Consider the following 57671-nt stretch of genomic DNA (forward strand, 5'->3'; position numbering starts at 1 on the left):
GCGTCAAGGCCAGCCAGCTCAGCCACGACTTCCACCCCAGGGCGGAACTGCGCGTCCATGAATGCCCGGGCAGCGAAGCCCATGCCACCGGCCGCACCACAACCAGGGTAATCGCGCACATCCGCGCCCAACAGCAGCGCACAATGGTCGGCAAAATGATTCAGCGCGTGGTCCAGCGCCTCTACTTGCTGCGGGTTGGCACCTTTCTGCGGGCCGAAGATCGCCGATGCGCCGTTGGCGCCACACAAGGGGTTGTCGACATCCGCCGCGACTTCAAACTGCACCCCGGCCAGGCGCGGGTCGAGACCGCTGGCGTCGATACGGGCCAGCTTGGCCAAGGCCAGGCCGCCCTCTTCCAGCGCTTGCCCGTCAGCATCCAGCAGGCGCAGGCCAAGCGCTCGCAACATGCCACTGCCGGCATCGTTGGTGGCGCTGCCACCGATGGCCAGCACCACACGCTGAGCGCCGGCGTCGAGGGCTGCGGCAATCAGCTCACCGGTCCCCCAGGTGCTGCTGCGGCAAGCATCGCGCTGGCCGGTTGGCACCCGTTGCAAGCCACTGGCCTGGGCCATTTCGATGATTGCGGTGCGACTTTGCGGCAACCAGCCCCAGCCGGCCTCGACGTGCTCCCCCAATGGCCCGCGCACGGCCTGGCGGCGCAGTTCACCCTGGCTGGCGGCCAGGATCGCCTCCATGGTGCCTTCGCCACCGTCGGCCATTGGGCACTCGACCAGTTCAGCCTCGGGCCACGCTTCGCTCAGGCCCGCAGCGATGGCGCGGGCGACACCGGCAGCGTCGAGGCTGTCCTTGAACGAGTCGGGGGCAATGACGATTTTCATGGGGTTTCTCCTGTCCTGATGAGCGGCATGCTGACAGGTGGCTGCCCAGGTGGCCTCGGTCAAATGCACAAAACGCCGGCCGGGTTGTTTGGGCAGATGCCTTTTTGCCTGTTCTGGCCCAATCGCCGGCAAGTGAATACTTCAGTCAGCGGGCAACAGCTGCAACCCCAGATACAAGCTAAGCATCCCTTCCAGGCGCAACGGGTCGACCTCACTTAGCTCGGCTATTCGCTCCAGTCGATAGCGCAGGCTGTTGCGGTGGATGCCCAGGGCATCGGCACAGGACTGGCTCTGGCCGTCATGTGCACACCAGGCGCGCAGGGTGGTGAGTAACTGGCCACTGCTGTCCTTGGCGCGGATGCGCTGCAACGGCTCCAACAGCTCGTCCAGCGCATCGTCGTTACGGTGGCGCCACAGCAGCGCCGGCAGCCGGTAGCGCTGCAGGCTGAGCAATCGCTCACTGGGCAATACCTCGCGGCCATAGGCCAGCAAGTCACGCACCCGGCGGTAACCACGGCGTAACTGCTCCAGGCTCTGCGCTGCACTGCCCAGGGCCAGTCGCTCAATGTCCCAGCCGTGGCGTTGCAGGCGTTCCAGCAGGCGCAGTTCATCCAGTGCCACGCCTGCCGGGCGGCACCACAGCAACGACTGGCGGGCCGGGCTGACGCACCAGCTATCCGGATAACGGCTCATCAACCATGCGGCCAGCGCCTCGGCAGGTGGCCCCGACGTAATCTCGAACAGGCACGGTATCCGCGCCAGCTGAGGTTTCAAGCCCAACTGACGGGCTTCGTCCAGCAAGCGCGGGGCGTTACCGCTGCCGCCGAGCAACAGCGCCAGCAGGTCGTCACAGCGCTGCCTTCGCCATTGCTGGTCAGCCTGTAAATTGCGTTGGGCCAGCAGCATTTCGGCGGTCATGCGCACCAGCTCGCCATACGTGCGCACCTGCTGCGGATCGCCGGTCAGGCCTAACACGCCCATCAGCCGCCCATCGAGCATCAATGGCAGGTTCACACCGGGCTGCACGCCCTTCAGGCACTTGGCCGCGTCGGTATCCAGCTCGACGATCCGGCCATTGGCCAAGACCAGCTGCGCCCCCTCGTGACGGGTGTTGATGCGCTCCGGCTCACCACTGCCCAGGATCAATCCTTGGCTGTCCATGACATTGACGTTGCAAGGCAAGATGGCCATTGCCCGGTCAACGATATCCTGCGCCAGGTCATGGTCGAGTTCGAACATTGCGTGGTCCTTTAGGTGTTTGGCTTTTGGGCTCGGGCACAGCAGCCTGGGCCAAGCGCTGTGCAAAAGCACAAAGACAGGCTAGCCGCAGTCCCCGAGACTCGTCAGGGCGAGCGCCGGAACAGGCGACGCGGCGAAAACCATAACAACAGAGAACCCGATCATGGCACACAGCCCCGCCCCTGACCAAGGCACGGACACCACCCGCAACGCGCTGTACCGGCGCATCACCTTGCGGCTGATTCCGTTCATTTTCATCTGCTACCTGTTCAACTACCTGGACCGCGTCAACGTCGGCTTTGCCAAGCTGCAGATGCTCGACGCCCTTAAATTCAGCGAAACGGTGTACGGCCTTGGCGCCGGCATCTTCTTCATCGGCTATGTACTGTGTGGCCTGCCAAGCAACCTGGCCCTCAATCGCTTCGGCCCACGGCGCTGGATCGCGCTGATGATGATCGCCTGGGGCAGCCTGTCCACCTGCCTGCTGTTCGTCACCACCCCTACCGAGTTCTACACCCTGCGCCTGCTCACCGGCGCTGCCGAAGCCGGCTTCTTCCCGGGTGTGGTGCTGTACCTCTCGCGCTGGTTCCCGGCGGCCCGACGCGGCCGCATCATGGCCCTTTTCATGTCGGCGATCCCGGTATCGGGCCTGCTTGGCGGGCCGTTCTCCGGCTGGATCCTCGAACATTTTGCCGCCGGCCAGCACGGCTTGGCCGGCTGGCAGTGGATGTTCCTGATCCAGGGCCTGCCGACCGTGGCGTTGGGCGTACTGGCGGTGTTCCTGCTCAGTGACGGCTACCAGAAAGCCGCCTGGCTGAGCCCGGCTGAACGCCAACTGATTGCTGCCGACCTGCAGGCCGATGCTGCAAGCAAACCGAGCCCCACCAGCGACAGCGTGCTGGCCGTGTTGACCAACCCGCTGATCTGGACCTTCGGCTTCGTCTACTTCTGCATTCAGAGCGGCGTATACGCGATCAACTTCTGGCTACCCTCGATCATCAAGAGCATGGGCTTCGACAACCCGCTGCTGATCGGCTGGCTCAGCGCCATCCCGTACCTGCTGGCAGGTGTGTTCATGATCCTTTGCGGGCGCTCGGCCGACCTGCGCAACGAGCGCCGCTGGCACCTGGTGGTGCCAATGCTGATGGGCGCCGTCGGCCTGCTGATTGCGGTGAACTTCGCCGGCAACCCGAGCATTGCCATTCTTGGCTTGTCGATCGCCACCATGGGCGCGCTCACCGGTTTGCCGATGTTCTGGCCAATGCCGACTGCGCTGCTCAGTGCCAGTGCCGCCGTGGCAGGTCTGGCGATCATCAACTCGGTAGGCCAGATGGCGGGGTTTCTCAGCCCGTACCTGGTCGGGTTCATCAAGGACCAGACCGGCTCAACCGATGCCGCACTGTATTCGCTCGCCGCGTTGATCGTATTGGGTAGCCTGGTGGCCTTGCGTGTAACGCGAGCGGGTTCGCTGAGTACTGCACGGGTGAGTTGAGGCATTCGCAGGCTTGCCCACGCCCACAAGTTTCAAGCCTGTGGGCGCGGGCAAGCCTGCAATGATGCCCACCCAAGCCACACCAAATCCACACCCGCCACCGATCGTCAGCTCAACGCATCCCCTTCCCGCCCCAGGCGTCAAATGGTTCCAAAGGCCCCTTTGGAGAAGCCCCCATGACCCAGTACGCCGTGGCCCGCTTGGCCCAGCTCGACGAGCACCGCCCCCTGCGCGTCCAGGCCGGCAACGAAGAACTCATCCTCATCCGCCAAGGCGATCAGGTACACGCCTACCAGGGCAACTGCCCCCACGCAGGCGCCCCCCTTGATGAAGGCGTGGTTTGCGGTGGTTTGCTGGTCTGCCCTTGGCACAAAGCTGCATTCGCCGTTGACGATGGCGTGGTCTGTGAGCCGCCTGCACTCGCCGACCTGCGCCGCTACAAGGCGTGGATCAAGGGCGATGAAGTCTGGGTCGATGACCAGCCCCTGCCGGCAAGCGAACCGCCCAGGCACAGCGATGCCCGCTGTTTTGTGGTGGTCGGCGCCGGGGCCGCCGGCAGCGCCGCCGTCGCCACGCTGCTGGCTCATGGCTTCGCGGGCAGGCTGGTATGGATCGACCAGGAGCGCCAGCCGGCCTACGATCGCACAGCACTGAGCAAATTCGTGATTGCCGGGCAGATGCCGCCCGACGAGGTCCCCGCGCTGCTCGAAGCCGACGCCCTGCGCAAGGGCCAACTGCAGCGTAAGCACGGCAAGGTGCGCACCCTGAACAGCCAGAAGCGCCAGGTCACCCTCGCCGATGGTCAGCAGATCGATTACGACGCCTGCCTGCTGGCAACCGGCGGTAAAGCACTGCGCCCCGACATTCCCGGCGCCGACCTGCCCGGGGTGTTCACCCTCCGCTCACTGGAAGATGCTGCACAGTTGCTCGACGCAGCCGAGCCTGGCCAACCGGTGGTCATCGTCGGTGACGGCTTCATCGGCCTGGAGGCAGCCTCGGCATTGCGCAAGTATGGCGTGCAGGTGCACGTGGTCTCGCGCCACGAAGTCCCTCTGGCCCGACAATTGGGCGAGCGTATCGGGCGCTGCATTCGCGCGCTGCATGAACGAAAAGGCATCACCTTCCACGGCCCCACCGAGGTCGAGCGGATCGAAGGCCAGGACAAGGTCGAAGCGGTGCAACTGGCCAATGGTGAACGGCTGCAGACCCCCTTGGTGCTGTTCGGCACCGGGGTAAAACCCGCCACCGCGTTCCTTCAAGGGGTGCCGCTTGGCGAAGACAAATCGGTGAGGGTCGACGCCGAAATGCGCGCAGCTGACGGTTTGTGGGCCGCCGGTGACATCGCCACGTTCCCGCTCTCGGGGCGCCCGGTGCGCATCGAGCACTGGCGCCTGGCCCAGCAACACGGGGTGATCGCCGCCGCCAACATGCTTGGCGAACAACGCCGTTATGCCGATGTACCGTTCTTTTGGACCTACCAGCATGGCCGTACCTATGAAGTGCTAGGCCATGCCAGAGACTGGAACCGGATCGAGTTCGTCGGTGACCCGGAAAACGGCGATTTTGTTGCCCTGCAGTGTGTGGATGAACGCGTCGAGGCCGTTATCGCCAAGGGTTACTCCGATGCCATGGCGACGCTGTCGCAACGCCTGAAGCGCCCCTTGAGCCTGCAGGAGGCTTTGGCGCTCATTGGCTGAGGGGCGCCTTTCAATGCTTCCCGGTTGTGTGTAAAACAGGCAGGTCAGCCGACTGCATAAGGACCCACGCGCATGATCTACCGCCCCCTCGGCCACAGTGGCCTGCAGGTTTCCGCCCTTACCCTGGGCAGCATGATGTTCGGCGAGCAGACCCGTACCGAGGATGCCCTGCGCATCATCGACAAGGCCTGGGACCAAGGCATCAACTTCATCGACACCGCCGACGTGTACAACGCCGGGCGCTCGGAAGAAATCGTCGGTGAAGCCGTGGCGCGCCATCGCCATGACTGGGTCGTCGCCAGCAAGGTCGGCTTCGGCCCGGCCGACGGCCTGCCTAACCGCAGCGGGTTGTCGCGCAAGCACATCTTCAATGCCGTGGATGCCACACTGACCCGCATGGGCATGGACTATCTGGACATCTACTACCTGCACCGCGAAGACCACAAGGTACCGCTGGAGGAGACCGTGCAGGCCATTGGCGACTTGTTGCGCCAGGGCAAGATCCGCTACTGGGGGGTGTCCAATTTCCGTGGCTGGCGCATTGCCGAGGTCTGCCATGTTGCCGAGCGCCTTGGCGTGCCCAGGCCGGTAGTCAGCCAGCCGCTGTACAACATCGTCAACCGCCAGGCCGAGCCCGAACAGCTTACTGCCGCCGCCGCCCATGGTCTGGGCGTCGTACCCTTCAGCCCGCTGGCCCGGGGCGTGCTCAGTGGCAAGTATGCGCCGGGCGCCGTGCCGGACGCCGGTAGCCGCGCAGGGCGGCAGGACAAACGCATCATGGAAGTGGAGTGGCGCCAGGAGTCGCTGACCATTGCCCGGCAGATTCAGACGTATGCAGAGGCCAAGGGGGTGGGTATTGTCGAATTCGCCATTGCCTGGGTGTTGAATAACCAATGGGTCAGTTCGGCGATTGTCGGGCCGCGGACCGAGGAGCAGTGGGATACCTATGGCGGCGCATTGGCGGTGAAGATTACCGCGGAGGATGAGGCGTTCATCGATTCGTTGGTAACGCCAGGGCATGCGTCCACGCCGGGCTTCAATGACGTGGCGCATTATGTGAGTGGGCGGCTGGCGCGCAGCTGACGCATTGGGGAGCCCTGAGCCGGGCTCCCGGTCCCCCCTTTCCCCAATCACCTCGGTATCGTGCGCACCATTGGTTTTCCACCTCTGGAGCTGCAATGAAACTCTTGCAACCGCTGCAAATCGGCCCACTCACCCTGCCCAACCGCGTATTCATGGCCCCCCTCACCCGCCTGCGCAGCCTGGAGCCGGGTGATGTACCCACCGCGCTGATGGCCGAGTACTACCGTCAGCGCGCCAGTGCTGGCCTGATCATCACTGAAGCCACGCAAATCTCCTTCCAGGCCAAGGGCTATTCTGGCTCGCCCGGCATTCACAGCGCCGAACAGATCGCTGCCTGGAAGCACATCAACCAAGGCATCCATGCCGATGGCGGCCACAGCGCCGTGCAGGTGTGGCACACCGGGCGGGTGTCGCATACCTCGCTGCAACCTGGCGGCGAGGCCCCCGTGGCCCCTTCGGCGCTGCCGGCGGACGCACGCACCACCCTGCGTGACGCGCAAGGCAACCTGACGCGCGTGGAAACCTCCGCCCCCCGGGCGCTCAGCGAAGCGGAGATCGCTGGCATCGTCGCCGACTTTGGCCAGGCCGCGATCAATGCCTGTGAAGCCGGCTTCGACTTCATCGAGTTGCACGCCGCCCACGGTTACCTGCTGCACCAGTTCCTCACCCCCAGTGCCAACCAGCGCGAAGACCGCTACGGCGGCAGCGTTGAAAACCGTGCGCGCATTGTGCTGGAGGCGGTGGATGCGGCCATTGCCAACTGGAGCGCCGACCGGGTCGGTATTCGCGTGTTCCCGCTGGGTGGTTTCAATGGTGTGGACAATGGCGAAGACCAGGAAGCCGCCGGCCTGTACCTGATCCGCGAACTGGCCAAGCGAAACCTCGCCTACCTGCACCTGTCCGAGCCGGACTGGGCCGGTGGCAAGCCACTGCGTGACGAGTTCCGCCAGGCCATTCGCGCCGCCTACCCCGGGGTGATCATCGCGGCCGGTGCCTACACCGCCGAGAAAGGCGAAGACCTCATCGGGCGGGGTTTGATCGATGCCGTGGCGTTCGGGCGCGCCTACATTGCCAACCCCGACCTGGTGGAGCGTCTGCGGCTGCAAGCGCCGCTGAATGAGCACCGGGCGAAGTTCGATTACGCCAATGGGCCTGAAGGGTATACGGATTATCCGTTCCTGAAGCAGGCTTGATGCAAAAACGGGCGCTCTTGCGGGCGCCCGTTTTTTGTCGTGTCAGCCCAGTTCAGCCAGCGCCTGCGCGGCATAGGCATGTGACCGCTGCCGCGCCAGCGGGTCATGGATGCGGCAGTCGATCATCAGCTCGTCCGCCCCGGTCTGCTCGATCAGCGAGCGCAGCCCTTCCCTCACCCGTTCAGGCCCTCCGGCTACGGTGCAGGCCATCACCTGCTCGAGCACGGCGCGCTCGTGGTCCGGCAAGCGTTCGATGTAACCCTCTTGCGGCTTGGGCAGCAAGCCAAAGCGCCCGACATGCAGGTCCAGCATCCACTTGCGGTGGGAGCTGGCCAGGTAGTGCGCCTCAGCATCGCTGGCAGCGGCGAACAGGTTCATGCCAACCATCACATAGGGTTTGGCCAGTTGCGCGGACGGCTGGAAGTTGGCGCGGTAATGGGCAATGGCCTGCAGCAGGTAACGCGGGGCAAAGTGCGAGGCGAAGGCATAAGGCAGGCCCAGCTTCGCCGCCAGGTCAGCACCGAACAGGCTGGAACCGAGGATCCACACCGGCACATCGTGCGCACCCGGTACGCCGCGCACCCGGCGTTTGCCGTTGTCCGCCAGGTAATCACGCAGCTCGGCGATGTCCTGGCTGAAATCTCGCTCTGGCACGGCGCCGCGCAATGCACGCACGGTCGGCCCGGACGTGCCTGGCGCACGGCCCAGGCCCAGGTCGATACGGCCCGGGTGCAATGTATCGAGGGTGCCAAACTGTTCGGCCACCACCAACGGCGCATGGTTGGGCAGCATGATGCCGCCAGCCCCCACACGAATGTGTCGGGTGGCGTTGGCGATTTCGTTGATCACCAGCGAAGTGGCAGCCGAGCCAATGCCCGGCATGTCATGGTGTTCGGCGATCCAGTAGCGGCTGTAGTGCTGTTGCTCGACATACCGCGCCAGCTGGCGGGATTCTTCGATCGCATCGGCGAAGGTCTTGCCTTCGCCGATCATGACCAGATCCAGTACGGACAGTGCAGTCATGGGGTCTCCAGAGGGATTATCAATGGCTGCCAGTTTCCATGCTGCGCCGCCAGCGATAAACCCGGTTTCAGGCCCGGCATAGGGGCCTGGCATTCCCCAATCAGTATTCCCAAGGCACGCCCGGCTCCCAGCTGGCCACCAACAAGTCGATGAAGCCGCGTACCCGAGGGGACAGGTGGCGCTTGCTTGGGTAGACGATGCGAATGGGGTCTGCCGGGGGGCGGTAGGCGTGCAGTACCTCCACCAGATTGCCAGCGCGCAGGTCGTCACCGGTGATATAGGTCGGCAGGTGAATCAGGCCGAAACCGGCCCGGGCGCCGTCAAGCATGGCCTCGGAACTGTCGATGTTCAGCCGCCCGGGATCTTCGCACAGGTGCAGCCCCGCTTCTGTGTGAAAGCGCCAGGGCATGGCCTTCTCGCCCGCCAGGAAGGCGATCTTGTCATGGCCATAGAGGTCGCCGGGCATCTGCGGCACACCGCGCTTCTCCAGATACGCAGGCGATGCACAGGTCACGAACTGCTGCCAGGCGACGGTGCGCGTCAGCAATTGCGAATCTTCCTTAGGTGCACCGATGCGCACGGCGACGTCCACACCCTCTTCGACCAGATCAACGAAACGGTCGGTGAAGCGGATATCCGCCCGCAGTTCGGGCCATTGCTTGAGGTACTGGTCGAGGACCGGCAGGACATGGCGCTGCCCGAGCGACAGCGGTGCGGTCAGGCGCAGGGTGCCAGTGGGCTTGCCCCGGCGCAGGGCCATGGTGCTTTCGACCTCGTCCAGGTCATCCAGAATCTGCCGCCAGCGCTCGAACGCCACCAGGCCTTCATCGGTCAGGCTCAGCTTGCGCGTAGTGCGGTTGAGCAGGCGCACCGCCATGCGGGCTTCCAGGCGGGCGATGCTCTTGCCCACCGCTGAACGCGTCAGGCCCAGGCTGGTAGCCGCAGCGGTGAAGCTGCCGGCCTTCGCGACGCTGACGAAAGCGGCGATGTCGCCGAAGCGGTTGGGTTCCATGGTGTTTTCCTGACGCTGATCGAACCGCCATAGATGGGTGCAATTTCAGGCAATGCAAGGTTCCTGATCTAGTGGGGCTGCCTTGCAGCTTCCGTTTGCCCGAGGTAGCGATCGGTCCAGTTCGCCAGCGGCAGCGGCGGCTGCTGGTCGACAATGCGTCGCCAGATAAGCATCAGCTCTTGAGCGTTGAACAGCGAGCCAGGCCCGCTGCCTCGCCACGGCGAAGGCACACCGACCATCCACTGCCCTTGATGATCGCGCTGAGCCATGTTGAAGCGAAAGGTGTAATTCCCCGGGATCCCCATGCGCAGGTCGGTGACCACCAGTGCGTCGCCAATCTGGTCATAACGCAGCCAGTCATCGGTGAACCAGCGCAAGCGCTGGTGCAACGGGTCATTGTTCAGTGCTTGCGCCAGTTCCAGGTTGCGCGACAAGCGTTGCATTTCGGGTGGTTGCTGGTCGAGCACGCTGCTGATGCCCTCGTAGTAATCGCCATCCGGGGCCTTGGCCAACACCCGCCAGACCAGGCTGTTGAATGCCATCGGCACGGCACGCACCTCGCTCACGACGATACCTTGCTGGTCCAGTGCCGACTGGAAGCGCTGTTCGGCAGCCATGCGCCCCGCCAGGCCGAAACCCAGGTAGCAGGTACTGAACACCAGGGCCATGGTCAGCAGGCGGGTAGCCCTGCGGGTCACGCCCTTCATGAGGGTGAAGACCACCGCAGCCAGCAGCGGCACGGTGTAGACCGGGTCGATAATGAACACCGCCGCCCAGCTTTCCGGGGTGGTGTGCAAAGGCCAGAACAACTGCGTGCCGTAAACCGTAAAGGCGTCGAGCACCGGATGGGTTACCAATACCAGCCAGAACGCCAAAAAAAGCCTGGGCAAGGTATACCCCTTGCCGGGCCAGCGCCTGTTGACCAGCCAGGCCAACAGCAAGGCCAGGCCGGTGAGCACGAACAACGAGTGGGAGAAGCCGCGATGATAAGTCATCTGCGACACCGGGTCGGCATAGCGAATGATCACATCCAGGTCCGGCAGCGTGCCCAGTGCTGCACCATACAGCAACGAGCGTCGGCCCTGGATGCGCCCGAGCACGGTCCCTTGCAGCGCCGCGCCAAGTACGGCTTGGGTGATGGAGTCCAAGGTGGGGATTCCTGAAAGAGTCGTTTCCGCACGCTACCCTCATACACCCCTGATGCGCAATTCTCCTGGAAGGCTCAGAACAACTGCCAGGTGTACACCAGCGTCAGGCGGTTCTCGTCGATATCACTGCGGTAGTTGGAGCGCGCCATGGCGTTCCTCACCCGAATCCCCAACCCTTTCAGTGCCCCGCTCTGCACCGCATAGCCGATATCCAGATCACGCTCGCGATCACGCCCCTCGTAACCCAGCCCGGTGTCGACATTGTTACCGGTTATGTAGCGCACGGTCGCTGTCAGGCCCGGCACGCCCATGGCGGCGAAGTTGTAGTCGTAGCGCACCTGATACGAGCGTTCATCGGTGTAGGCAAACTCATAGGTCGGCACCTCGTTGCCCAGCGGCGAGATGTTGGCGAATACCCGTGGGAACGGGCTATCGCCATAAATGCCCTGGTAGCCGGCGTGGAAGCTGTGCCCGCCATGCCGGGCAGTGAACAGCGAGAAGAACGCCTGGTTGTCGATGTTGCCCAGCAGCGCATCGCCTTGCTCACGCGCGGTGAAATAACCCAGGTTGGCGCTGAGTACCCAGTCCCCGACGGGTTTGCTGTGCTTCAGGCCAACGAAACCTTGTTGGTAGATGTCCTCCAGCTGACCGTACCAAAGGCTGACGCTGCTCTGGTTGGCATTGAACGCATAGTCCCCACCCACATAGTTGAACGCGTCGCTTTCGGCCTGTCGCATCGGCACATGGCCAAGCATCGCGTTCATCTTGCCGTCGCCACCTTCGTTGCGCAGGTGGGTGCTTTTCAAGTGCCCGGCCTGCATAGTCAGCCCGTCGATTTCGGACGAACTCAAACTCAGGCCCTGATAGGTGGGTGGCAACAGGCGAATATCACTGAAGGTCAGTACCGGCAGGTTCGGTTGCAGTTCACCTGCACGCAGTTCGGTTTTTGATATCCGCGCCTTGAAGGTCGGCGCCAGGCGGCTGTACTCATCGGCAGCACGGCCGTCGCCATGCACCGGCAACAGGCCGGTGTTGGTGCGGTCTGGACTGCTGTCCAGCTTGATCCCCAGCAAGCCCAGGGCGTCCACGCCAAAGCCGACCGGGCCCGGGGTGTAGCCACTTTTGAAGTCGAGGATGAAGCCCTGGGCCCACTCCTCGGCCTTGGACTGTTTGTTGGCCCCGACAATGTCGGAAAAATCGCGGCTGAAATAGTAGTTACGGGCACTCAGGGTGGCCTTCGAGTCCTCGAAGAAGCCGCCTTCGGCAGCCAGCAGTGGCTGGCTGAGCAGTGTCAGGCCCAGGGCAACGCAAGGGGTGTGGTTCATTCCGAAGCTCTCTTGATCTTGTTTTTATGGGTAAAGCGTTGGAAACACGGCAGTTCATAGGGTACGGCGCAGCACCTCCCGGGCACGTGGTTGGCGCAGCCTCAGCAGCGCGTGCGCCAGCAGGCCGAACAGCAGCCCCCAGAACGCCGCCGACAGGCCCAGGAAAGCCACCCCCGAAGCGGTGACCAGGAAGGTGAATAGCCCGGCGTCGCGCTCGGCCGGTTCTGCCAGGCTGCGGACCAGGGCTTCGCTGATGGCGCCATACAGGGCCAAACCGGCCAGGGCCGCGATCAGGACGGCGGGAAAGGCGGCGAACAGCGACATCAAGGTGGCCCCGGCAATGCCCAATAGCAGGTACAACACGCTGCCAGCCACCGCCGCTACATAGCGCCGTTGCGGGTTTTCATGGGCTTCATGGCCGGTGCACAGACTGGCGGTAACCGCCGCCAGGTTCAGCCCGTGGCAACCGAACGGCGCCAGTAGCGCCCCAGCCAGGGCACTGGCGCTGATCAGCGGGCTGGCCGGCGTGGCGTAGCCAGCGTTGCGCAGTACCGCCATACCCGGCATGAATTGCCCGGTCAGCGCCACCAGCACCATCGGCAGCGCCAGGCTGAATACCGCCGCCAGGCTGAACTGGGGGGTGATCCACTGGGGTGAGGCCAGTTCCAGCACCAGTACTTCGCTGCGCAACGTACCGCTGGCCACGGTCACCAGCATGCCCACGCCCAGCACCGCAGCCACGGCATAGCGCGGCTGCACCCGACGCATCAGCACGTAGGTGACGAACATCGCCAGTACCAGCAGCGGTTGCACCGGCAAGGCGCGGAACACCTCGATGCCAAAACTGAACAGGATCCCGGCCTGCATACCGGCAGCGATAGAACCCGGCAGGCGCGCGATGATGCGGTCGAAGGCCCCGCTGATGCCGATCAGCAGCAGGACCAGGTTGGCCACCAGGTAGGCGCCCACGGCCTGCGCCAGGCCCAGTTGCGGCAAGGCGGTGACCAACAGCGCCGACCCCGGGATCGACCAGGCGATCACTACCGGCACGCGGTAGCGCAGGCTGAGCAGCGCACCGAGCACCGCACTGCCCATGGACACGGCCCAGACCCAGGATGACAACTGCTGGTGCGACAGGCCGGCCGCTTCGGCGGCGTGGAAAATGATCACCAACGGGCCGGCGTAAGAGATCGTCGTGGCAATGCTGCCGGCGACGATGGCCGACACAGAGCAGTCCTTGATCAGCGTTTTCATGAAGCTTCTCGCAAGCCAGCGGCCGGCCTTTGTGGCGGGCTCTTGTTTGGGTGTTGGCTGCTTCGCGGGCTTGCCCGCTCCCACAACGGCTGCACAGGCTTCACCTGTGGGAGCGGGCATGCCCGCGAAACAGCCCACTCGGTGGATCAGGCCTCCTGCAAAGCCCGCGGCCGCCCGCTGCGTTGCTCATCGGCACCGCCCTGGGCCTGCTGCAACTGGAAGTCGAACTTCAGCTCGGCATGCCGACCCTCCGGCCCTTCGACGAACACCACCTCCCCGACCAGCCCGTCCCGTGTGGCATAGGCAAAGTCATCCCACAGGTACTTGTCCCCCGACAGGTTTATCTGCGTGGTCAGGTGCCGGTACCCGGGCGCCGAGATGAAGAAGTGCACATGCGCCGGGCGCTGGCCATGACGGCCCAGCAGGTCCAGGCATTCCTGGGTTGGCCCCTGCGGGTCGCAGCCATAGCCCGATGGCACGATGGAGCGCGCGCGGTAACGCCCTTGAGCATCGGTAACGATGCGCCGACGCAGGTTGTACGCCGACTGGCTTGGGTCGAAGAACGAATAGGTACCACGGGTATTGGCATGCCACAGGTCGACCGTGGCACCCGGCAGCGGGTGTCCGTGCGGGTCCAGCACCTGGCCTTCCAGGAACATCACCGTGGCCACGCCCTCCTCGCTGCCGTCGTCCATGCGCACTTCACCTTGGGCAATCGGTGCGCCAGCCACGTACAACGGGCCTTCGATGGTGCGTGGGGTACCGCCAACGCGCCCTGCCTCCTGGTCCTTGGCATCCTGCAGCAGGTCGAGGAAGTGTTCGATGCCCAGCCCCGCCACCAGCAGCCCGGCCTCGCCACGACCGCCCAGGCGGTTGAGGTAGTCGACGGCGTGCCAGAACTCGTCTTCGCTGATGTCCAGGTCTTCGATCAGCCGCGCGGTATCCTGCAGCAGGCGCTGCACGATGCGTTTGAGGCGTGGGTTGCCGGCCGCATTACCAAAGCCTGCGGCCTCCTCGAAGAACTGCTGTACCTCGGCAGTATGGGAAATGTTCACGGTCATGGGGGGTTACCTCGTCTTGTTCTGTTCGGTTCAGGCCTGCGCCGCCAGGGCCTGGGCGTGGCGCCGACCACTGGCCAGGTGCACGGCCATGGCCAGCGCGGCGATGGCGCCAGGAATGGCGAAGGCGATGAAATTGAGTTGAAGTGGCAGGTTGATGCCCATCAGCGCACCGCCCAGCAGCGGGCCGACGATGGCGCCATTACGGCCGATGCCCGAGGCCCAGCCCAGGCCGGTAGAGCGCACCGACAGGCCGTACATCTGCGCCGCGCCGGCATACAGCAGAATCTGCGTACCAATGGTGGTGGCGCCGGCAATGAAGATCAGCAGGTACAGCACCGGCATCGGGCTGTTCACCCCCAGCAGGCTGATCGACAGTGCGGCGGCAATGAAGAACGCCACCTTCACCTTGACCAGGTTGTAGCGGTCGCCCAGCCAGCCGCCGAGGATTGCCCCGGCCATGCCGCCAAAGTTCAGGGCCAGCAGGAATGACAGGCTTGAGCCCAGGCTGTAGCCGGCGTTGGCCATCAGCTTTGGCAGCCAGGAACTCAGGGCGTAGACCATCAGCAGGCAGCAGAAGAACGCAACCCACAGCGCCAGGGTGCGAATCGCCAGGCCATTGCGGAACAGTTCCAGCACCGAAGCGCCGCTGCCTTTGCGGTCGGCCGCCTGAAGCACATCATCGGCCTGGACATCGCAGTCCGGGTCCAGCCGTTTGAGCAGTGAGCGTGCTTCCTCGATACGGCCTTGGCGCACCAGGAAACCGATGGATTCAGGCAGGTAGTAAAGAATCACCGGTAACAGCAGCAGAGGCACCGCTGCGGCGAAGAACATCGACTCCCAGCCAAAACGCGGCAGCATGAAAATGCCGACACCTGCCGACAGCATGCCGCCCAGCGAATAGCCACTGAACATGATCGCCACCAGCGTGCTGCGCAGGCGCTTGGGCGCGTATTCGTTCATCAGTGCCACGGCGTTGGGCATCAGGCCACCACAGCCCAGGCCGGCGATGAAGCGGTAGATGCCAAACTCGCTCGGGCTGCTGGCAAAGCCGTTGAGGATGGTCGCCCCCGAGAACAAGGCGAAACAGATGGCAATGCCCTTCTTGCGCCCGATGCGGTCGGCCAGGCTGCCGAAGGCCAGGGCGCCGAACATCATGCCGAACAGCGCATAGCTGCCCAGTGCACCAGCCTGCAACGGGGTCAGGCCCCACTCTTTCATGATGACCGGCAGTACCACACCGTAGATGAACAGGTCATAGCCGTCGAAAATCAGCAGCAGGCCGCACCAGGCCATGACCATCCAGTGAAACGGGGAAAAGCGCGCATTGTCGATGATCGGGTGTACATCAAGGGTTCGCATGGCATCTGTCGCTCTTGTTTTTGTTTTGGAAGAAAACTTTTGCCTTGAGGTTGCAGTTCAGCCGAGGTCGCCGCCCCCAACCGGCAGGGTCACGCCGGTGATGTACGAGGCTTCGTCGGACGCGAGGAACAGAATGGCCCCCACCTGCTCGTCGATACTGCCGTAGCGGTGCATCAGGCTGCTGTCGAGGGTCTGGTCGACGATCTGCTGGTACCAGTGCTTTTCCTGCTCGGTTTGCGCTGCACTGTTGCGCGGTACCCGCCGGGGCGGCGCTTCGGTGCCACCCGGCGCAGTGGCGTTGACGCGGATCCCACGGCCAGCCGTTTCGAAGGCCAGGCAGGCGGTGAGCGCATTGACGCCGCCTTTGGCCGCGCCATAGGGCACACGGTTGACGCCACGGGTGGCGATGGAAGAAACGTTGACGATGACGCCGTTGCCACGTTCAAGCATGTAGGGCAGCGCGGCATGGCAGCACCACAGTGTCGGGAATAGCGAACGGCGCACTTCGGCCTCGATCTGCTCGACATCGTAGTGCTCGAAAGGCTTTGCCCAGATGGTGCCGCCGACGTTGTTGACCAAGATGTCGAGGCGGCCGAAGGTTTCCACCGCACTGGCCATGACCCGGGCGCAATCGGTGTGTTGCTCCAGGTCGGCGGTGAGGGTGAGCATGCCTTCGCCGGCCAGCTCGTGGACCAGTTCGGAACGGTCTACGGCCACCACTTGCGCACCTTCGGCCTTGAGCCGCCAGCACACACCCCGGCCGATGCCTTGGGCGGCACCGGTGACCAGGGCGACCTTGCCTTGGAATCTGTTGTTCATATGCAAATCTCCGCCTTCCCGCGCGCCCTGCAGGCGCGGGTTTACCCGCGAATGCGTCCGACAAGACAACGCTGCTGTACCTGCAGGCCTCTTCGCGGGTGAACCCGCTCCTACAGGGGCGGTGTCATGTTCGAAATGAAAGGAATCAGGCCGCAGCCGCAAACTTCTCGTAGTAGAAGTTGGCTGGGGTAATGCCCTGTTCGCGCACGTACTGGCTGACCGCTTCCACCATGGGTGGCGGGCCGCACAGGTACACATCCACATCGCCGTCATTGAGGTGGCGTGGCTCGATGTGCTGGGTGACATAGCCCTTCTGCGGGTACTGGCTGTCCGGGTTGGCGACGCAGGCGCTGTAGGTGAAGTTGGGGATACGTGCCGCCAGCGCTTGCAGGCGGTCGAGCTCGACCAGGTCGAAGTCGTTGGTCACGCCGTAGATCAGGTGCAACGGGTGCTCACTGCCCTGCTCGGCGATCTTCTCCAGCATCGCGGTGAAGGGTGCCAGCCCGGTACCACCCGCCAGCAGCAACAGCGGGCGCTGGATCGGCCGCAGGTAGAAGCTGCCCAACGGCCCGGCCAGGCTCAGGCTGTCGCCAGCCTTGGCAAGGTTGGTCAGGAAGCTGCTCATCAGCCCACCTGGTACGTTGCGGATCAGGAAGCTGACTTCGCCGTCCTTCTGCAGCGAGCTGAACGAGTAGGCCCGGCTCTGCTCGCTGCCCGGCACCTTGAGGTTGACATACTGCCCCGGCAGGAAGGCCAGACGGCTCAGGGCCTCACCCTTGATCGACAGGGCAATGGTGCTGACCGACAGCTGGCGGACATCGCTGATGGCGGCCTCGAAACTGGCCTGCTCGGTCTTGCACAGCTGCGACGAAGCCGGGATGCGGATGACGCAGTCGCTTTCGGCGCGCATCTGGCACGTCAGCACGTAGCCTTCGGCGATTTCGTCTTCGCTCAAGGCGTCTTCGATGAAGTTGTCGCCAAGGTCATAACGACCGGACTCAGCCTTGCACTTGCAGGTCCCGCAAGCGCCGTCACGGCAGTCCAGCGGAATGTTTATGCCTTGGCGGTAAGCGGCGTCGGCCACGGTTTCCTGACCGGTGGCTTCAATGAAACGGGTAACCCCGTCTTCGAAATTCAGTGCGATCTGGTAGCTCATGTTGCACCTCGCGGGCGAGCCGGGCCACGGCGCGTCACAAGACGCACCGGGCAATGCTCGCAAAACCCTGTATCAGATGTGGTAGATGTCGATGACCTGGCGGACGTAGTCGTTCTTCAGCACCACCTTCTTGGCCTTGATCAGCGGCTGCTCGCCGCGCAAGTCGAGGGTGTAAAAGCTGGTGCCGAAGTAACTGTCGGTGGTCTTGTAACGGAAGCTCAGAGTGTGCCAGTTGAAGCGCACCTGGCAGCTGCCCTCGCCCTGCTCGACGATCTCGATGTTGCTGATGTTGTGCGAGGTGCGGGTGTCGGGCACGGTCGCACTGGAGCGCTCGGTCTTGATGCGGAACACGCGGTCTTCCAGGCCGCCACGGTTGCCGTACCAAATCAGCGAGATTTCGCTTTGTGGGTCTTCGGTGAGGGTGTCGTCATCGTCCCAGCTCGGCATCCAGAAGCTGGCATCGCTGGCGTACAGTTCCAGCCACTGGTCCCACTGGGCATCGTCCAGGTAGCGTGCTTCGCGGTACAGGAAGTCGCGCACGGTGTCATACAGGCTCATTGCACGGCCTCCACGGGGATCAGCTGCTGTTCGTCCTTGAGGGCCTGGATCATGGTGTCCTGCCAGTATTTGTGCTGCAGCACGAACAGGCCTTCGTCCTCGGTGCGCACGCCCGACAGCAGGGGTTCGAGTTCAATTTCCTTGGCTGCCTCATCGGCGCCTTCGACCCAGTGTTTGGCGCCGCGGGACATGTCGTTCCAGCCGGTGCCGCCGCCATAGCCGGTCTGGCACGAGCGGAATTCTTCCAGGTCGTCCGGGGTGGCCATGCCGCTGACGTTGAAGAAGTCTTCGTACTGGCGAATACGCTTGGCACGGGCATCGGCGCTCTCGCCTTTCGGCGCGATGCAGTAGATGGTGATTTCGGTCTTGTTCACCGAAATCGGCCGTGCGACGCGGATCTGCGAGCTGAACTGGTCCATCAGGTACACGTTGGGGTACAGGCACAGGTTGCGCGAGTTTTCGATCATCCAGTCGGCGCGCGCCTGGCCGAAATCGGCGGCCAGTTGGTCGCGGCGCTCATAGGCCGGGCGGTCTTCCGGGTTGGCCCAACGGGTCCACAGCAGCAGGTGGCCGTGGTCGAAGGAATAGAAACCGCCGCCCTGCTTGGCCCAGGCGCCAGCACTCATGGTCTTGATCTCGTCACCCGCCTCGCGCTGCTTGCGCTGGTTCTGGGTGGCGGCGTAGTTCCAGTGCACAGAGCTTACGTGGTAGCCGTCAGCGCCGTTTTCGGCGGTGAGCTTCCAGTTGCCTTCGTAGATGTACGAGCTGGCACCGCGCAGCACTTCCAGGCCTTCAGGCGACTGATCGACGATCATGTCGATGATCTTCGCTGACTCGCCCAAGTGCTCGACCAGCGGTTTCACGTCGGCGTTCAGGCTGCCGAACAAAAAGCCCCGGTACGACTCGAAGCGTGCCACCTTGGTCAGGTCGTGGGAGCCGTCGCAGTTGAAGCTGTCGGGGTAGCCGGCGTTGCTGGGGTCTTTCACCTTCAGCAGTTTGCCGCTGTTGTTGAACGTCCAGCCGTGGAACGGGCAGGTATAGCTGGAACGGTTGCCGCGCTTGTGCCGGCACAGCATGGCACCGCGGTGGCTGCAGGCGTTGAGGAAGGCATTGAGCTCACCGTCCTTGTTGCGCGCGATAAAAATCGGCTGGCGCCCCATGGTCAGGGTGAGGAAGTCATTCTTCTCGGGGATCTGGCTTTCGTGGGCCAGGTAGATCCAGTTGCCCTCGAAGATGTGTTTCATTTCCAGGTCGAACAACCGTGGGTCGGTGAACATCTCCCGCTTGCAGCGGTAGATGCCCTTTTCACGGTCGTCCTCGAGCATGGCATTGAGGTAGTCGAATCCCAGGGACATGGCCAGGGTCTCCCTTGTTATTGTTTAGACCTGGTCAGGTTAGAGGCTGGGATTGGGTCGCAATATCCGGTTTGTGCGGGGTGCTATCCATTTTGTGCAGGTGGAGGTGACAGGTTCAAGCGTCTCTTCGCGGGCGTACCCGCGAGAGACCGGTACGGTTTAACGCCGGTTGCGCAAGGTTTCGGACGGCAATTCGCCAAACTGCTGTCGATACACCTCGGAAAAACGCCCGAGGTGCAGAAAACCATAATCCATGGCCAGTTCGGTCACGCTACGTACCGAGCAACTGGCATCGCCCAGGCAGGCACGCACCTGTTCCAGCTTGCGTTGTCGTACGTACTGCTTGGGTGTGGTCTGCAGGTGCCGGTCGAACAGCGCATACAACGAGCGCAGGCTCATGCACGCCTGCTCCGCCAGTGCCTCCGCTGTCAGCTCGAACTTAAGGTTGCGATCGATGTAGTCGATGATCCGCTCCAGGCTTGCACCCGGTGAGCTGAGGCTCTCGCGGCGGATATTGGTGCTCATCAGGGTCAGCAGCTTGCTGGCGACAATCTGACTGTAATGGCCCTGCACCCTGGGCAGCGAATCGCTCACTTCCGCCTCATGACAAACCATGGCCAGCAGGTTCACGAAGCCATCCAGCTCATCCAGCCGGTAATGATTGCGCAAGAACCGCACGCCCCCATCAGGCCGCTGCCAGCGCTGTTCATCGCAAATCGAGTCCAGCAGCCGGGTTGGCACCTTGAGGATGAACTTCTCGCAGTCTTCCGAGTAAGTCAGGTCAACCGGGTCGTCCGGGTTGATCAGCAGCAATTCGCCCGGCACCAGGTGCTGCTCGCGCTTGTGCCCGCGCCACAGGCAGTTGCCATTGAGCAAGACTTGCAGGTGGTAGATGGTTTCCAGCGCGGGCGACGTCACGCGAACACTGCCGCCATAGCTGATACGGCACAGGTCGAGCTCGGCGAACTTGCGATGGCTGAGGCTGGCCTGGGGGTGGGTGGTGCGGGACAGACCGATGCAATGCTGGCCTACATGCTGGTTCACATAATCGGACACAGCGTAAGGGTCGGCGTGGTGAAACACGCTACTGCGCTCGCTCAGCAGGCGGCTTTCCATAGGCAAGGCACTCGGTATCGTTATTGTTCTGGTCGCCGCGCCCTACCGCCTTGTGGGCTGTGGTTGCGGTCATCACGGTCATTCTATCGGGCTGGCAGCGCGTCGCAGGGGCAGGCGACAGCCGGCGGATAGGGGACACTACAGCAAAAAGGCGGGGGTTGGGCAATGCAACGATGGGATTGGCTGGGCGGATAGCGGACAGTTGCGCCGCCATGAGTGTTCGTTTATCGAACGCTATCTTCCGGTGCTCGCATGGCCTGCACATGGCGGCGGACCAAACGCTCCTGCAACGACCGTCATTCACTGCACCGGCAGGAAGTTCATCAGCAACAGGCTTTGCGCGTAATTCAAGCCTATGCGCCGATAGCGCTCATCCAGCAACTCGGCCAGCAAGTCCAGCCGCGCGACGATCTTGCCGAACTCAACGGCAAAACTCAGGTTGCTGCCCTCCTCCGAGATCTCGTTCGAGAACAGCAGCAACACCCCATTGGCATCTTGCCGCTGGCTGAGCATCCATGTTGCCTTCTCGATATTGCGTGCGGCGTTGTTGACGAACAGGGGGTCGATGGTATCGGTCATGTAGAACTCGGTACGCCCGCCATGTGCGGTGATCAGCATGCTGCCAATGGCGTAGATGAAGGCGCCGACCCGGTCCCCACGAAACTCCGGGCTCAGGGCGTAGCTCAATGCCGCCAGGTCACGGCGGTTGCCCAGTTGCGGCAGCGGCCGGCGCTGTTCGATGGCAATGCGGATCTGTCGCTCGGCAGTGGCGGCGTCAAGGTAACCAGACATCTTCCACTGGCTGGGGTTGCGCAGGTACAGCTTGTTCATCAGCAGGTACAGGCTTTGCAGGTTGTCGCGCATCGACAGCGTGGCCAGGCGGTCGACGCTGGTCTGGAACAGCTCGCTGGGTTTGCCGTTGCCGAGCTGGTTGACCATGTCACGGCCCTGCTGCTGCGTACAGGCGCACAGGCATGCGAGGGCACTTGTCAGAAGCAGGCGGGGGAGGAAATTCGGGTAGCTTGCAACCATCGGCACCGGGTCGATATTCGGCGGCTGCGCTGGGAGTCAGCGCGGCCTGGCCAAGCATAGAGCCCGAAAATGGGAAAAAGTGCGGTGGCTGGAGAGAATGCAAACCTGTGGCGGCCTCTTCGCGGGTGAACCCGCCCCCCCAAGAAGGGACTCGCCCGCGAAGAGGCCAGGGCCGACGAGCCCGGATCACATGGCGTGGCGCAGCATCTCCAGCACCTGCGCATGCAGCGCAGGGTCCCCACAGGCCACCACGCACCCGCCATCCTGCGCCGAACTGCCATCCCACGCCGTGATCACGCCACCCGCCCCTTCGATGATCGGCATCAGCGCCTGTACGTCATACGGCTGAAGGCTCGCTTCGACAATCACGTCGACAAAGCCCGAGGCCAGCATGCAGTAGGCATAGCAGTCACCGCCATAACGCATCAACCGCGCCTTGCCGGCGACCGCTTCGAATGCCGCCTTGCGCTCGGCGGTGTCGAACATGTCCGGCGTGGTGCACATCAGCGTGGCGGCAGACAGGTCAACGCAGGCACGCGTCTTCAGGGGCGTGCCACTGCGCCAGGCGCCTGCCGGGGTACCCACGAAACGTTCGCCGGTGAACGGCTGGTTCATCACCCCCAGCACCGGGCGGGTGCCGTCATTCAGGGCAATCAAGGTGCCCCACAGCGGCAAGCCAGTAATGAAGGCGCGGGTGCCATCGATCGGGTCCAGCACCCACGTCAACGGGCTGCTGCCCACTGCAACGCCGGCCTCTTCGCCAAGAATGCCGTGCTCGGGGTAACGTGCCTGGATCAACTCACGCATGGCGTCTTCAGCGGCCTTGTCGGCCACGGTCACCGGGTCGTACAGACGCCCGCCCTTGTCCTCGACATCCAGGCTGGCGCGGAAGTACGGCGCGATCGCTGCAGCGGCAGCATCGGCCAATTGCTCGGCAAAGGCGCGATACTCAACGATCTGTTCAGCACTCAGGGACATGGGACGGGCCTCGTGACAATGATGGGGCACGCATCATACCCGACACATCGCCCCGGTGTACGCTGCGGCAGTCTAGACTGAACATGATCAGGTTACCGGGGGGCTGCCACACGTGGAGGTGTGCGATGAGCCAGTTCAAACGTCTGTTCGTCATGCTCGGCCCGCAAATGCGTCATACGCCTGCGCTGCAACGCGCGGCGGCGTTGGCAGAGTCCAGCGGTGCCCTGCTGGATATCAATGTGTTCGTCGACGACGTCGACACCTTTGGCTTGATGAGCGATGGTCGTGAGCGTGAGCGGCTGCTCAGCGACAACCGCCAATGGCTGGCGGATGAGGCCGAACAGCTGAGCGATGCCGGCGTGGACGTGTCCACCGAGCTGTTGTTGACCCGCGACCCGCTGGGCAGCGTACTGGAACGGGTCGAACGGCTGGGCTGCGATCTGTTGGTCAAGGACGTACAGCACGAGCCCGTACTCAAACGCCTGCTGGTCACGCCGCTGGACTGGCAGTTGCTCAAGGACAGCCCGGTCGCCGTGCACCTGGTCAGCGACATTCGCCTGCCCCTGCCACGGCAGATCGCCGCCGCGGTGGACCTGAACAGCCACGGCGCTGGCGAACACCTGGACGAGCAGGTCATCCAGTGCGCCCACGACCTGGCCCTGCAGTGCAACGCCGAACTGCACCTGCTGCATGTGTGCGACGCGGCCAAGACCCACATCGCCGACTTCGGCGCCGGTACGGTCACCATGCCCGGCTTCGACAGCAGTGTGCGAACCGCGCAGCGGGCGGCGTTCAACCGCCTGGGCGACCATCACCAGATCCCGCTGGAGCGCCGGCACTTCCTCGAAGGGGCCGCGATCAGGGCCATTGCCCAGTTCGTCGGCCACAACCGGGTGGACGTGATCGTCATGGGCAGCCACCGGCATGACGCCATGCAGACATTCCTGGGCGGGACAACGGCGCATGTGCTGGAACACCCGCTGTGCAATGTGCTGGCGATCAAGGCTGTTCGCTGAGCTTCAGCAGCCTGCCCAGGGGGCAGGCAGGAATAACCTTGTACTGCGAAGAGGCACTTGCACCCACAGAGCAGCTTCTAACCTGTCGGCCCCTTCGCAGTGCCCTGCAGGCACGGTTGTCACTGACGCTTTATCTTCGCTGGTATCTGGTACACCAGTGCCACTCAAATTAATGCATTTGATAATGATTCGTAGTATGTTCGCGGCGTTTCCCGACCCAGCCCCTCAGCGCCCTATTCAAGGACCGTACTGTCGATGCGCCGCACGTTCGTCTCGCTTTGTGTGCTTCATGCTGTCTCCCCGCTGGCCTTTGCCGAGCCTGAACCGCTCAGCGACCCTAACCCGATCGAACTCCAGGCCCTGAGCATTACCAGTACTGCCGACGGTGAACGCGCCGACGGCCCGGTCGAAGGCTACAAGGCCACCCGCTCGGCCAGTGCCACCCGCACCGACACGGCGCTGCACGAAACCCCGCAATCGGTCAGCGTGGTGCCCAAGGATGTGCTGGTAGACACGGGCGCCACGCGCCTGCAGGACGGCCTGGACTACGCCGGGGGTGTCGGCCGCGCCAACAACTTCGGCGGCCAGGGCCTGACAACGTTCACCGTGCGTGGCTTCACGACCGGGGAGTTCTATCGCAACGGCTTTCCGATCAACCGCGGTTACCCCAATGCTCCGGATGCCAACACCGTCGAGCGCCTGGAGGTCATCCGTGGCCCGGCCAGCAGCCTGTACGGCCGTGGCGACCCCGGCGGTACGTTCAACGTGGTCAGCAAGCAGCCGTTGCCCGAGTCCAAGGTCACCCTTGGCAGCCAGTTCGACGACCAGGGCATGCACCGTGCCACCCTTGATGCCACCGGGCCGCTGAGCCAGGACGGCTCGCTGGCCTACCGCCTGAACGTACTGGGCGAAGGCGGCGACAGCTTCCGCGACGATGTCGAAAGCGAGCGCTACGATGTCGCTCCGGTCATCAGCTGGCAGGTCAATGACGCCACGAAGATCACCTTCGAAGGCGATTTCATGCGCAACAACCACCCCCTCGATCGCGGCCTGACCCGCTACCCCACCCAGACCGGCAGCGCCTCGCGCGATACCTATATCTGGGAAAAAGGCAGCGACAACCTGCTGCACAATGACAACAACATGGCCCAGGTGCGTTTCGAGCACCTGCTCAATGACAACTGGTCGCTGGGCGGTGGATTCCAGTACCTCGATGGCTCGCTCAAGGGTAATGCAGTCGAGGGGACCAATTTACTGCCAGACGGCCGCACCCTGCAGCGAAACTTCAACTACCGCAAGCTGGAATGGACCGACCGTGACTGGCAATTGAACCTGACTGGGCATTTCGATACCGGCACGCTCAGCCACACCCTGCTGACAGGCATCGAGTACGAAAACTATCACTACAGCTCCATCATCCGACGTTCCAGCGCGTCCTACCCGATCGACATCTACGACCCGGTACTCGGCCAACCGAGACCCGCGCTGGCTGCTCTCCCTGCGACCTGGGACAGTGAGAACCTGCAAACCTGGGCCTTCTTCATCCAGGATCAGGTGGCGCTGACCGAGCGTCTGAAGGCGTTGGCTGGTGTACGCTTCGAGCGCTTCGAGCACGATTACGACGATAAGCGACCTGCCAATCGGGACTTCAGCAAAGGCGAAAACGGCGTCACCCCGCGCTTTGGGCTGATCTATGACCTGACCGATACCTTGGCGGTGTACGCCAATACCGCACGTTCGTTCAAGCCCAATACTGGCGCGCCTGCCGGTGGCGGTAGCGGAGGTTTTGATCCAGAGAAAGGCAAGTCCTACGAGTTTGGTGTGAAATGGGAGTCACTCGACCGCCAGTTGAGTGTCGACGCGGCGATCTACCACATCGTCAAGGAAAACGTATTGACCAACGACCCAAGCGACCTTACTGGTACTTACAAGATCGCGGCCGGCGAGGTGCGCAGCCGTGGCCTGGACATCAACGTCGCCGGCAACCTCACCCCCGAATGGCGCATGATCGGTGGCTATGCCTACGTGGACGCCGAAGTCACCAAGGACACCACCCTGCCCAAGGGAACGCGCCTGGCCAATATCCCGCGCAGCACCTTTAGCCTGCTGAACACTTACGAGTTCCAGGATGGCCTGGTCAAAGGCCTTGGCCTGGGCGTAGGCGTTAAGTATGTAGACGACCGTGCCGGGCAGACATCGGCAGCCACCTACACGATGGAACGCTACAGCGTGGTCGACCTGTTGAGCTTCTACAAGGTCAACGAACACGTGCGGTTGAACCTGGACGTGAAAAACGTGTTCAACAAGGGGTATGACGAGGGGGCGTTCAACAGCTACGTATACCCCGGCGCACCGCGCACGGTGCAGGCCGGCGTTTCGTATACCTTCTGAATTGCCGGGGCCGCGCCGCGGCCCCGTCATGTCAGAACGCTGTGCTATAGAACAGCGAGTACGACTCTATGCCGTCGTTTGGCTGCTTTATACCGGCGTTGGAGTAGTGCATGGCACGGATGCCTACCTTCTGTTCTCCCGGCAACTTCAGGCCAAAGCCGATACGGTCTTCAAAGTTGACCGCCGACCCCAGTCGCTGGTCGCCCACGTCGGTCTTTGAAAACGCGGCCAGGCCAATACCTGCCTCGATGTAAGGCGTGTAGGTAAAGCCGCTGAACTCATACGTGAACACCGGGCTGAACGACAGCGAGTGCGCACCACTGGCATCGCCACCTTCCCAATAGGTGTAGGCCGCATCCCAGTAACCGCTCACATGGCCGGCGCTGCTTTCCAGCCATGTCTTGTCCCAGTCGAACGACAGGCCGATACGGTACGTCATGTCACCTTGGCCAGTGGCGCCCACGACGCCTGATATCTGCGCAGCCTGGACCAGATCGGCCCCGGCAAAGGCCAGCACTGCAACGGCCAGCGAAGCGGCTAGACGGGTTTTCATCAACGACTCTCCTGATGGTCTACACGGCAAGCGGGGGCTTGGGCCCCTCGATGTTTTGCGCTGACCGGTGCATCCAGACCGGTCATACGAAGTAATACTTTTCTGATTATTGTCCAGATAATCAGAAAGTTGGAAGTATATTGCCACTATTGGCTAAAACACTCGGTAAAGATGTGCTTGCCGGGCACAGGCTTTTGCGAGGCGTGACCTTACCCCTGGCAGGAGTACATCCGTACTCCTTCCTGTCTCTTCATCAACGCCAATTAAGGCTAACGGTCGTGGGGGCCTTGCCCGTGACGGCCGCCCACTGCTGCACCGCCTGACCTTGGGCATTGCCAATGACCTTGTATTTGCCGGGAGGCAGCTGCACATACAGCAGTGGCCCGGCATCGGCGACGCTGATCACGGGCTGGCCCTGGGCAGTCTGGATATCGACGGTGGCCCCGCTCTGGAACTTGCCTTCCGGGCCGGTCGAAAGCTCTACGTGCAGGTCATAACCCGTGGTCTTGCGCAGGGCATTGGCCTCGTCCTGGCCGATACCGCCCTGCAGGTAGCGCACGCCATTCTGCTCCTGCGGTTGCAACTGCACGGCCTGCATGTCGATGGGGGCATTGAGGTCGGCGGCGGCGGCCAGGGTCCATGGCAGGGCCAGGGTGATCAGTAAGGCTGCGCCGAGCGCATAGTGATGGTTACGCATGGTACGACCCTCCTTTCGAGGATGGCTTACCTAGCATTTGATCCTCCCAGCGAAGGGGTGTTCGTGCTGATGCCTGGTCATGGAGATGAAATTCACTTCAGATAATCAGGTTATCGAGTGAAAACATCAGCTTGCGCGGCCTTCTTCAAGCAACTTCACGAACATGCTCAAACTGCGCGAGACCGTCCCCCGTCGCCATACCAGCCAGGTTTTCAGATAGCGGAAGTCCTCCGACATTGGCCAGGCGCTGACGGTGCTGCACCCGGGCATATTGTCGAGCATGCTGCGCGGCAGCATGGCCAGGCCGGCACCCGCACTGACGCAGGCCAACATGCCGTGGTACGACTCCATTTCGTGGATCTTGCCCGGTACCGCCTGGTCCTGCACGAACCAGTTCTCGAAGTGATGGCGGTATGAACAGTTGGCGCGGAAGGCGTAGATGCTTTCACCGTTCACGTCCTGGGCGCGGGTCACCGGTGTATGGTTGAGCGGCGCAATGACCATCATCTCTTCCTCGAACACCGGTATGCCCTCCAGCGTCGGGTGCAGCACCGGGCCGTCGACGAACGCGGCCACCAGGCGGCCAGACAGCACGCCTTCGAGCATGGTCCCGGAGGGCCCGGTGGACAGGTCAAGGTCAACCTTGGGGTAGCGTTGGTTGTAGGCGGCCAGCAGCGCCGGGATGCGCACCGCCGCCGTGCTTTCCAGCGATCCGAGGGCAAAGGTGCCCTGCGGGTCTTCACCCGCCACGGTCAGCCGCGCCTCATGGACCAGGTCGAGGATGCGCCGGGTGTATTCGAGGAAGTTCCAACCCGCAGGCGACAGGCGCAGGCGGCTCTTCTCCCGAATGAACAGTTCTACACCCAAGTCCTCCTCCAGTTGCTTGATGCGCGTGGTCAGGTTCGACGGCACCCGATGGATGTGCTGCGCGGCGGCGCTGATGCTGCCCTGCTCTGCCACGGCCTTGAAGATCTCCAGTTGCACCAGGTCCACAGGCATTCTCCAAACGTGAATGTTTCGCTCATTATTATTCAGTTTTCATTAAAGCCATAGCCCACTAGTCTGGCCTCATTGATTAACAACAACGAGAGTGTCCCGCCATGAGCGCGATCAGCAGCCTGACCCACGCCATCTCCCTCGACCCGTACAGCGGCGAGCAGATTGGCGCCTACCCGTTCGACACCGACGCCGCACTGGAAGCGGCGCTGCAACGTGCCAAGGTTGGCTATCGCCAGTGGCGCCAGGTGTCGCTGGGTCAGCGCAGCGAGTACCTGCTGGCCCTGGCCGGTACCCTCGAAGCCAAGGCTGAAGCTTTCGCGCACATGATCAGCCGTGAAATTGGCAAGCCGATCGCCCAGGCCCGTGGTGAAGTCGCCAAATGCGTTGGCCTGTGCCGCTGGTACGCCGAGCACGGCCCGGCCATGCTCGCCGCCGAGCCGACCCAGGTCGAAAAAGCCCGTATCGAATACCGCCCGCTGGGCCCGATCCTGGCCGTGATGCCGTGGAACTTCCCGGTCTGGCAGGTGCTGCGCGGCGCCGTGCCGGCGATTCTGGCGGGTAACACCTACGTGCTCAAGCACGCACCGAACGTAATGGGCAGCGCCTACCTGATGGGTGAGCTGTTCAAGGATGCCGGCCTGCCGGAAGGCGTGTTCGAAGTGTTGAACGTGACCCCGGATGGCGTCACCCGCGCCATCAACGATCCGCGCATCGCCGCCGTGACCCTGACCGGCAGCGTGCGTGCCGGCATGGCGATTGGTGCACAGGCCGGTGCCGCGCTGAAGAAGTGCGTGTTGGAGCTGGGTGGCTCCGATCCCTTCATCGTGCTGGCCGATGCCGACCTGGATGCTGCCGTCCAGGCCGCGGTGATAGGCCGCTACCAGAACACCGGCCAGGTGTGTGCCGCCGCCAAGCGCCTGATCGTGGAAGCCAGCATCGTCGATGCGTTCACCCACAAGTTCGTTGAAGCCACTCGCCAGTTGAAAGTCGGCAACCCGCTGGAGGACGACACCTATATCGGCCCGATGGCCCGCTATGACCTGCGCGACGAGTTGGACGGCCAGGTTCAGGCGACGTTGGCCGAAGGCGCCACGTTGCTGCTGGGCGGCAACAAGGTCGAAGGCGTGGCCAACTTCTACGCGCCGACGGTGTTCGCCAATGTCACCCCGGACATGACCGCGTTCAAGCAGGAGCTGTTCGGCCCGGTAGCGGCGATCATCACTGCACGCGATGCCGACCATGCCGTGGAACTGGCCAACGACAGCGAGTTTGGCCTGGCCTCGACCATCTACACAGCCGACTATGCGCTGGCCGAACGCATGACCGCCGCACTGGATACCGGCGGCGTGTTCATCAACGGCTACTGCGCTTCCGACCCCCGCGTGGCGTTTGGTGGCGTGAAGAAGAGTGGTTTCGGCCGTGAGCTGTCGCACTTTGGTGTGCGCGAGTTCACCAATGCCCAGACCGTGTGGCTGGACCGTAACTGATTCATGACCCTGGGGCTGCTTTGCAGCCCCAGCTGCGTCAATCCCGAACCTGGTCCTTGACCCAGTCCAGCATCCCCCCCGGCACGATCAGTTCATGCCGCGCCCGCGAACAGGCGGTATATAACCCCGCCAGCATACGCGCCCGCTCATTGCGGTTACCCGCCACCTGTGGCGCCACCATCAGCTCCGGCGACACCATCACCCGGGCAAACTCCATGTTCTTCACATCCCGTACTCGCCCCAGGAACAGCTTCGGCGCCTTGTCCCAGCGGTAACGGCTCTTGGCCTTGGCAAAGTGCTCCGGCGTGTAGCCCTTGCGCAGCATATTGGCCACGGCGACGAACGCTTTGTCATCGCCCTTGTCCTGTTCCAGCGCCTGCCAGCTGGCATAGCGGAACAGCATCGGGTGGCGCGGCCGGGTGCCGTAGCGGTACAGCTCGATGCAGTCCTCGACGAACAGTTCAAAGTCCTTGCGAGCGCTTTTCAGCAACAAGAACGGCACCCCCTGATGCGTCAGGCGCTGGAACCAGCCAAACAGGCCCCATTCATCATCGACGATAAGCGCCGTGGGCTGTTCCGGCACCATCACCGTATCGAAGAAACTGACCCGGGTGTAGTGCTCGGCGTTGCCACTGAAGGCTGCCTGGATCGTGGCCGGGTGCGCCTGGATCAGCGGGTTGAGCACGTTGTCCATTGCCGGCCCGGCGCGCAGTGAATGGTCGATGCAGCGTTGCCGGATGAAGCTGCCATGGTGCGGGCTGAGGCCGTTGAGGTTCTGCAGTTCGTCACCCAGGGTAATGATCGACTGCGGACTGCGATCGAGTACCGCCAGCATCGGTGCCGACAGCTCGTGGGCCTCGTCGACGATGACATGGGTGTAACGGCTGTCGATCACATGCTCGGTCAGCGACAGCAGCTTGACCCGGTGGTAGTCACGCACCGGTAGCTGAATGTCCCGCGCCGACGGGCGAATCAGCTCTTGCCAGTACAGACGCGCCTTTTCCAGCAGCACCTCCTGATCCAGCGGCGAGGTGCCAGGCCCGGCCCAGGGCAAGTGATGCAGCTGAAGCTGGGTATCGGCACTGTGGCAGAACGTGCGCACGGCGCGGATGCACAAGGCAACCACGTCACGCGCTGCGAGCGGGCCGATATCAGGGATGGCCAGCCAGCGCACCACTTGCGCTTCCTGGGGGCGCCAGGACAGCTTGGTGCGGTATGGATCGCGCAATCGCCAGCCGTTGCTGGTGAGGTCACGGTTGAGCAGCTCGTCAGCCAATTGGCCGAAGGTCAGCGCGGTATAGGCGGCAGCGTCCTTGACCCGCGCCTGCAGCGCGCGCAACTGCCCTTCGGTCATGGCCAGCAGCAAGGTGCGCTGTGGCTCCAGCAGCCGGGCGAACTGGTGAATCAGGAAGGTCTTGCCGGTGCCGGCGAAACCTTGCACAGCCACCGACTCGTCGACGCCACTGAGGAATTCACGCAGCAGGCGGTTCTGCTGGTCGCTGAGCATCAAATCACTGGCCAGCGACGGCAGGTACACTGGGTGCAGCGGCGTGGCCCGTTGGCGGTAGCGGTCGGCGAACTGGAAGTTCCACTGGCCTTCGTCGTCCAGCCATTCGTCCGCCTGGTACTCCACTTCGGCCGACAGCAGTGCAATGCCATTTTCGCCCAGCATGCCCAGGCCCATGGCGAACGCTTCGCGATCGAATTGCTGCGCTACCTGGGCCTGGAAGCGCCCGGGGGCGACACCTTCGACTTCGTTTGCGATGCGCACGATTTCGGCGAAACGACGCTCCTGCGCGTCGGCCGACGCGGTGGCAGGCTGGCGTGGCAGGTTTTGCACGAACAGCACGGCAGCGGCATCGAGCACACTGGCGGTGGTGAAGAACTCGGTTACGGCGGCGCTGGCGAGGCGGTCAGCCTGGTCGCTGGGCAAAGGCAGGTAGAACATCGGCACCTCGGGTGAAATCAGGGCGGCACGATAGCAACTTTCGGCACGAGATGCTGGGTTCAGTTTTGGCGTGCCCCCTCAACCCCTGCCCCGCCTCAACGTCTCGCTCGGAAACTCCTTGAACAACTGCCGGTAACTCTCTGAAAATCTTCCCAAATGCCAGAACGACCAACGCATCGCCACCTCGGCGACAGTCACCCCTCCTCCCCGCAAAAGATCGCGCCGCGCGCCGTTCAACCGGCGCAGCCGCAACCAGTGCGCAGGCGGCATGCCGGTGAATGCTTTGAACGCCTGCTGCAACTGACGCAATGAAACCCCGGCAACCTCCGCCAGCCCCACCAGGTTCAGCGTTTCTTCCGGGCAGTCGGCCGCCCATTCGCTGACCCGGTGCATGATCGCCCTTTCCTCGTCCCGCCGCCCCAGGGCCACGCCCTGTAAACGCTGGCTGGCGTTGTCAAGAATGAACAGGCAGTCCTCCAGCAACTGCTCAGCCAGGGCCTGCCCCTGCAACGGGCAACCCTCCTCGCCCAGCCGGGTCAAGGTGGCGCTGAGCCAGCTGCCGAACAGCGCATTCTGGCCGCTGCCCAGTGGCACCATGAACAACCCTTCCAGACGCTGCGGGTCTAGCCCATGGCGGGCCAGGAAGGCCTGGTCGAACACGACCGCCACTTCGTGGTAGTTCTCCGGTGTGATCCAGATATTGCGACTTTGTTCGTTCAGCAGGTACAGGCTGTTCTCGCTGCGGTCGAAGCAAAACGCCAGCGAGCCGCTTGGCGCGCGGAAAAACTGCTCCACCCGGGTGTTCAGGCGCTCTTCGTACACCTCCACACCCTCCAGCCCCAGACAACGCAGCTCACCGCTGAAGTACCCGGGCGACATTTGCCGGTACTGCTGCTGCCAGCCAGGGGTGGCGCGCACTTGCTCGGTGACGTCAGTGGTGTGGAAAGCCTGGACCTTCAACGCATTGGCGGTTGTCACACATCGTCCTGTATGCACTCTTTTGGTGCATTCGATACTGAAGAAAGTGGATAGATTGCCCCGGGGGGCTGCGACCAAGATAGTCTGCAGCGCGTCACCTGGGAAGCGTAACGCCTTCGCAACTGTTCAACGGTTTTCGCAAGCGCCTACGCTCCCCCACTAAAACCCAACCAAGAGGTCTGTATGAACGCCCCCTTCGATCAGCTGTCCACCTGGCTGAAAGAACACCGGATCACCGAAGTCGAATGCGTGATCAGCGACTTGACCGGCATCGCCCGCGGCAAGATTGCGCCCACCGCCAAGTTCCTCCATGAGCGAGGCATGCGCCTGCCAGAAAGCGTGCTGCTGCAGACGGTCACCGGCGACTACGTCGACGATGACATCTATTACAACCTGCTCGACGCCGCCGACATCGACATGGTCTGCCGCCCCGATCCCACCGCCGTTTACCAGATCCCGTGGGCGATCGAGCCAACCGCGATCGTGATCCACGACACCTTCGACAAGCAAGGCAACCCTATCGAGCTTTCGCCACGCAACGTGCTGAAGAAGGTGCTCAAGCTGTACGCCGACAAGGGCTGGCAGCCGATCGTCGCGCCCGAGATGGAGTTCTACCTGACCAAGCGCTGCGAAGACCCGGATTTGCCACTGCAGGTACCACTGGGGCGTTCCGGCCGTGCTGAAAGTGGCCGTCAGTCGTTCTCGATCGACGCCGCCAACGAATTCGACCCCCTGTTCGAGGACGTCTACGACTGGTGCGAGATCCAGGGCCTGGACCTGGATACGCTGATCCACGAAGACGGCCCGGCGCAGATGGAAATCAACTTCCGTCACGGCGACGCGCTGGACCTGGCCGACCAGATCACCGTGTTCAAGCGCACCATGCGCGAGGCCGCGCTCAAGCACAACGTGGCCGCCACGTTCATGGCCAAGCCGATCACCGATGAACCAGGCAGTGCCATGCACCTGCACCAGAGCGTGGTCGACATCGCCACTGGCAAACCGATCTTCGCCAACGAAGACGGCAGCATGAGCCCGCTGTTTCTGCATCACATCGGCGGCTTGCAGAAGTACATCCCCAAGCTGCTGCCGATGTTCGCGCCCAACGTCAACTCGTTCCGCCGCTTCCTGCCGGATACCTCGGCACCGGTCAACGTCGAGTGGGGCGAAGAAAACCGCACGGCCGGCCTGCGTGTGCCCACGTCCAGCCCTGAGGCGATGCGGGTGGAAAACCGTCTGCCGGGCGCCGATGCCAACCCTTACCTGGCCATCGCTGCCAGCCTGCTGTGCGGCTACCTGGGCATGGTCGAGCAGATCGACCCTAGCGCACCGGTGCAGGGCCGCGCCTATGAGCGACGCAACCTGCGCCTGCCGATCACCATCGAGGATGCGCTGCAGCACATGGAAGACTGCGAAACCGTGCAGCAGTACCTGGGCAAGCAGTTCGTCCAGGGCTACGTGGCGGTCAAACGCGCCGAGCACGAGAACTACAAGCGCGTCATCAGCTCATGGGAGCGTGAATTCCTGATGCTGAGTGTCTGATCCACCGCGAGGGGTGCTTTGCACCCCATGCACAGGCAAGCCTGCTCTGAACTCCAAGAACAAGACCAACGAGGTGTTCCCATGCGTCATCTGCAAGCCCTGATCCCCGCTGCATTCACCCTGCTGTTCGCCACCACCACCCAGGCCGCGCCCACGGTCAGTGTGTACAACTGGACCGACTACATCGGTGACACCACCCTGGCCGACTTCCAGGCCAGCAGCGGAATCAAGGTGGTCTATGACGTGTTCGACTCCAACGAAACCCTTGAAGGCAAGCTGTTGGCCGGGCGCACGGGTTATGACGTGGTGGTACCGTCCAACCACTTCCTCGCCCGCCAGGCCCAGGCCGGCGCCTTCCTGCCGCTGGACCGCAGCAAGCTGCCGAACTGGCAGCACCTGGACCCCAAACTGCTCAAGCAACTTGAACAGAACGACCCCGGCAACCAGTACGCCGTGCCTTACCTGTGGGGCACCAATGGCATCGGCTACAACGTCGACAAGGTCAAGGCGGCACTGGGTGTGGACCATATCGACTCATGGGCGGTGCTGTTCGAGCCCGAGAACCTGAAAAAGCTCAAGCAGTGCGGCGTGGCATTCATGGACTCGCCCGATGAACTGTTCCCGGCCGTGCTCAACTACCTGGGCATGGACCCGCGCAGCGAAAAACCGGGCGACTACGCCAAGGCCGAGGCCCGCCTGCTCGAACTGCGCCCCTATATCACCTACTTCCACTCCTCCAAGTACGTCTCTGACCTTGCGAACGGCGATGTCTGCGTAGCGTTCGGCTACTCCGGCGACGTGTTCCAGGCCGCCAACCGCGCCGTAGAGGCGAAAAACGGCGTGAAGGTTGCCTACAGCATTCCCAAGGAAGGCAGCAACCTGTGGTTCGACCTGCTGGCCATCCCCAAGGACGCCAACAACCCCGAGCAGGCCCTGGCGTTCATCAACTACCTGCTCGACCCCAAAGTGATCGCCAAGGTCAGCGCCACGGTCGGCTATGCCAACGCCAACCCGGACGCCAAGGCCTACATGGATGCATCGCTGGTGAACAACCCCGAGATCTACCCACCCCAGGAGGTGCTGGACAAGCTGTACATCTCCAGCACCCCGAGCCCAAAAATCATGCGCGTCATGACCCGCTCCTGGAGCAAGATCAAGTCCAACCGCTGAGTCGAGAACGCTCATGTCTTTCAATACCCAACACACCGCCTCGTACTACGCCGCCACCGCGCGCGACGCGGCACCCTACCCCAGCCTGGACAGTGAACTGACGGCCGACGTATGCGTGATCGGCGGCGGACTGACTGGGGTCAATACAGCCCTGGAGCTGGCCGAGCGCGGCCTCTCGGTGGTACTGCTGGAAGCCCGACGCATCGGCTGGGGCGCCAGTGGGCGCAATGGCGGCCAGCTGATTCGCGGTATCGGCCATGATGTCAGCGGCTTTGCCCGGCATGTCGGCCAGGACGGTGTGCGCTACCTGAAGCAGGCCGGCATCGACTCAGTGGAACTGGTGGCCGAGCGCATCGCCCGCTACGGCATTGCCTGCGACCTGCGCTGGGGCTTCTGCGAACTGGCCAACACCACGGCGCAGTTCGCGGCCTTCAAGGAGGAACAGGACGACCTGGCCGCCCTGGGCTATCGCCATGAAATACGCCTGGTCAGCGCCGGGCAGTTGAACGAGATCGTCGCCAGCGACCAGTACGCTGGCGGCCTGGTCGACATGGGCTCGGGCCACCTGCACCCACTTGACCTGGTCCAGGGCGAAGCCCGTGCGGCCCACAGCCTGGGCGTGCGCATTTTCGAGCAAAGCCCGGTGCTGCGTATTGAGCACGGGCCCAGGTTGACGCTGCACACGGCGCGCGGCAAGGTGCGCGCAAGCAGCCTGGTGCTGGGCTGCAATGCGCACCTCGATGAACTGGAACCGCGCCTGAGCGGCAAGGTACTGCCGGCCGGCAGCTATGTGGTGGCCACCGAACCCTTGCCCGAAGCGCTGGCCAGCAGCCTGATCCCGCAGAACATGGCGCTGTGCGACCAGAAGGTCGGCCTGGACTACTACCGCCTCACCGCAGACCGCCGCTTGCTGTTCGGTGGCGCCTGCCACTATTCCGGGCGCGACCCTAAAGACATCGGCGCGTACATGCGGCCGAAGGTATTGAAGGTGTTCCCGCAACTGGCCAACGTGCGTATCGACTACCAGTGGGGTGGCATGATTGGTATCACCGCCAACCGTTTCCCCCAGGTCGGGCGCCTGAACCAGCACCCCAACGTGTATTACGCCCAGGGCTATTCAGGCCACGGGCTGAACGTGACGCACTGGACGGCGAAACTGCTGGCCGAAAGCATCGCCCTCGGCCACAGCCACGGCCTGGATGTGTTCAGCGCCGTGCCGCACCTGACCTTCCCCGGCGGCAAGGCCCTGCGCTCACCCCTGCTGGCACTGGGCATGTTGTGGTACCGCTTGCGTGAGGCCCTGGGTTGAGTGGGCCACAACGTTTGCAGCGCCCCTCAGGGCGAGCCACGCACTGTGTTCTTTTCAAAGAGGATTGCCCCGTCCACTGGCCAACTGCCTCGCACCTGCTAGCGTTGTTGAGGCCGACCTCTCACGGATGCCTTTTCATCATGAAATCATTGCCTCGCATTACCCTGTTGTGCGCCGCGCTGCTTGCCGTGGCCGCCTGCTCCAGCAACCGCGTGGACCCCAAGGATTACTCCGGCTTCCTCAAAGACTACAGCCGGCTGCAAGAGGCCAAGAGCCCGTCGGGTGACCCGGTCATGCGCTGGATCGACCCCAAGGTCAATATCAATCAATACAGCCAGGTATTCGTCGAGCCAAGCCAGTTCTACCCCAAGCCGCAGCCCACAGCGGTTATCTCGCAGCAGACGCTGCAGGAAATCACCCGCTACTTCAACGAGGCCCTGCGCCGCGAAATGGGCAGCGTGATGCCGTTGGCCAAGGGGCCTGGTCCGGGCGTGATCGTGGTACGCCCGGCGATCACGGCAGTGTCCACCAGTAACGAGGGCCTCAAGCCTTACGAGGTGATCCCTATCGCGCTTATCGCGGCGGGAGTGAATACCGCCATGGGTGGACGTGACCAGGACGTGGATGTCGGTGTGGAGGCAGCGTTCCTGGACGGCGCCAGCCAGAAGGTACTGGCCCAGGTGGTCCGCAAGGGCGCGGGCCAGGAACTGGAGAACGATACCCAGAAGCTGACCTTGAATGACGTCAAGCCGGTGCTCGATGGCTGGGCCAAAGACATGCGTGCGAGCTTCCTGGCAGCCAAGCAGAAAGGCCGCTGAGTCCGTCGCAACCGGGTTCAGGAGCGGCCCATCGTGACACAAGGCCGCTCCAGTTGACCGCGTTAAAACTCAGCACTCGACAAAAGCGACCGCCAAACCGCCGCGCGAGGTTTCCTTGTAATTGGCATGCATGTCCGCCCCGGTATCACGCATGGTGCGGATCACCCGGTCGAGCGAGATGAAGTGCTCGCCATCCCCCCGCAGCGCCATCTGCACAGCGTTGATCGCCTTGACCGCAGCAATCGCATTGCGCTCGATGCACGGCACCTGCACCAGGCCGCCCACCGGGTCGCAGGTCAGCCCAAGGTTGTGCTCCAGGGCAATTTCGGCGGCGTTTTCAAGCTGGGGCGGCGTAGCACCCAGTACCTGCGCCAAGCCGGCAGCAGCCATCGAACAGGCTGAGCCCACCTCCCCCTGACAACCCACCTCGGCACCGGAAATCGAGGCGTTCTTTTTGCACAGGATGCCAACCGCCGCTGCGCCAAGCAGGAAGTCCACCACATCAGCATCGCAGGCACCGGGGTTGAACTTCATGTAATAGTGCAGCACCGCCGGGATAATGCCGGCTGCCCCGTTGGTGGGCGCGGTAACCATACGCCCACCGGCGGCATTCTCTTCATTGACCGCCAAGGCGAACAGGTTGACCCACTCCATGGCGCCAAGGGTCGAGCCGATCACGTTGGGCTTGCCCAACTCCTGCAGGCTGCGATGCAACCGCGCGGCGCGGCGCTTGACGTGCAAGCCGCCCGGCAGGACGCCCTCGTTGCGCAGGCCGTTCGCCACGCACTCACGCATGGCTGCCCAGATGCGCAGCAAGCCCTCGCGCACCTCGGCCTCCGGGCGCCAGGCGCACTCGTTGGCCATCATCAGTTGCGCCACGCTCAGGTTGTGGGCCTTGCACAAAGCCAGCAGTTGGGCACCACTGTCGAATTCATAAGGCAGCATCACGGCATTCGTGTCGCTTGCCGGCGCATCGATTTCGGCTTGCTCGACGATGAAGCCGCCGCCCACCGAAAAATAGGTCTGGCTCAACAGGCTGTGCTGCCCGTCCATGGCTTCCAGGCTCATGGCATTGGGGTGATAAGGCAGGCTCTCGTCGAGCAGCAGCATGTCACGGCCATAGTCGAAGGCCAGCGGATGGCTACCGTCGAGCATCAGGCAGTGCTCTTGCAGGACCTGTCCGATGCGCGACTCGATCGTGGACGGGTCGATACGGTCCGGCCACTGGCCCATCAAGCCTAGCAGGCACGCGCGGTCGGTGGCATGGCCAACCCCGGTAGCCGACAGCGAGCCATACAGCCGCACTTGCACGCGCGTTACCCGCGCCAGCACCCCCTGCTCACGCAAGGCCTGGGCAAAGGTAGCCGCCGCCCGCATCGGGCCCACGGTATGGGAACTGGACGGCCCGATGCCAATTTTGAAAAGGTCGAAAACACTGATAGCCATGCTAATGCCTGACCCTACCCTGATATGCATCCAGGGTACGGTTGTCTGAAGAAATTGAGCGTTATTGCGAACTTGCGCGATACTGCCGCGCTGGCTCACGGATGACCAACGAAACCTCCTAAGCAAGCCTTTAGTGGTACTAAACGATGCGACGACAACTCAATGGTCAGATGTTCGTCTGGCTGCATGTATTTGCCTGCGCAGCCCGGCACTTGTCCTTCACCCGCTGCGCCGAAGAGCTGCACATCACCCCGGGCGCGGTCAGCCAGCAGATGCGCCAACTGGAAGAGCGCCTGGGCTACCGGCTGTTCCTGCGCCGGGCGCGCGGCGTGGAGCTGAGCGCCGAGGGGCAACGGCTGGCCCAGACGGTGGCCGAGGCCTACGGCAGTATCGAAGCCGAGCTGCTGCGGCTGGACGCGGGGGAAATCCGCGGCACATTGCGTGTGCGTTCGATCCCCTCGTTCCTGGCCAAATGGCTCACGCCGCGCTTGCCGCGTTTTCAACAGCGCTACCCGGACATCGAACTGCGCCTGGTCGCCGAAGACAGCGCCCAGGCGCTGACCCCGGGTGACTTCGACCTGGCCATCGACCTGAACGATGGTAGCTACCCAGGCATGCTCTCGACGCCGCTGCTGGACGAGCAGATCTTCCCGGTGTGCTCACCTGGCCTGCTGCGCGGGCGCCCGCCGCTGCACGGCCCCGCTGACCTGGCGCACTACCCGCTGCTGCATGACATCACCGCCTGGCGTGGCAGTTCGGAATATGCCGAGTGGGAGTTCTACCTGGAAGGCATCGGCGCCGCCGGCCTGGATGTGCGGCGCGGGCACACTTTCAACCGCAACCACCTGACCATCGAGGCGGCGATTGCCGGTATCGGCGTGGCGATTGCACGACGCACGCTGCTCAATGACGAACTGGAGCGCGGCGCACTGATCGTGCCGTTTGGTGTACCGATCGCCAACCACAAGCGTTATGTGGTGCATTACCCGCCAGGCGGCTTGAACCAGCCAGGTGCGCGGGCGGTGCACGACTGGCTGGTGGAAGAAGCGCGGGGGTTCAGGGCGTTGCATCCGTTGAACAAGGAATAGCCACTTGGGCGCGCTTGAGCAGGAGCGCTTCGCTCAATAAGCCTGCTTACCGGTGAAGGCATTGAGCGTGCGCACCAGGATCACGAAGTCCAGCCACAACGACCAGTTGTTGATGTACTCGATGTCCGAGTCGACTCGCTGGATCATTTGCTCGATATCCTTGGTCTCCCCCCTGAACCCGCGCACCTGCGCCAAACCTGTCATGCCGGGCTTGATATTGTGGCGGGCAAAGTAGTCAACGATATCCTGCGAATACAAGGTGTCATGTTGCAAGGCATGCGGCCGCGGCCCTACCAGGGACATTTCCCCGGTCAGCACATTGAACAATTGTGGCAGTTCATCAAGGCTTGTACGCCGGATAAAGGCGCCGACCCGGGTCAACCGTGGGTCATTCTTCTGCGCCTGCTTGACCACACCTGCTTCCGGTTGGTGAACATGCATGCTGCGAAACTTCCAGATACGGAACGATTCTCCTGTCCAGCCGGTACGTTCCTGGCGGAAGAACACCGGCCCGCGGCTGTCGATCTTGATGGCCAGCGCAATAGCCAGCAATACGGGTGATGCAAACAGCAAAATCAACGCGGCCAGCACCCGGTCCTCAAGGTTTTTCAAGAACAGGCTCATGCCCGTCAAGGGTGTCTCCGACAAGGTCAGCACCGGAATGCCGGCAATTTCCCGCACGCTGTGGTTGATCAGGCGCAACGAAAAGATATCCGGCACCCAGTTCACCGCAATGCACTTGTCGAGCAACTTGAAGTAAACGTCGTTGATGACCTCGGAGCCACCCAGTGGCGTCACCAGGTACACCGTACGAATACCGTGTTGGGCCACCAGCTCGTCGAGGTCGCCAATATGCCCCAGCACTGGCAGGCGCTGCTTGCCCTCGGCACTCTCCAACCCCTGCCCATCGCCTTTGTCGAGCAGCACGCAGCCCAGCACTCGTTCGCCAAACCACGGGTTGTTGCTGATTTTCTGATACAGGAAGTTGGCCAGGTCACCGTTGCCGATGATCAGGGCATTGTCCAGGCGTGCATGCGCACTAAAGCGCTTTTGCAGTTCGCGCACGGCAAAATGCAAAAATAGCTGGGCGACATAACCAATGACGAACAGTTGCACCACCAATAGCCGTGAATAGGTTTCGCTCTGTTTGGTCAGGAACGCCATGACGACCAGGAAGCAAAACGTTGCCGACCAGGCCTTGAACAGGCGGAACGCCTTGATCGAAAGCCCGACGTTGGTGCGGTAGATGGCGTAATGATCATAAATGACTGCCAGTGCGCCAATCAGCAACAGCAGCATGATCACGTAATCGGATGTGATATAGCCGAACTGGTCGTAGATCAGGTACCAGGCAATACCGGTGACGGCAATACCATCGAGGCCGGCCTGAATGGCGTTACTGACACTGCTTCTTCTCTGGAGTAAGGAACGACTGCTTCTGGGTTCGAAAACCATTTCAGACCTCATCAAAATGAGCGTAGCAAGTGCCTTCCATCAAACAGCAAGTCTTGAAAACAGGTTACGCAAAACCCGTGCAGCAGGCGCGTGGCGCCCTCAAGCGATTGATATCACTGTAGCAGCCACCCGCTGCTGGCGTACCCGGAATCACCGCTTGTGCGAACTTTGACCGATTCATAGGGCCCGCCTGGCCGAAACCGCCGCCCGCCGGTACAGCAGGGTGCGCAACAGGAATAGCGGATTGCCCACTACGTAACGCATGAACAGGCGCTTGGGTTCGCGCAGCAGGCGGTACAGCCACTCGCCCCCCAAACGCCGCAGCCATTCGGGGGCACGGCTGACCTTGCCGCCGAGGAAGTCCAGGATCGCCCCACCGCACACGATCAGGCATGGCCCACCAGTGACTGCCAACTCCGCTGCCACCGCTTCTTGCTTGGGCATGCCCATGCCCAGCACGATCAGCTCGGGTTGCTGCTCGCGGGCCAACTGCAAATAGGTTTCAAGGCTGGCGAAACCATCGTGAACCGACACCGGCACGATGCCAAACTCGGCTTCACAGCGCCGCACGGCCTGGTCCAGGTAGGGTTGCCGGGTGCCCCAGAAGGCGACCTTGCGCCCTCGGTAAGCAGCCATGAGCCTGGGAATGAAGTCAGTGCCGTTCATGTTCAGCCCAGGTTCCAGGCCCAGGCGGCGATACAGAATCGCCATACCGGCGCCATCGCGCAGCAGCACATCTGCGGCCGACAGTGCCTGGCTGTAGCCACCATCGCGCACCACCAGGTTCATCGCATGGGCGTTGACGAAGCCCAGCACGGTGCCCGTATCCGGCGTAGTCAGGCGGTCGAGAAGACGCTGCACAGCGGCGTCATCAGCGATCACTTCCAGCTGGTCGATCACACGCTTCCAGCGATTCTGCCACTGATCCATCAGTCGTCATCCCGTTTTGAACGCACCCATTCAACCTGGCGCTTGATCAGGAAACTCAGGTACAAGGGAATTTTCCTGGCCGCGTAAAACGGCGCGTACAACAACACCGAGAACGGTATCACTTCACGGCAGAAGCGCGCCCAGGCCAACATCACGGCGAAGGCCAGCAATGCCAAACCGGCAAAGGCGAGCCACGCGGGCGCCGCCAGGCCGAACAGCAGGTACGCCAGCCAGGTCACCAGGTTAAGCCCGAGCAAGGTCAGTACCAGCAACGCCAGGGGCGGCACCAGCAGGTCCAGGGTCAAGGCCGCCAGGCTAGCGTTGCGCTGGGTGATTGCAGCCATCGCCCGTTTGGGTGCGTCGGCAAGCATCAAGCCCAGATGGCCATGCTCCCAGCGGGTGCGTTGGCTGTTGAGGCCTTGCTGGCTGAGCGGGAACTGACTAGTGACCAGTGCCTCGGGGCAGAAAGCAGGCGGTTTACCCTGCTGGCAAAGGTCCAGGCCCAGCTTCACATCCTCGACCAGATGACCATTGGCCAGGTTGATCAGGCTCAGATCGTGCCAGCCGAACGCCATGCCCGCGCCCATCAGCTGGCATGGCAGGCCCAAGCGCGCCCAGCCGCGTGGCCGCACCAGGTTCTTGACCCGCCAGGCAAACTCGGCAACTTGCACCCGCAACCCGGCACCTGCCGGTGCACGCATCAGGTACAGCGACTGTACCGGGCGGGCAAGTGCGTGGCAGCGGCGCGCCAGGCAATCGATCGCCCCCTCGCCCACCTGGCAGTCGGCATCCACCACGATGACCACCTCGGGCGGCCGCTGAGCCAGATGGCGCACGCCGAAATCCAATGCGTAACCTTTGCCGCGCAACCGCGTATCGTGGCGCTCTACCACTTCGGCGCCGGCCTCACGTGCCAACTGGGCCGTGTCATCCGAACAGTTGTCCGCCACGACCAGCAAGCGGTCGCCGTCCAGCAGTTGCGGCGTAACGCTCGCCAGCATCGCGCGAATGATCAATGCCTCATCGTGGGCGGGCACCAACACCGCCACTCGCGGGCGCTCGCCAACGCCCTTGGGCCTCGACCGCGCCGGCAGGCAAGCCAGCAACACTTGCAGCACCAGCACCAACACCGGTACCAGGACGATGATCGCCAACAGGCCCAGTAACCAACCCAATACACTTATCATGCGTATGCCTTGAAATAGCCGGCCAGCCTGGCCGCCTCGGTGTCGATGTCATGCCGTTGCACCACACGCTGGTAGGCCACCTCGCCCATGCGCTGCAGTACCTCGGCCGGTTGCGCCAGGCAGTCGGCCATGGCTGTTGCCAGCTCGTCCACGGCGCCGGCAGGGAACAGCCAGCCGTTCTCGCCAGGCCGCACCAGCTCGGGGATACCCGCTACATAGGTGGTGAGCACGGGTCGACGCAAGGCCATGGCCTCCATGATGACCACGGGCAAGCCCTCGGCGAAACTGGGTAGCACCAGCGCACGGGCGGCCAGGATTTCCTCACGTACCTGCGCACTGCTGATCCAGCCAGTGATACGCACTTGCTGCTGCAAGTCGTGCCGGGCAATCAAGGCCTCGATCTGCTCGCGCATTTCACCGTCACCCGCCAGCACCAGCTCGAAGGTGATCGACTGGGCAGCGAGACAGCGCGCCGCTTCGAGCAACAGCAGCTGGCCCTTCTGTTCGCACAGGCGCCCAACACACACCAGCCGTGGCGCCGATGGCACATCGACTGGCGCCACCTCATGGAAACCACGCTCCAGTCCGCAATGCACCACCTTCACCTTGCCCCAGTGCTCGTGCGCCACCCAACGGTACAGCTGGCTTCGTCCGTACGAGCTCACCGCCGCGACAAAGGCGGCGCGCTGCACCTTCTCACCCATGTGCAAGAACTGTGGTTTGTCGAATTCTTCCGGCCCGTGCACGGTAAAGCTGTATGCCGGCCCACCCAGGACGTTGGCCAGCATCACCACTTCAGTAGAGTTGGTGCCGAAATGCGCGTGCACATGTGTTGCCTCCCCAGCCTGCAACCATTGCAGCACCAGGCAGGCCTCGGCCAGGTAGACCAGGTGGTAGGGCCAGGCACGGTCGGCCCGCAGGCCAAGGCGCATGGCCAGCCCCAGCGCCTGGAAAAACCGCCGCGGCTGCGTACGCAGTACTTGCCACGTCGGTGCCAACAACCCCTTGAGCCCACCTTGCAATACGTAGCGGGTCTTGCCCCGTTCGGTTGCGTCCTCGGCATCCTGCACCTCGGCGTCCCACCCACGCAGGGCTATACGTTGCACCTCAACCCCCTGGCGCTCCAGCGCCAGAATTTCGCGACGGATGAAACTGTGGCTGACTTTCGGGTACTGATTGATGAAGTAAGCAATATGCATACGAATCCAGATCCAAACCCGCTTGATGACCAACCTTCCCTGGCAACCTTCACTTCAGGCTGTCGACTACGGGCGGCCTGTCTACTGCCGATGCACTCACAGCAAATGCACCCCCCTGTTTTCCTTGTAGTCCAAGGTTGTGGTTGCTGCTTGGCAATGCTGCCTGCAAGCGGGTGAAAACATCGTCAAGCAATGCCTGGCGGCGGCGGTACATCGCCCGTTTCTTGGCCGGAATGTCAGCTTCCGCCCGTTGCGCCGGTGCTAGAGGCAGGGTAAAAAAGTCCTCACGGTCAGACGCTGTGGCGCCATGTTCCTGCCATATCACGTCGTAGTTGGCCGCCAGGTCCTGGCCCTTGTCGCTGCCAAAATAGGGATGGCGATGGTGCCGGCAGGCGTCACTGACGGCATACAGCTGTGTCACACCCAGGGTCCTGCCCAGGCATTTCAACGCTTCGAGCAACAGGCTGCGTGGCCGCAACCCTTCGAAGTCCTTGGTCAGGTCACGGTAGATAGCCAGTGAGGTTTCGCTGTCGATACCTTTGTGAATACCCTGCACCGCACCGATGAACAGGCTGGTCTCACCTTGGCTGCGGCCCAGGGTGAAGGCCAGGGATGCCACACGCAGGTCGGCCTGGAACAGGTTCAGCACCAGCTCGCCTTCGCGCTTGAACCAGATTGGTCGGTCCAGTACCAGGCAACAGCCCGGCGAGTGGCTGGACAGGTCACACAACTTCAGGTTTTCGTCGCGCCCCAGCAACAGCAACGCCGGGAACTGCCCAGCCACCTGTTCAAAGTGCGAAGCCACCACCTCCAGACGCTGTGGCGCCTCCCAGCATCGGCTGATGTAAGGCCATTGCACGACACCGATACAATCCACACCCAGGCGCTGCAAACCGTGCGGGCCCAGCGCCGCCGTCATGCGCTGCAGGAACCCGTTCAGCTCAGGCCACTGCCTGGCGATCTGCCGTGCCAACTTGTACTTGTTGTGCATCGCCCGCAACGAGTAACCCGGTTGCAAGGTAAACACGCTTTTCACGAGGGTGCCGAGCATCATGGGGTTCTCTCACTTGTACTCGATCAAAGCCGATTTGCCAGCCGCAAGGCGGTGGCGCAGGAACTTCAGCTGGCCGAGCATTTCCGGAAATTTGCCCAACACCAGAAACACAGCCTGCAGCCAGTTCTCGCGCGTCGACTTGCCGCCGCGGCGGGCCAGGCGCACGGCCTGCAGTGGGTAGATCAACAGCAAGAGCAGGCCCCAGCCGCCCAGCAGCAGGCAGGCCAGCGCGATCACCAAGGGTATGCCCAGGCCCCACAACCAGGCCCGACGTGACTCACGCAGCCAATGCCGCTCGGGTGGCTGGCCATGCAGGTAGGCGCCCTCGGCATAGGCGTGCCCAGCACGCAGGCTACGCCGCCACCACTGGCTGAAACGGGTCATGCCGGCATCGTGCAGGGTCATCTCGGCAGCCAGTCGCCAGATTTTCCAGCCGTTGGCCCGCAAACGCACACACAGTTCAGGCTCTTCTCCGGCAATCAGGTCAGGCCGGAAGCCACCCACAGCAGCAAAGGCGTCTGCCCGCATCAGCGCATCGCCGCCACAGGCCTTGGCCTCACCGACCGGGGTATCCCACTCCAGGTCGCACAGCAAGTTGTACACCGAACGCTGCGGGAAGCGCTCACGCCGGCGACCACACACCACTGCCACGGCGGGGTGCTGCTCAAGAAAAGCCTGCGCCGTGGCCAGCCAGGTGGCATTCACCTCGCAGTCGCCATCGACGAACTGTACCAGTTGCATCGATGGCAACAGGCGCTGCAAGGCGGCAAAACCTTCATTGCGGGCGCGTGCGGCGGTGAACGGGATACTCATGTCCAGCGCCAGTACTGCCACGCCAAGGTTGGCGGCCAACTGCAGCGAACCATCGGTGGAGCCCGAGTCGACGTAGATGACTTTGTCCGCCCCGTGGGCCAGCGAAACAAGGCAGCGCTCGAGACGCTGGCCTTCATTGCGGCCGATTACCACCACCCCGATCACCGTTGCCATAGGCCTCACTCGACCGACGCCGTGGCGGCCGGTTGCCGGGCCTTGATGATGGCCGGCACCCCCACTGCCAGTGAATTGTCAGGCACATCTACCAGCACGACGGCATTGGCGCCGATGATCACGTTGTTGCCGATGCGAATACTGCCCAGCACCTTGGCCCCGGTGCCGATGTCGACGTTGTTGCCGAACACCGGGGCAATCGGCTCGTCGACATTCTTCAGGCCCACCACCACGCCGTTGCGGATACGGCAGTCATCGCCGAAGCGGGCATAGCCGCTGACAACGATGCCGCCAAAATGATCGATGACGAAGTTGCGCCCGATCACCACTTCGCACGGCAGTTCGATACCGGTGATGATCTGGACGAATTTGAACAGCACCTTGTAGATGAGCGAGCACAGTTTGCGCAGCAGTGCCGGGCGCAGCGTATAGCGCCAGCGGCCAAAGCGGTACACCAGCAATACCCAGAAGCCCTGGGCGCCCCAGTCCCCGCCATGGGCACGCAGGTCGGCGCGAATATTCTCGAACATGGCTCCACCTACCTTGTCGGTTGGCTGGCGTACCGGGTCTTGAACAGCAAAGACCAGGTTGCCCGGCAATGACGCCAGCAGGCCTGTATGGCGCCCCAGCCGCGTCGTTTCAACAGCGCCTTGAGTGCCAGCACCAAGTCGCCCAGCGTCACCAGCAGCATGTGCAGGGCAAGCCCCGCCACCCCGTGATGCTTGCGAAAGTACAGCAACTCGCTTTCGATCTGATAGGACGAGATCTGCCGGCTGGCGGCCTCCAGCTCCGCCACCGACTTGGAGCTTTCGCCACCGATATGCACCACCGTGGTATGCGGGTAAAACACCACTTTCCAGCCCGCTTCCTTCACCCGCTTGCAGTGGTCCACCTCCTCGTAATAAAGGAAATAGCGCGGGTCGAACAAACCCACCTTGTCGAGTACTTCGCGGCGTACGAGGTAGAAGCAGCCGGGCAACCAGTCACACTCGCGCACAGAGGCGTGGTCCCAGTTCATTTCGTCGACCATCTTCAGCCCTGGGAAGAACCGCCCCAACCCGGTACGCCCAACGAACACATTGAGCGGCGTGGGGAAGTAGCGACAGCTTGGTTGCAGGTCGCCATCGCGACCCTCCAGGCGCACCCCCAGTACGCCGCACTCCGGGTGGGCGTCCATATAGTCGAGCGTTTTTTGCAGCGAGTCGGCGGCAACGAAGGCATCGGTATTGAGCAGCAAGGCGTACTTGCCCTTGAGGTGCGCCAACAACTGGTTGTTGGCCCGGCCGAACCCCACGTTCTGCTTGTTGCTCAGCAGCAGAGCCTCGGGGCACACCTGGGCCATGCGCTGCACCGAGTCATCGCGCGAGGCATTGTCGACCACCAGGTAGCTGGCCAGCCGCTCGCTGTCGGCCCGGCGCAGTGCATCGAACATCGGCTGCAGCAGTCCAGCGGTATTGAAGTTCACCACCATGACATCCACAGGTTTGCTAGCCATTTTTGCCGTCCCCGAAGAAATACTGACGTCTTTGCGCCATCAATAGCGGTTCAACTTCCGGGTCATAGGCCCCGTTGCGCTGCTTCACCAGGTCTATCCATGGGTAGGCTTCGCAACGTGCCTCGACCCGTTGGATCAACTGCTCGGTGGTACAGATGAACACGGCCGGGTTGCCACCATAGACGGTGCCTGGTGGCACGTCCTTGGTCACCACCGCCCCTGCCGCCACGATGGATTCGGGCCCGATGGTCACGCGAGGCATCACGATCGCACCATGGCCGATGAAGCAATTGTCCTTGATGTCGATGAAACCGACCGAATCCAGGTGCTTGCCAAAGCGATGCTCGATCAGCAATACCACCCCGTCATGACCGATCAAGGTGCAGTCGGACAGGCCCACGCTGTTGCCGATGCGGACCAGCGACGGGTCGAGAAACTTGCAGCCTGTATTGACGAAGAAATTGCTGCCAACCGAGTGAAAGTTGCCCCATCGGGCCAGATAGGCCCCCCATTCAAGACCAGAGGGGTTGCAGAACCTCCTGTAGAATTTGCCCCCTCGCCCGGTTGCATGGGCGTAGTGCGCCACTGCCTTGCGTATCCATCCCTTCATACTGCCTGGCCTCGCGATCTGAACAATCTGGAGTGTCCTGAGGCGTTCCGGTCTCGTTCTTCTAGGTGCTGACCGCATCGCACTCACCCGTGTACAACCCGCATCACGCAGCGGCGCTGCCGGCCGCTTTCATCTTGTTATCGAGGTGGTCGGCCAGCCGCACGGCAAATTGCAACAGCGGCATGGTCGGGTTGGAGGCGCCGCCCTTGGCAAAAATGCTGCTGCCGGCGACATACAGGTTTTCGGTACCGAACACCTTGCAATTGGCATCGACTACACCGAACTGCGGCGAGGCGGCCATACGCGTGGTGCCCATGTGATGGGCATGGGGTGCCATTTTCAGCGGAATCGAGGTGTCATAGACGAAATCGTTGAGTTTGACGAACCCCAGATCCATGTCGGCGAACTGCTTGGCCAGTTCGCTGCCAATGCACTTGATGGTGTGCCGGTCTTCGGCGCTCAGCACCCAATTGACATTGACCTTGGCCACGCCCAGCGCATCCTTCTCGTCCAGCAGCGAAATACGGCTGTGCAGGTTGGGGAACTGCTCGATCATGGTGCTGATCACGCCGTCACCCGGGCAACTGAACTTGGCGACGAAGGCGACCTTGTTGGCAAACCCCATGTCGCAGGCCAGGCTCTCGAGAAAATACTTGACCTCGGCAGTGCGGCCATAGGTTTTCACATCGGCCAGCAGGGCGGCGGTGACATTGCCTTTACCGGCCTTGTACTCGTCGACGAAAGCATCGGTGGTGTAGTACTGGCGCGGCTCTGGGTCCTGCCCGGACTTAAGGATAAAAGTGCCCATTTCGATGTTCAGGTGTTCCATGAAACACCCGCCTACCAGCCCTTCCTTGCCCACCACGCCTGCGGCCACCAAGGTCTCGCTGTTGAGCAACTGCCGGGCATTCTCGATGGCACCTGTGGCCAGAATGAAATTGCCAGCCACCAGGCGTTGACGATTGCGCTCATAGTCGGACAACACCACCGCAGCCAGGTGGCCGGAAGCCCTGTCGAACTCCAGGTCGACGCAATTACAGTTGATGAATACGTCCAGGCCTGGGGTCTGCTCCAGTGCTGAAGCGTACTTTTGCGCAAAGCGTGTCGGCGTGCTGAGCAGAAAACGGTCTGCCTCGAAGTCACCACCATTGAGGCCGGCATTCATTGCGCGAAAATCCGAGCCAGGCGCCAGATCGACGATCTCCATCGCTGCCGGCAGGAAGCCTTCGATCTCCGAGTAGGGAATTGGCCAGCCCGGCAAGTCGCCTGGCGGGGCGACGGCAAAATCCGAGGGAGTAAATGGACGACAACGGCCAGCCCAGTGATTGGAGGTACCACCCAGGTAACGCAGGCGGGTTTCCTCGGCATACAGTTCCAGGCCGGTGGATGAGCACGCGTACAAGCCTTGCGAGTGCGGCGCATATTCACGCCCCCCGCCTTCGGCGATCATGACGCTCCAGCCGGCGGCTGCCAGGCGCAAGCCCAAGGTTATACCCGCCGGGCCGGCCCCGATGATGCAGAAGTCATAGTGGTCGCGCAGCGCCTTCTGCTGCTGAAAGTCCTTGATCATACTGACGCGTTCCGGAAGTAACGGGACGGTAATACCCAACCGTTGATTACCACGAATCCGGGCTTTTCGACCGGCTTGCCGGCAACGGCCGCCGAGGCGCCGAACACCGCCCCCCCCACACTGAGCAAGACACAACTCTGGAGAAAACCTCTACGACCCAACTGCGCATTACAAAAAGTGAGCTTCTCCATGATCCCGTGACCTGTAGCCATGAAAGTTACACCCAGCAAACTGCGCTACAGCCAGTTGAAAAAGGCCGTCAACAGTGCCCCGCACAGCGCCCCGACCAGCAACATCGGCAGTACCATCAGCTCACGTTTGAGGCTGAAGATATCCAGTTTGCAGTTCACATACACAACCAGCACAAGCGTTGGCACAGCATGCAGGGCAACCCCCCAGATCGCCCACTCCACCCCGCCAATTGCCAGTAGTAGCGGCAACAGCCCCCATAACGAGACCAGGCGGATAATGTTGTCCATGGCCTGGTACTTGGTCAGGCCCAAGGCAATCCACACCTGATGAGCCAAGGTATAGCGCAATACGATGAACGATAGCGAGAGAATCGCCAGCATCGGCCCGGCTTCGCGGTAGCGATCGTCATACATCCAGCCGATCAGCAGCGGGCTGGCGGTCAGGAAACCGCCACAAATGAACAGCACCAGCAGGTCGACCAGCAGCCGAAAGCGGAAATACAGCGCTTTCAGGCGCGGCTTGTCGTCGGCCCTGGCCGCCTCGCTGAAAGCAGGCAGCGCCACCGCGCCGACAATTTTCATGAGCGCGGTCTGCACCGCACCCAGGATCAGCACGGCGATCGAATACACACCCAGTTGCGCCGCCGACATGCTGGCGCCAAACCATATGCGGTCGCCGTACATCGCCAGCACGCCGACCATCGACGACAACAGGATCCAACGGCCAAACACGATCAACTCGGTGAGCGCCGAACGGTCCCAGCGCAGGTGGTTGTTGGGCCCCTCCAGGGCGGTGTGCCCCAGCACGGTCCAGACGACCGCCGAAACCAGGCCTGATAACACCAGCGCCCAGATCGAATGGGTCAGCAAGCCCAGCACCAGCATCACCACCAGGCCAGCCACCTGCGAGGCAAGGTCGACCAGCACCACGCGCTTTTGTTGGAAAGTGCGTACCGCCACATCTATCTTGGTGGACTGGAAACCCCAGATGACCGCCGACAGGCCGGTCACCGCCAGTACCATCGGCAGTACCGGCGCGGCATAAGTAGAGTCTGCCGGCCACAGCTCAGCCAGTTGTGCCAACCAGGCCCCCAGGGCCAGCAGCAGGGTAAGGGCAAACAGCAGGAAACCGCGGATGATCTGCACGGTCCAGGCGGTATTGAGAAAATCTGGATCGTCACCACGGTGGCTCTGGATGATGTTCTGGCGCAGGCCGACATCGGAAAGCAAATGCAGCAGTATCGAAACAGTGGTGGCAATGACCATCACGCCGAACATTTCCGGCAGCAGCAATCGGGCCATGATCAGATTGCCGCCCAGGCGCATCACCTGTGAAGCCACCTGCGAGACCAGGTTCCACGACCCGGCCCTCAGGGCACGCTTGCGCAGGCTCGCGGCAGCTGACACATCAATCGACGGCATGACTTCAATCTCTGACTGATTGGCTAAAAGTCACTATAGTTTCAATTAGCCACGATGCTAGCCGTTGCCCACCGAAGGAAAGGTGTACATAGCCGATGCCTGAACATTTTCGTGCGTTGATCGTCATCCTGTTTTTGGCGAGCGTGGTCTTCCTGATGGCGCGCCGGCCTGCCACCGACCTGATTCCGCTCAGCGACTACAAGCGCCGGCGCAATCTGTGGTTCCTGCTGACCCTGCTGGCTTTTTTCTCGCACAGCTTCTGGCTGTACCTGGGCGTGGGCGCGGTCGTCCTGTTGCTGGCCGGGCGCCGCGAGCACAACCCCATGGCGCTGTTCTACATGCTGCTGTTCCTGATCCCGCCAGCGTCGGTGCAGGTGCCCGGGTTTGGCGTGGTCAATTACCTGGTCGACCTGAACCATATTCGCCTGCTGAGCCTGTGCGTGCTGCTGCCGGCCGCGCTGCACCTGCGCCGCCAGGGTGACACCCTGCGCTTTGGCCGCACCTGGGCTGATAAATTGCTGGCGGCCGGCCTGCTGTTGCTGAGCGTGCTCTATTTACGCGAAACCACGCCTACCGACACGCTGCGCCAGGCGCTGTACCTGTATGTCGACGTACTCCTGCCGTATTACGTGGCCAGCCGTGGCCTGCGTCAGATCAGCGACTTCAAGGACACCCTGCTGGCCTTCGTACTCGCCTCTTTCGTCATGGCGCTGATCGCTGTGGCCGAGTATGTGCGCCACTGGTTACTGTACAGCGCCCTGGTCGACGCCATGGGCGTGCCATGGAGCATGTCCGGCTACCTGAGCCGCGGCGGTGCGCTGCGGGCAAGCGTCACCACCGGCCAGGCGATTGTACTGGGTTACGTAATGAGCGTGGCCATCGGCCTGTTCCTGTTCGTGCAAGGCTATGTGCAACGCCCGTTGCACAGGGCCATGGGCGCCCTGCTGCTGGCCGCCGGGCTGTTCGCGCCATTGTCGCGTGGCCCGTGGATCGGCGCCGTGGTCATCGTGGTGGTGTTCATTGCCCTGGGCAAAGGCGCCGTCAAGCGCCTGGCGCTGCTGGGTGCGGCTGGCATGCTGGCGTTGCCCTTGCTGACTGTCGTGCCTGGCGGCGACAAGGTGCTGGACCTGTTGCCGTACATCGGCAGCATCGAGAAAGAGAACATCACCTACCGCGAGCGGCTGATGGACAACGCCTGGATCGTCATCCAGCGCAACCCATTGTTCGGCTCCTTCGATTTCCGTAACACACCCGAAATGCAGGCGATGATCCAGGGCGAAGGCATCATCGATATCGTCAACACCTACATCAACCTGGCGCTGCGGGCCGGCCTGGTCGGGCTAGGCCTGTTCGTGGCGTTCTTTGCCGTGCTGCTGCTGGGTATCCGCAGGGCCATGCTCAGTTTTGCCGACAAGGATGACGAACGACGACAGCTCGGCCGGGTGTTGCTGGCAACGCTGATCGGCATTCTGGTCATCATCTTCACCGTCAGCAGCATCACCTTCATCCCGGTGGTGTACTGGTCTATCGCAGGGCTGGGCGTGGCCTACATCCAGATGGTTCGCCGCCTGCACAACAGCCCGGCCGTTGAGCTGGCAGAACCCGACCTACAACCCAGGTAATGCTCATGAATAGGCTGTCCCTGCGTCATTACGTGCGCCTTTCGGCCATTGCCGGCCTGGCCCTGCTGCCGCTGGCCAGCTGGGCTTCAGACTGGCAGGTCAGTGTCGATGAGCAAAATGGCTTGCCTACCGTGACACACGGCGGTGGCCCGGTCATGAAGGCCAAATTCGATTTCTGGGCTGCCAACTGGAGCTGGACCGGTTTCTATACCGACTTCAAGGTCAATGGCCCTTACCACTACACGCTGCGGGGCAAGAACAAGGAACTGGACTTCGACCTGCAGGCTGACATCCGTAAGGAACAGGCACAAACCCTGAGCTGGGCCTTCGACCTCGACGCCCACAGCCGCCAGAACGGTGTCATGGGTGGCGGCATGGTGTTCCAGTTCGATCCGGCACAAATCGCCGGCGACATGGGGGCCCCGCAGTTGCTGCCCGACAACCGCGGCTGGACGTGGGGCAAGGCCGACCAGGGTCGCCGCATCGAAATGCGCTTCGACCCGCCACTGGCCAAGGTCTATTTCGAGCGCGGCAACCCGTCCGAGCTGCGCGCATTCCTCTACAAGGACCCGATCAGCGCCGGCCGCCAGCAGCTCAAGGCTGTGCTCAACGTGACCGGCGACATCGAACTCGGCCCGACGCCCACCGAGCGCTTCGGCCTGGCAGACCCCGCCAAGTGGCCTGATGACCAACTGGACTGGCGCACCTCGCCGGTGGACCTGTCGTTCCTCAACGCAGCGGAAAAACCCGCCGGCAAGCGTGGCTTCGTCAAGGCGGTCGGCGACCAGTTGATGTTCGCCGACAACACCCCAATACGCTTCTGGGGCACCAACCTGTCGGCCTACTCGCTGTTCAAAAGCCCCGACGACGAAATACGCCAGCAGGCCAAACGCCTCTCGGCACTGGGTTTCAACCTGGTGCGCCTGCATCACCACGACTCGCCCTGGGTCAGCCCCAACGTATTTGGCGATGGCACCTTGGTGCGCGATACCCAGCAGCTCAGCACCGAATCGCTGCGCAAGCTCGACCTGTGGATCAAGTCACTCAAGGACGAAGGCATCTACATCTGGCTGGACATGCATGTGCAGCGTGCGTTTACCGCCAACGACAATATCGAAGACTTCAAGGAGCTGCCCGAGAAGGATGGTCGCGTCGACCTGAAGGGTTACGCCTACGTGAACGACAGTATCCAGCAAGCGATGAAACGCTTCGCCGAGCAGTACCTGACCCATGTGAACGAATACACGGGCCTGGCCTACAAGGACGACCCGGCCATCGCCGCCGTGCTGATCACCAACGAGAATGACCTGACCCAGCATTACGGCAACGCCCTGATGCCGAACAAGGATGTACCGCGCCACAGCGAGCGCTACATGACCGCGGCCAAGGCCTTTGCCAAACAGTTTGACCTGCCCGCCGACCTGACCTGGCGTGCCTGGGAGCATGGGCCGTCGAAGCTGTTGCTCAACGAGCTGGAACAACGCTTCAATGCCGACATGATCGCCCACTTGCGCAGCGTGGGCGTGAAAGTCCCCATTGCGACCACCAGCACCTGGGGCGGCAATGGGCTTAGCGCACTGCCGGCACTGAGCGTTGGTGATGTCATCGACGCCCACAGCTACGGCGACGCAGGCCAACTGGAGAAGAACCCGCTGACCAGCGACGGCATGATCGACTGGATTGCTGCCGCCCAGGTCGTCGGCAAACCGCTGACCGTCACCGAGTGGAACGCCGAGCCCTTCCCGCTGCCGGACCGTCACTCGCTACCCATTTACATCGCCGGCACTGCCAGCCACCAAGGCTGGGACGCCATGCTGCAATACGCCTACAGCCAACAAGCATTCAACCCAGGTTGGCGCACGGCGGACAACTGGCACGCGTACAACGACCCGGCGATGATCGCCACCCTGCCCGCCGCTGCCCTGCTCTATCGCCGTGCGGACGTGAAACCCGCCACCACTCGCTACGTGTTCGCACCGACACCTGACACCCTGTACAACCAGGAAATCACCCCGCGTAACTCACCGCTGTTGCGCACGGCCATGGAAAAGGGCCAGTTGCAGATCGCCCTGCCACACACGCCGCAATTGCCCTGGCTAAAACCTGCGCCCATCCCGGCAGGCGCGCAGGTGCTGCATGACCCGGGGCAATCGCTGCTGGCCGCCGATGCCACCGAGTCGGTGACCGATACGGGCGAGCTCAGGCGCAACTGGCAACAAGGCATCTACACCATCGACACGCCACTGACCCAGGCCGCCAGCGGCTGGCTGGGCGGCCGCCCGGTCAACCTGGGTGCCATTCAGGTACAAGCGAAAACGCCTTACGCCAGCGTCGTGGTCCAGAGCCTGGACGGCAAGCCACTGGGCCAGTCGCGCGAGCTTCTGCTGTCTCTGGGCACCCGTGCCATGCCCAAGGCCGATGACAAGACGCCGTTCAATGTCGAGCCCCTTGAAGGCCGCCTGGACATCAAGGCACCCGCCGGCCTGAAACTGTTCGCCCGCGATGCACGGGAGCAGCTGAAACCGCTGCCGGTGGCCTACAAGGATGGGCAATACACCATTACCTTCGACGGTACCTACATGTCCAATTGGCTATTCTTGAAATAGAGCATATGGCCATCTACGCTCAGGTCACCTGTAGCTGATCATCCCACCTGCACGTGTCAGGGAGTGTTCACTGCGTCTGTAAACAGCAGATTCCAGGAGGTGGGGATGAAATATCTGGTTGTGGGTGGTGCAGGCTACATTGGCTCGCACATGGTCAAGCACTTGCTCGCCGCCGGCCATGAAGTGCTGGTGGCGGACCTGGTCTCACCTGGCCCCGGTATCCAGTGGGCCAAGCTCGACATCGCCGACGAAGCCGCACTGGATGTGCTGTTTGGCGTGTGCCGCTTCGATGCGGTGTTTCACTTCGCCTCGTTCATTCAAGTGGGCGAGTCGGTCAGTGCACCCGGCAAGTACTACCAGAACAACGTCGCAGCCACCCTTTCCCTGCTGCAGGCCATGGTCAATGCCGGCATCAGGCACCTGGTGTTTTCTTCGAGTGCCGCCGTTTACGGCAACCCGCAGTACGTGCCGATCGATGAAGCGCACACCAAGGGGCCGATCAACCCGTACGGGTTGAGCAAATGGCTGGTCGAGCAGATTCTTGAGGACTTCGACCGGGCCTATGGTTTGAAGTCGGTATGCCTGCGCTATTTCAATGCAGCGGGCGCTGACCCGGAAGGCGAGCTAGGCGAGCGTCACGAACCGGAAACCCATCTGATCCCCTTGATCCTGCAGGCTGCATCTGGCCGGCGTGAGGCGGTGACAGTGTTTGGTCGCGACTACGACACACCGGATGGCACCTGCATACGCGACTACGTGCATGTGGCAGACCTGGCGGCGGCCCACGCATTGGCTGTGGATTATTTACTGGACGGTGGCGAGCGTGCCGCGTTCAACCTGGGCAATGGCTTGGGCTTTTCGGTGCAGCAGGTGATCGATACGGCCCGCGCAGTGACCGGGCGGCAGATCAATGCCCTTGACGCACCGCGCCGCGCCGGCGACCCACCACGGCTGGTGGCGGATGCGAGCAAAGCCATGCAGGTGCTGGGCTGGCGCCCGGCCTTCGCCTCATTGGAGCAGATTGTGCGGCATGCGTGGCAATGGGAGTTGCAGTATCCCTGGGAGCGCTGAGTTGCCCTCGGCTTCCTGTAGGCGCAGCACAAGGCTGCGCCTACAGGCGCCTTGCCAGAAGGCTCAGTAATAGGTGCGCGGCTGTTCGTCA

At 62.7% G+C, this 57671-nt stretch carries 49 protein-coding genes (2 of these 49 cut by a window edge); 15 read left to right on the forward strand and 34 right to left on the reverse strand.

Features of this window, described 5'->3' with window-relative positions; translation table 11 throughout:
* Together BJQ17_RS02360 and BJQ17_RS02365 are read right to left on the reverse strand one after the other, a co-directional pair.
* Positions 1 to 839, reverse strand: the 5' portion of a protein-coding gene (locus tag BJQ17_RS02360; RefSeq protein WP_070095464.1) for a glycerate kinase. 301 nt of this gene lie to the left of the window's left edge; 839 of the gene's 1140 nt are visible here — the first part of the coding sequence; it begins with the start codon at positions 837 to 839; the stop codon falls past the left edge of the window.
* Between the two features lie 141 nt (positions 840 to 980).
* Positions 981 to 2078 (reverse strand): sugar diacid recognition domain-containing protein, encoded by a 1098-nt coding sequence (locus BJQ17_RS02365; protein ID WP_070095465.1) that lies wholly within the window; start codon positions 2076 to 2078, stop codon positions 981 to 983.
* A gap of 163 nt (positions 2079 to 2241) precedes the next feature.
* Here BJQ17_RS02365 and BJQ17_RS02370 point away from each other — a divergent pair, with 163 nt between their 5' ends.
* From BJQ17_RS02370 to BJQ17_RS02385, 4 genes are all read left to right on the forward strand, one after another.
* Positions 2242 to 3570, forward strand: a complete 1329-nt coding sequence (locus tag BJQ17_RS02370) for an MFS transporter (protein ID WP_070095466.1) — start codon at positions 2242 to 2244, stop codon at positions 3568 to 3570.
* 176 nt (positions 3571 to 3746) lie between these two features.
* Entirely contained in the window at positions 3747 to 5267 is a 1521-nt protein-coding gene (locus tag BJQ17_RS02375; RefSeq protein WP_070095467.1) for an apoptosis inducing factor family protein, read from the forward strand.
* Positions 5268 to 5339: 72 nt separating this feature from the next.
* Positions 5340 to 6350, forward strand: coding sequence for an aldo/keto reductase (locus BJQ17_RS02380; protein WP_004374352.1), 1011 nt, complete (start codon positions 5340 to 5342; stop codon positions 6348 to 6350).
* A 95-nt stretch (positions 6351 to 6445) separates the two neighbouring features.
* Positions 6446 to 7543, forward strand: a complete 1098-nt coding sequence (locus BJQ17_RS02385) for an alkene reductase (RefSeq protein ID WP_004374351.1) — start codon at positions 6446 to 6448, stop codon at positions 7541 to 7543.
* Positions 7544 to 7585: 42 nt separating this feature from the next.
* On the opposite strand, the gene BJQ17_RS02390 is transcribed toward BJQ17_RS02385, so the two are convergent.
* The 14 genes from BJQ17_RS02390 to hisN all read right to left on the reverse strand — a co-directional run bounded on the left by BJQ17_RS02390 (position 7586) and on the right by hisN (position 22739).
* Positions 7586 to 8566 carry an LLM class flavin-dependent oxidoreductase gene (locus BJQ17_RS02390; protein WP_070095468.1) on the reverse strand — a complete coding sequence of 327 codons (981 nt, stop codon included), beginning with the start codon at positions 8564 to 8566 and terminating at the stop codon, positions 7586 to 7588.
* A 100-nt stretch (positions 8567 to 8666) separates the two neighbouring features.
* A complete protein-coding gene (locus BJQ17_RS02395) occupies positions 8667 to 9578 on the reverse strand; it encodes a LysR family transcriptional regulator (RefSeq protein ID WP_070095469.1) in 912 nt (303 codons plus the stop codon).
* 68 nt (positions 9579 to 9646) lie between these two features.
* Complete coding sequence (locus BJQ17_RS02400) at positions 9647 to 10726, reverse strand: metal-dependent hydrolase (RefSeq protein WP_070095470.1); 1080 nt, start codon at positions 10724 to 10726, stop codon at positions 9647 to 9649.
* A gap of 74 nt (positions 10727 to 10800) precedes the next feature.
* Positions 10801 to 12051 carry an OprD family porin gene (locus BJQ17_RS02405; RefSeq protein WP_004374339.1) on the reverse strand — a complete coding sequence of 417 codons (1251 nt, stop codon included), beginning with the start codon at positions 12049 to 12051 and terminating at the stop codon, positions 10801 to 10803.
* 54 nt (positions 12052 to 12105) lie between these two features.
* The gene (locus BJQ17_RS02410) at positions 12106 to 13305 is read right to left on the reverse strand and encodes a benzoate/H(+) symporter BenE family transporter (RefSeq protein ID WP_070095471.1); all 1200 of its coding nucleotides are present in this window, start codon (positions 13303 to 13305) and stop codon (positions 12106 to 12108) included.
* A 146-nt stretch (positions 13306 to 13451) separates the two neighbouring features.
* Positions 13452 to 14366, reverse strand: coding sequence for a catechol 1,2-dioxygenase (gene catA, locus BJQ17_RS02415; RefSeq protein ID WP_004576272.1), 915 nt, complete (start codon positions 14364 to 14366; stop codon positions 13452 to 13454).
* 30 nt (positions 14367 to 14396) lie between these two features.
* The gene (locus BJQ17_RS02420) at positions 14397 to 15725 is read right to left on the reverse strand and encodes an aromatic acid/H+ symport family MFS transporter (protein WP_004576273.1); all 1329 of its coding nucleotides are present in this window, start codon (positions 15723 to 15725) and stop codon (positions 14397 to 14399) included.
* Between the two features lie 57 nt (positions 15726 to 15782).
* Positions 15783 to 16544: a 1,6-dihydroxycyclohexa-2,4-diene-1-carboxylate dehydrogenase gene (locus tag BJQ17_RS02425; protein ID WP_004576274.1), complete on the reverse strand. Its 762-nt coding sequence runs from the start codon at positions 16542 to 16544 to the stop codon at positions 15783 to 15785.
* A gap of 145 nt (positions 16545 to 16689) precedes the next feature.
* Positions 16690 to 17700, reverse strand: coding sequence for a benzoate 1,2-dioxygenase electron transfer component BenC (gene benC / locus BJQ17_RS02430; RefSeq protein ID WP_014756669.1), 1011 nt, complete (start codon positions 17698 to 17700; stop codon positions 16690 to 16692).
* 72 nt (positions 17701 to 17772) lie between these two features.
* Positions 17773 to 18258 carry a benzoate 1,2-dioxygenase small subunit gene (benB, locus tag BJQ17_RS02435; protein ID WP_004576276.1) on the reverse strand — a complete coding sequence of 162 codons (486 nt, stop codon included), beginning with the start codon at positions 18256 to 18258 and terminating at the stop codon, positions 17773 to 17775.
* Positions 18255 to 19613: a benzoate 1,2-dioxygenase large subunit gene (gene benA, locus BJQ17_RS02440; protein ID WP_004374325.1), complete on the reverse strand. Its 1359-nt coding sequence runs from the start codon at positions 19611 to 19613 to the stop codon at positions 18255 to 18257. The genes benB and benA overlap by 4 nt, the downstream gene beginning before the upstream one ends.
* Before the next feature lie 159 nt (positions 19614 to 19772).
* Complete coding sequence (locus BJQ17_RS02445) at positions 19773 to 20729, reverse strand: AraC family transcriptional regulator (protein ID WP_012052360.1); 957 nt, start codon at positions 20727 to 20729, stop codon at positions 19773 to 19775.
* A 300-nt stretch (positions 20730 to 21029) separates the two neighbouring features.
* Complete coding sequence (locus tag BJQ17_RS02450; protein ID WP_012052361.1) at positions 21030 to 21761, reverse strand: hypothetical protein; 732 nt, start codon at positions 21759 to 21761, stop codon at positions 21030 to 21032.
* A gap of 186 nt (positions 21762 to 21947) precedes the next feature.
* Positions 21948 to 22739 carry a histidinol-phosphatase gene (gene hisN, locus BJQ17_RS02455; protein ID WP_004374316.1) on the reverse strand — a complete coding sequence of 264 codons (792 nt, stop codon included), beginning with the start codon at positions 22737 to 22739 and terminating at the stop codon, positions 21948 to 21950.
* Between the two features lie 125 nt (positions 22740 to 22864).
* Between hisN and BJQ17_RS02460 the strand changes: the two genes are divergently transcribed.
* Together BJQ17_RS02460 and BJQ17_RS02465 are read left to right on the forward strand one after the other, a co-directional pair.
* Positions 22865 to 23755, forward strand: coding sequence for a universal stress protein (locus BJQ17_RS02460; RefSeq protein WP_004374313.1), 891 nt, complete (start codon positions 22865 to 22867; stop codon positions 23753 to 23755).
* A 255-nt stretch (positions 23756 to 24010) separates the two neighbouring features.
* Complete coding sequence (locus BJQ17_RS02465; RefSeq protein WP_060537384.1) at positions 24011 to 26146, forward strand: TonB-dependent siderophore receptor; 2136 nt, start codon at positions 24011 to 24013, stop codon at positions 26144 to 26146.
* A gap of 31 nt (positions 26147 to 26177) precedes the next feature.
* Here the strand turns inward: BJQ17_RS02465 and BJQ17_RS02470 are convergent, their stop codons facing one another.
* From BJQ17_RS02470 to BJQ17_RS02480, 3 genes are all read right to left on the reverse strand, one after another.
* Positions 26178 to 26699: an acyloxyacyl hydrolase gene (locus BJQ17_RS02470; protein WP_070095472.1), complete on the reverse strand. Its 522-nt coding sequence runs from the start codon at positions 26697 to 26699 to the stop codon at positions 26178 to 26180.
* 253 nt (positions 26700 to 26952) lie between these two features.
* Positions 26953 to 27396, reverse strand: coding sequence for a hypothetical protein (locus BJQ17_RS02475; protein WP_004374305.1), 444 nt, complete (start codon positions 27394 to 27396; stop codon positions 26953 to 26955).
* 126 nt (positions 27397 to 27522) lie between these two features.
* Entirely contained in the window at positions 27523 to 28389 is an 867-nt protein-coding gene (locus BJQ17_RS02480; protein ID WP_004374302.1) for a LysR family transcriptional regulator, read from the reverse strand.
* A 107-nt stretch (positions 28390 to 28496) separates the two neighbouring features.
* Between BJQ17_RS02480 and BJQ17_RS02485 the strand changes: the two genes are divergently transcribed.
* Positions 28497 to 29882 (forward strand): aldehyde dehydrogenase family protein, encoded by a 1386-nt coding sequence (locus tag BJQ17_RS02485; RefSeq protein WP_004576278.1) that lies wholly within the window; start codon positions 28497 to 28499, stop codon positions 29880 to 29882.
* Positions 29883 to 29919: 37 nt separating this feature from the next.
* On the opposite strand, the gene BJQ17_RS02490 is transcribed toward BJQ17_RS02485, so the two are convergent.
* Together BJQ17_RS02490 and BJQ17_RS02495 are read right to left on the reverse strand one after the other, a co-directional pair.
* Positions 29920 to 31830, reverse strand: a complete 1911-nt coding sequence (locus tag BJQ17_RS02490) for an AAA family ATPase (protein ID WP_070095473.1) — start codon at positions 31828 to 31830, stop codon at positions 29920 to 29922.
* 78 nt (positions 31831 to 31908) lie between these two features.
* Positions 31909 to 32808: a helix-turn-helix domain-containing protein gene (locus BJQ17_RS02495; RefSeq protein ID WP_070095474.1), complete on the reverse strand. Its 900-nt coding sequence runs from the start codon at positions 32806 to 32808 to the stop codon at positions 31909 to 31911.
* Positions 32809 to 32991: 183 nt separating this feature from the next.
* On the opposite strand from BJQ17_RS02495, the gene BJQ17_RS02500 reads away from it, so the two are divergent.
* The 4 genes from BJQ17_RS02500 to BJQ17_RS02515 all read left to right on the forward strand — a co-directional run bounded on the left by BJQ17_RS02500 (position 32992) and on the right by BJQ17_RS02515 (position 37647).
* Positions 32992 to 34350, forward strand: a complete 1359-nt coding sequence (locus tag BJQ17_RS02500) for a glutamine synthetase family protein (protein ID WP_004374294.1) — start codon at positions 32992 to 32994, stop codon at positions 34348 to 34350.
* A gap of 81 nt (positions 34351 to 34431) precedes the next feature.
* Positions 34432 to 35520: a polyamine ABC transporter substrate-binding protein gene (locus BJQ17_RS02505; RefSeq protein ID WP_004374291.1), complete on the forward strand. Its 1089-nt coding sequence runs from the start codon at positions 34432 to 34434 to the stop codon at positions 35518 to 35520.
* A gap of 13 nt (positions 35521 to 35533) precedes the next feature.
* Positions 35534 to 36829: an FAD-binding oxidoreductase gene (locus BJQ17_RS02510; protein ID WP_004374290.1), complete on the forward strand. Its 1296-nt coding sequence runs from the start codon at positions 35534 to 35536 to the stop codon at positions 36827 to 36829.
* A 140-nt stretch (positions 36830 to 36969) separates the two neighbouring features.
* Positions 36970 to 37647: a DUF3313 domain-containing protein gene (locus BJQ17_RS02515; RefSeq protein WP_004374288.1), complete on the forward strand. Its 678-nt coding sequence runs from the start codon at positions 36970 to 36972 to the stop codon at positions 37645 to 37647.
* 69 nt (positions 37648 to 37716) lie between these two features.
* On the opposite strand, the gene BJQ17_RS02520 is transcribed toward BJQ17_RS02515, so the two are convergent.
* On the reverse strand, positions 37717 to 39093 hold the full coding sequence (locus tag BJQ17_RS02520) for an L-serine ammonia-lyase (RefSeq protein WP_070095475.1): 1377 nt from the start codon (positions 39091 to 39093) through the stop codon (positions 37717 to 37719).
* A 146-nt stretch (positions 39094 to 39239) separates the two neighbouring features.
* Here BJQ17_RS02520 and BJQ17_RS02525 point away from each other — a divergent pair, with 146 nt between their 5' ends.
* Positions 39240 to 40181, forward strand: a complete 942-nt coding sequence (locus BJQ17_RS02525; RefSeq protein WP_014859593.1) for a LysR substrate-binding domain-containing protein — start codon at positions 39240 to 39242, stop codon at positions 40179 to 40181.
* A gap of 33 nt (positions 40182 to 40214) precedes the next feature.
* Here BJQ17_RS02525 and BJQ17_RS02530 read toward each other — a convergent pair whose 3' ends face one another.
* From BJQ17_RS02530 to BJQ17_RS02580, 11 genes are all read right to left on the reverse strand, one after another.
* Positions 40215 to 41636 carry an undecaprenyl-phosphate glucose phosphotransferase gene (locus tag BJQ17_RS02530; RefSeq protein WP_070095476.1) on the reverse strand — a complete coding sequence of 474 codons (1422 nt, stop codon included), beginning with the start codon at positions 41634 to 41636 and terminating at the stop codon, positions 40215 to 40217.
* Between the two features lie 177 nt (positions 41637 to 41813).
* Positions 41814 to 42566: a WecB/TagA/CpsF family glycosyltransferase gene (locus BJQ17_RS02535; protein ID WP_070095477.1), complete on the reverse strand. Its 753-nt coding sequence runs from the start codon at positions 42564 to 42566 to the stop codon at positions 41814 to 41816.
* Positions 42566 to 43753, reverse strand: coding sequence for a glycosyltransferase family 2 protein (locus BJQ17_RS02540; protein ID WP_060545156.1), 1188 nt, complete (start codon positions 43751 to 43753; stop codon positions 42566 to 42568). Before BJQ17_RS02540 ends, BJQ17_RS02535 begins: the two co-directional genes overlap by 1 nt.
* Complete coding sequence (locus tag BJQ17_RS02545) at positions 43750 to 44952, reverse strand: glycosyltransferase family 4 protein (RefSeq protein ID WP_054888341.1); 1203 nt, start codon at positions 44950 to 44952, stop codon at positions 43750 to 43752. Before BJQ17_RS02545 ends, BJQ17_RS02540 begins: the two co-directional genes overlap by 4 nt.
* 49 nt (positions 44953 to 45001) lie before the next feature.
* Positions 45002 to 46006 (reverse strand): VirK/YbjX family protein, encoded by a 1005-nt coding sequence (locus BJQ17_RS02550; protein ID WP_070095478.1) that lies wholly within the window; start codon positions 46004 to 46006, stop codon positions 45002 to 45004.
* Positions 46007 to 46015: 9 nt separating this feature from the next.
* On the reverse strand, positions 46016 to 46993 hold the full coding sequence (locus BJQ17_RS02555; protein ID WP_054888343.1) for a glycosyltransferase family 2 protein: 978 nt from the start codon (positions 46991 to 46993) through the stop codon (positions 46016 to 46018).
* A 5-nt stretch (positions 46994 to 46998) separates the two neighbouring features.
* The gene (locus BJQ17_RS02560; protein WP_054888344.1) at positions 46999 to 47523 is read right to left on the reverse strand and encodes a serine O-acetyltransferase; all 525 of its coding nucleotides are present in this window, start codon (positions 47521 to 47523) and stop codon (positions 46999 to 47001) included.
* A gap of 8 nt (positions 47524 to 47531) precedes the next feature.
* Positions 47532 to 48488: a glycosyltransferase family 2 protein gene (locus BJQ17_RS02565; protein ID WP_004374259.1), complete on the reverse strand. Its 957-nt coding sequence runs from the start codon at positions 48486 to 48488 to the stop codon at positions 47532 to 47534.
* Positions 48481 to 49098, reverse strand: coding sequence for an acyltransferase (locus BJQ17_RS02570; protein ID WP_004374256.1), 618 nt, complete (start codon positions 49096 to 49098; stop codon positions 48481 to 48483). The genes BJQ17_RS02565 and BJQ17_RS02570 overlap by 8 nt, the downstream gene beginning before the upstream one ends.
* Positions 49099 to 49201: 103 nt before the next feature.
* Positions 49202 to 50668 carry a GMC oxidoreductase gene (locus BJQ17_RS02575; RefSeq protein ID WP_054888346.1) on the reverse strand — a complete coding sequence of 489 codons (1467 nt, stop codon included), beginning with the start codon at positions 50666 to 50668 and terminating at the stop codon, positions 49202 to 49204.
* A 236-nt stretch (positions 50669 to 50904) separates the two neighbouring features.
* The gene (locus tag BJQ17_RS02580) at positions 50905 to 52281 is read right to left on the reverse strand and encodes an oligosaccharide flippase family protein (RefSeq protein WP_004374251.1); all 1377 of its coding nucleotides are present in this window, start codon (positions 52279 to 52281) and stop codon (positions 50905 to 50907) included.
* 95 nt (positions 52282 to 52376) lie between these two features.
* Between BJQ17_RS02580 and BJQ17_RS02585 the strand changes: the two genes are divergently transcribed.
* From BJQ17_RS02585 to galE, 3 genes are all read left to right on the forward strand, one after another.
* The gene (locus BJQ17_RS02585; protein WP_004374249.1) at positions 52377 to 53903 is read left to right on the forward strand and encodes an O-antigen ligase; all 1527 of its coding nucleotides are present in this window, start codon (positions 52377 to 52379) and stop codon (positions 53901 to 53903) included.
* Between the two features lie 5 nt (positions 53904 to 53908).
* Complete coding sequence (locus BJQ17_RS02590) at positions 53909 to 56509, forward strand: cellulase family glycosylhydrolase (RefSeq protein ID WP_047602875.1); 2601 nt, start codon at positions 53909 to 53911, stop codon at positions 56507 to 56509.
* 105 nt (positions 56510 to 56614) lie between these two features.
* Positions 56615 to 57580: a UDP-glucose 4-epimerase GalE gene (galE, locus tag BJQ17_RS02595; RefSeq protein WP_070095479.1), complete on the forward strand. Its 966-nt coding sequence runs from the start codon at positions 56615 to 56617 to the stop codon at positions 57578 to 57580.
* Positions 57581 to 57643: 63 nt separating this feature from the next.
* Here galE and BJQ17_RS02600 read toward each other — a convergent pair whose 3' ends face one another.
* Positions 57644 to 57671, reverse strand: partial view of a CpsD/CapB family tyrosine-protein kinase gene (locus BJQ17_RS02600; protein WP_004374244.1) — the 3' portion only. The gene runs 779 nt beyond the window's last position; only the last 28 of its 807 coding nucleotides appear in the window; its start codon lies beyond the right edge, outside the window; its stop codon occupies positions 57644 to 57646.

This window comes from Pseudomonas sp. NBRC 111139, from assembly GCF_001753955.1.
Classification (GTDB): domain Bacteria; phylum Pseudomonadota; class Gammaproteobacteria; order Pseudomonadales; family Pseudomonadaceae; genus Aquipseudomonas; species Aquipseudomonas alloputida.

What these genes read in the sequence shown, in the direction of transcription:
- BJQ17_RS02380 (WP_004374352.1), top strand. Translation starts at nt 5,340, where the DNA reads ATGATCTACCGCCCCCTCGGCCACAGTGGCCTGCAGGTTTCCGCCCTT.
- BJQ17_RS02550 (WP_070095478.1), bottom strand. Translation starts at nt 46,006, where the DNA reads ATGATGCTCGGCACCCTCGTGAAAAGCGTGTTTACCTTGCAACCGGGT.
- BJQ17_RS02585 (WP_004374249.1), top strand. Translation starts at nt 52,377, where the DNA reads ATGCCTGAACATTTTCGTGCGTTGATCGTCATCCTGTTTTTGGCGAGC.
- hisN (WP_004374316.1), bottom strand. Translation starts at nt 22,739, where the DNA reads ATGTCCCTGAGTGCTGAACAGATCGTTGAGTATCGCGCCTTTGCCGAG.
- BJQ17_RS02530 (WP_070095476.1), bottom strand. Translation starts at nt 41,636, where the DNA reads ATGGTTTTCGAACCCAGAAGCAGTCGTTCCTTACTCCAGAGAAGAAGC.
- catA (WP_004576272.1), bottom strand. Translation starts at nt 14,366, where the DNA reads ATGACCGTGAACATTTCCCATACTGCCGAGGTACAGCAGTTCTTCGAG.
- BJQ17_RS02525 (WP_014859593.1), top strand. Translation starts at nt 39,240, where the DNA reads ATGCGACGACAACTCAATGGTCAGATGTTCGTCTGGCTGCATGTATTT.
- BJQ17_RS02580 (WP_004374251.1), bottom strand. Translation starts at nt 52,281, where the DNA reads ATGCCGTCGATTGATGTGTCAGCTGCCGCGAGCCTGCGCAAGCGTGCC.
- BJQ17_RS02520 (WP_070095475.1), bottom strand. Translation starts at nt 39,093, where the DNA reads ATGGCTATCAGTGTTTTCGACCTTTTCAAAATTGGCATCGGGCCGTCC.
- BJQ17_RS02485 (WP_004576278.1), top strand. Translation starts at nt 28,497, where the DNA reads ATGAGCGCGATCAGCAGCCTGACCCACGCCATCTCCCTCGACCCGTAC.
- BJQ17_RS02540 (WP_060545156.1), bottom strand. Translation starts at nt 43,753, where the DNA reads ATGATAAGTGTATTGGGTTGGTTACTGGGCCTGTTGGCGATCATCGTC.
- galE (WP_070095479.1), top strand. Translation starts at nt 56,615, where the DNA reads ATGAAATATCTGGTTGTGGGTGGTGCAGGCTACATTGGCTCGCACATG.
- BJQ17_RS02500 (WP_004374294.1), top strand. Translation starts at nt 32,992, where the DNA reads ATGAACGCCCCCTTCGATCAGCTGTCCACCTGGCTGAAAGAACACCGG.
- BJQ17_RS02405 (WP_004374339.1), bottom strand. Translation starts at nt 12,051, where the DNA reads ATGAACCACACCCCTTGCGTTGCCCTGGGCCTGACACTGCTCAGCCAG.
- BJQ17_RS02410 (WP_070095471.1), bottom strand. Translation starts at nt 13,305, where the DNA reads ATGAAAACGCTGATCAAGGACTGCTCTGTGTCGGCCATCGTCGCCGGC.
- BJQ17_RS02460 (WP_004374313.1), top strand. Translation starts at nt 22,865, where the DNA reads ATGAGCCAGTTCAAACGTCTGTTCGTCATGCTCGGCCCGCAAATGCGT.
- benC (WP_014756669.1), bottom strand. Translation starts at nt 17,700, where the DNA reads ATGAGCTACCAGATCGCACTGAATTTCGAAGACGGGGTTACCCGTTTC.
- BJQ17_RS02470 (WP_070095472.1), bottom strand. Translation starts at nt 26,699, where the DNA reads ATGAAAACCCGTCTAGCCGCTTCGCTGGCCGTTGCAGTGCTGGCCTTT.
- BJQ17_RS02490 (WP_070095473.1), bottom strand. Translation starts at nt 31,830, where the DNA reads ATGTTCTACCTGCCTTTGCCCAGCGACCAGGCTGACCGCCTCGCCAGC.
- BJQ17_RS02555 (WP_054888343.1), bottom strand. Translation starts at nt 46,993, where the DNA reads ATGGCAACGGTGATCGGGGTGGTGGTAATCGGCCGCAATGAAGGCCAG.
- BJQ17_RS02375 (WP_070095467.1), top strand. Translation starts at nt 3,747, where the DNA reads ATGACCCAGTACGCCGTGGCCCGCTTGGCCCAGCTCGACGAGCACCGC.
- BJQ17_RS02395 (WP_070095469.1), bottom strand. Translation starts at nt 9,578, where the DNA reads ATGGAACCCAACCGCTTCGGCGACATCGCCGCTTTCGTCAGCGTCGCG.
- BJQ17_RS02390 (WP_070095468.1), bottom strand. Translation starts at nt 8,566, where the DNA reads ATGACTGCACTGTCCGTACTGGATCTGGTCATGATCGGCGAAGGCAAG.
- BJQ17_RS02505 (WP_004374291.1), top strand. Translation starts at nt 34,432, where the DNA reads ATGCGTCATCTGCAAGCCCTGATCCCCGCTGCATTCACCCTGCTGTTC.
- BJQ17_RS02515 (WP_004374288.1), top strand. Translation starts at nt 36,970, where the DNA reads ATGAAATCATTGCCTCGCATTACCCTGTTGTGCGCCGCGCTGCTTGCC.
- BJQ17_RS02450 (WP_012052361.1), bottom strand. Translation starts at nt 21,761, where the DNA reads ATGGTTGCAAGCTACCCGAATTTCCTCCCCCGCCTGCTTCTGACAAGT.
- benB (WP_004576276.1), bottom strand. Translation starts at nt 18,258, where the DNA reads ATGAGCCTGTATGACACCGTGCGCGACTTCCTGTACCGCGAAGCACGC.
- benA (WP_004374325.1), bottom strand. Translation starts at nt 19,613, where the DNA reads ATGTCCCTGGGATTCGACTACCTCAATGCCATGCTCGAGGACGACCGT.
- BJQ17_RS02465 (WP_060537384.1), top strand. Translation starts at nt 24,011, where the DNA reads ATGCGCCGCACGTTCGTCTCGCTTTGTGTGCTTCATGCTGTCTCCCCG.
- BJQ17_RS02590 (WP_047602875.1), top strand. Translation starts at nt 53,909, where the DNA reads ATGAATAGGCTGTCCCTGCGTCATTACGTGCGCCTTTCGGCCATTGCC.
- BJQ17_RS02425 (WP_004576274.1), bottom strand. Translation starts at nt 16,544, where the DNA reads ATGAACAACAGATTCCAAGGCAAGGTCGCCCTGGTCACCGGTGCCGCC.
- BJQ17_RS02370 (WP_070095466.1), top strand. Translation starts at nt 2,242, where the DNA reads ATGGCACACAGCCCCGCCCCTGACCAAGGCACGGACACCACCCGCAAC.
- BJQ17_RS02535 (WP_070095477.1), bottom strand. Translation starts at nt 42,566, where the DNA reads ATGGATCAGTGGCAGAATCGCTGGAAGCGTGTGATCGACCAGCTGGAA.
- BJQ17_RS02510 (WP_004374290.1), top strand. Translation starts at nt 35,534, where the DNA reads ATGTCTTTCAATACCCAACACACCGCCTCGTACTACGCCGCCACCGCG.
- BJQ17_RS02545 (WP_054888341.1), bottom strand. Translation starts at nt 44,952, where the DNA reads ATGCATATTGCTTACTTCATCAATCAGTACCCGAAAGTCAGCCACAGT.
- BJQ17_RS02365 (WP_070095465.1), bottom strand. Translation starts at nt 2,078, where the DNA reads ATGTTCGAACTCGACCATGACCTGGCGCAGGATATCGTTGACCGGGCA.
- BJQ17_RS02420 (WP_004576273.1), bottom strand. Translation starts at nt 15,725, where the DNA reads ATGCGAACCCTTGATGTACACCCGATCATCGACAATGCGCGCTTTTCC.
- BJQ17_RS02445 (WP_012052360.1), bottom strand. Translation starts at nt 20,729, where the DNA reads ATGGAAAGCCGCCTGCTGAGCGAGCGCAGTAGCGTGTTTCACCACGCC.
- BJQ17_RS02565 (WP_004374259.1), bottom strand. Translation starts at nt 48,488, where the DNA reads ATGGCTAGCAAACCTGTGGATGTCATGGTGGTGAACTTCAATACCGCT.
- BJQ17_RS02385 (WP_004374351.1), top strand. Translation starts at nt 6,446, where the DNA reads ATGAAACTCTTGCAACCGCTGCAAATCGGCCCACTCACCCTGCCCAAC.
- BJQ17_RS02560 (WP_054888344.1), bottom strand. Translation starts at nt 47,523, where the DNA reads ATGTTCGAGAATATTCGCGCCGACCTGCGTGCCCATGGCGGGGACTGG.
- BJQ17_RS02570 (WP_004374256.1), bottom strand. Translation starts at nt 49,098, where the DNA reads ATGAAGGGATGGATACGCAAGGCAGTGGCGCACTACGCCCATGCAACC.
- BJQ17_RS02575 (WP_054888346.1), bottom strand. Translation starts at nt 50,668, where the DNA reads ATGATCAAGGACTTTCAGCAGCAGAAGGCGCTGCGCGACCACTATGAC.
- BJQ17_RS02475 (WP_004374305.1), bottom strand. Translation starts at nt 27,396, where the DNA reads ATGCGTAACCATCACTATGCGCTCGGCGCAGCCTTACTGATCACCCTG.